Source organism: Paraburkholderia silviterrae (assembly GCF_004353915.1).
In the GTDB taxonomy this organism is placed as follows: Bacteria; Pseudomonadota; Gammaproteobacteria; order Burkholderiales; family Burkholderiaceae; genus Paraburkholderia; species Paraburkholderia silviterrae.
In genome coordinates this window covers 125,917-182,259 of record NZ_SMRP01000016.1, presented here as the reverse complement: position 1 = coordinate 182,259, position 56,343 = coordinate 125,917, and the positions used below count along the sequence as shown (strand labels likewise).

Sequence of the window (56,343 nt, the reverse complement as noted above, 5' to 3'; positions counted from 1 at the left end):
TGATCGCCCAGTCGATGGGCGGCGTGCTGGCCTTGCGCGCCGCGCTGGCCAAGCCTGCCCTCGTCACGCATCTCGTGCTGGCCGTCACCTCCGGCGGCCTCGACACGCAGGCGCTCGGTGCGCGCGACTGGCGCGAGGAATTCGTTGCACAAAATCCGCAATTGCCGGACTGGTTCGTGACGCTGCGCGAGGACCTCACCGGCGAGCTCGCGTATGTCCAGCAGCCCGTCATGCTGCTGTGGGGTGACGCCGACCCGATCAGCCCGCTCAGCGTTGGCGAAAAGCTGCTCGAATTGCTGCCGAACTCGGAGCTCGATGTGGTGAGCAACGGCGGCCACGATCTCGCATGCGCGCATGCACGCGTGCTGGCTCCGCTCGTCGACGAGTTCCTGCAAGCGGGCGTTGCCGCGTAGTCTTCGCACGGCGGCAACGCCCGAGCACGCGCTCAATGTGCTCAAAGTGCTCAGCGCGCGCTCAATGCGCGTAGTGAAAGCCCGCTTGCTGAAGCTCGAGCACGGTTGCCACGATGCCGGGCGTCACGATCGCTTGCGGAATGACATGGTTGGTCAGATCGGCTGCCAGCGCATCGACGGCGAGCTTGTCGGGGTTGCTGCCCGCTGCGTGCAGTGTCTCCGCCAGCTCCCAGATGGCGTTGTGGCAAGTCATGAACACCACGCCTCGTGCGAGCAATGCGGGGATGCTGTTGTCCTGCGTCGAGTAAGCGCCCGCGACGTTCCGATGATCGCCCACGCCGATGGACTGAGCCGGCAGCTTCCGCAGCTGCGTATTCGACGTGAGCTTGTTGCCGGGGAGTTGTCCCAGTGCATACTTGTTCCAGGCCGCCTGATCCAGCAACGCTAGATGAGCCGACCCATGCGTAGCCGCGACGAGCAGCGTGTCGGGATGCCTGAACGACCAGATCTCCGTGTTCAGCGCGTTGCGCATGGCGTCGGGCCACTGGCCGGCGAGATCCGTGTTGACCCAGACTTGCCTCGGCTGGCCTTGATAGCCGAACACTTCGGCAAGGGCCTCGTAGTCCCACTGCTCGCGATCGTCGAGAATCATCGGGACGGATTTGAAATCGCGCCGCCGCGGTGCCGCCGCCAGCCGCCTCGTCAGCTCGGCGAGCCGCGTCGCACCTTGCGGCAGCAATGACGCTGTCTCGGCTGCAATGGCCCGCGACTGGCCTGCCGCATTCAGAAATACTGTGCCGGCAGCGATGCCGATCGTCTTCAACGCACCGCGACGCTTATAGAGCCCATTCATGCGAACACCTCCCGTCTCATTCGGAAAGGACAGCGGCCGCTTCTTCCACGAGTCGACGGCCGCGACAGATTAACCAGTAGTACGAATTTAATGCGGAGGCTGCTCCGCATTAAATTCGCAAGGTCATTCTGGAACGCAACGCGCTTCCGCGTGGTGACTTCGATCAAGGCGGACGTGGCCGCCGCGCTCTACGCTTCATGAACCGGCTCAGGGCGAATCGCGTGCAACTGCGCGAGCACCACGCGCGCACGCACGCCGCGTCCGTTCGCGCCCGCATCGAGGCTGACTTCGCCGCCGTGCGAATGCACGATCTCGCGCACGATCGCAAGGCCGAGACCCGTGCCCTCCGTGTCCGACGCAGCCCTGAAGAACGGCTCGAACACGCGTGCGCGCGCTTCGGCGGGAATACCCGGCCCGTCGTCGAGCACCTCGAGCGTCACTGCCTGCTCGCTGGCGCGCACGCTGAGCGTCACGCGTCCGCCCGCCTGCGTATAGCGCAACGCGTTGTCCACGAGATTGGTCACCATCGCGCGCAGCAGCTCGCGGTGCCCCGACACGAGCGCGGCGCCATGCAGTTCCGCGCCCAGGTCGATGCCGCGCGCCTCGCCCAGCATCACGAGCCCCTCGACGGCCTCGCGCGCGAGCTGCGCCATATCCACGGGCACGCCTGGCCGCTGCGCGGTGTCGAACGCCTCCGCCTGGGCGAGCAGCAGCAGCTTGTTGGTGAGCGCCACCATCGAACGATTGCTCTCGCGCATCGCCGCGAAAGCCTCCGCCAGCGCCGGATCCAGCGTCTTCTGCGAGCACGCGTACTGCAACTGCGTGCCCAGCAGCGCATCCGGCGCCGCCATGCACTCGTGATCGGCCTGCGCGTTCTCGTGCTCGTCGTCGTGCTCGGCGGCTGGGAGCTGGCCGCGCGCCTCAAATGGATCGATCCATTCTTCTTCTCGATGCCCTCGGCGATCTTCGAGCAGATCGTCGACTGGTTCGTGAACGGCACGTCGCAAGGCCCGCTGCTCACGCAGGTCTGGGTCACGCTCGAGGAAACGGGGCTCGGCTTCATCATCGGCTCGGTGGCCGGCGTGTTCTGCGGCATCGTGCTGGGCCGCAACAAGCTGCTCTCGGATGTGTTCAGCCTCTACATCAAGATCGCCAACTCGATCCCGCGCGTGGTGCTGGGCTCCGTGTTCGTGATCGCGCTGGGGCTAGGCATGGCCTCGAAGGTCGCGCTCGCCGTGGTGATGGTGTTCTTCGTGGTGTTCGCCAATGCGTTCCAGGGCGTGCGCGAAGCCGACCGCTACATGATCGCCAATGCACAGATCCTCGGCGCGTCACGCCGCCAGGTGACGACTGCGGTGGTGATTCCCTCGGCGCTCAGCTGGATTCTCGCGAGCCTGCACGTGAGCTTCGGCTTCGCGCTGGTGGGCGCCGTGGTGGGCGAATTCCTCGGCTCGAAGCAAGGCATCGGCCTCTTGATCTCGACTGCGCAGGGCGCCTTCAACGCGAGCGGCGTGTTCGCGGCCATGATCGTGCTCGCGGTGGTCGCGCTGATTGCCGACTACCTGCTCACCGCCGTCGAGCATCGCCTGCTCAAGTGGCGGCCCACGTCCACGAACTGATTTTCACTTTCCCCTGTCGACCGGCGTTCGCGTGTCGACCAGCGCGAGCGCTGCTGGTCCCGTGCAAAGCTGTCCGGGCGCGAGAGGCTGATATCCTCCGGCCTTCTCTTACGCGGCGCACGCCTGTGCGCCGCGTTTTTTTTGGGGGCGACCGGCCCGCGATGGACCCGTCGCACCCCGACGCTCCCGCTGTGCTACTTCGGCTGCGCAACCGTGCGCAGATACGGCTTGAGCGTCTTGAAGCCCTGCGGATACTTTTGCTTCGCAGCGTCGTCCGATACCGAAGTCGGGATGATCACGTCGTCGCCGGGTTCCCAGTTCACGGGCGTGGCCACCGTATGCTTCGCCGTCAACTGCAGCGAGTCGAGCAGGCGCAGCACTTCGTCGAAGTTACGGCCCGAGCTCATCGGATAGACGAGCATGGCCTTCACCTTCTTGTCCGGCCCGACGATGAACACCGAGCGCACCGTGGCGTTGTCGACCGCCGTGCGTGGGCTGCCGCCGCTCGCGTTCGGGTGAATCATGTCGTAGAGCTTGGCGACGGTCAGGTCCGCGTCCCCGATCAGCGGATAGTTGACCGCGCTGCCCTGCGTTTCCTCGATGTCCTTGACCCACTTTTGATGGTCGCTCACCGGGTCCACGCTCAGGCCGATGATGCGCGTATTGCGCTTGTCGAACTCGGGCTTGAGCCGGGCCATGTAGCCGAGTTCCGTCGTGCAGACGGGCGTGAAATCCTTCGGATGAGAGAACAGAATGGCCCAATGATCGCCGATCCATTCGTGAAAATGGATCGGACCTTCGGTGGTTTCAGCCGTGAAATCGGGTGCATCCTCTCCTAGACGAATCGTCATCTCCAGCCTCCATGTGTGTGGTTGCACTGCAGAGTCCTGCTGTTGCGTCGTACGCGGCGCACAAAATTACTGCACGCTGTTGCATTTTAGGAGTCCAGCGGCGACGGTTACGATTTGTTTTTCATGCCGAATGCTTTCAAATTGCATTCAACACGCTGTCATTTGATGTGAAAAATACTGCATAAGCACGATATTGCAGCTTGACATTCACGTTGCATAAAGCGACCATTGGCCGGTTCGATTAACGAAATTGTGTTCTTATTGCGAACACAAGATAACAAGAACGAGCCAGCCAGCAGACACACGTTGCGAGAGCAATAACAGCATGAAAAGAGACAGCCATCAGGACAACCGCGCCAACACACCGGCGCGCGCTTCCAGCGGACGCGGCGTCGTTGCCGCCCTCGTCTACGTTTTTGAGCGGGTCATGCCGGACCCGTTCGTCCTCTCGATCTGCCTCACCGCCTTCGTCGCGGTGCTCGCGCTCGCGATCGCCCCGCAAGGCCATATTCCGACGCTGCTGAGTGCCTGGTACGAGGGCACCTTCGGCATCCTCGGCTTCGCGTTGCAGATGATCCTGATTCTCGCGACCGGCTACGCCATCGCCGAAGCGCCCATCGTGCAGCGCGGCCTGCGCGCGCTCGCCGCCCGGGCCCAGACGCCCGCGCGCGCCGCGCTGCTGGTGTTCCCGGTCGTGGCTATCGCCGCGTGGCTGAACTGGGGCTTGGGCCTGATCGTCGGCGCCCTGCTCTCGCGCGAGATCGCCCGGCGCGTGAAAGTCGATTTCGCGTGGCTCGTGGCCGGCAGCTACTCGGCGTGGTCGATCTGCAATAGCGGCCTCTCCAGCTCGATCGCCCTTTCCCAGGCTTCGCACGGCAATGCGCTCAATCTGGTCGAAAAAGCCACCGGTCAGGTCGTGCCGCTCTCGCAGACCGTGTTCGCGCCGTTCGTGTTCGTGCCCACGGTGCTCGTGGTGGTCGTCATGACGTTCATCTTCATCCGCATGCACCCGAAGGCCGAGGATGTCGTGCCCTTCAACCAGCCCGCCGAAAGCGAAGACGCCGCCCCCAGCGACGACCCTCACGCGCGCGCGAGCAGCGACACGCCCACCTTCGCCACGCGGCTCGAGCAGTCGATGCTCGGCACGCTGCTGCTGCTCGTGCTCGGCGTGGGCTATCTGGCGATGGACTGGCGCGCCAAGGGCTTCGATCTCGACATCAACACCACGATCCTGATCTTCCTGCTGATCGGGCTCGCGCTGCAGCGCACGCCCATCGCCTATGCGAACGCGATCCGCCGCGCCGCGCGCCAGACGGGCTCGATGCTGCTGCAATACCCCGTGTACGGCGGCATCATGGGCATCATGAAGGGCACCGGCCTCGCCTCGATGATCGCCAAGGCTTTCGTCACGATCGCCACGGCGGCCTCGCTGCCGATCTGGAGCTACCTGAGCTCGCTCATCATCACGCTGCTGGTGCCGAGCGCGGGCGGGCACTGGGCCGTGCAAGGACCGTTCGTGCTGCCCGCCGCGCTGAGCCTGCACGCTTCGGTGCCGCGCACCGCGATGGGCGTCGCGATGGCGGAGAACGTCTCGAACATGCTGCAGCCGTTCTGGGCGGTGCCGATCGTCGCGATCGCGGGCATCCGCATCCAGCGCGTGATGGGCTATACCGCGGTGACGTTCGCGGTCTCGCTGGTCATCTACGCCGTCGCGCTCTGGCTCGTGCCCTGATTGAGTCCGGCGGCAACGCAGCCATCGCCGAGCGCCGCCTGCGCGAATCGGCGACAATGGCAGACAACCTCGCCGGGCGCACCGCCTGGCCCTTGCGAAGGAGTCTGCCGTGAGCGCAAACGTACCGCCGGACGCAGATGCCGATCCGCGTGTCCTCGAATTCGCGCGCGAGGTCTTCGATACGGCCCGCCGCGGCGAGGCCGCGACGCTAGCGTCGCTCATCGACCAGGGCCTGCCGCCCAATCTGCGCAATGAGAAAGGCGACAGCCTCGTGATGCTGGCGAGCTACCACGGCCACGCCAATGCGGTCCGCGCCCTGATCCAGCGCGGCGCCGACCCCGACCTGCGCAACGACAACGGCCAGACGCCGCTCGCGGGCGCCGCGTTCAAGGGTTATGCCGACGTGGTCGGCACCTTGCTCGATAACGGCGCCGATGTGGAAGGCGCATCGCCCGACGGCCGCACCGCGCTCATGATCGCGGCGATGTTCAACCACCTGGAGATCGTCGAGCAATTGCTGGCGCGCGGGGCCAGCCCGAATGCCCGCGATGGCGCCGGCAACACGGCGTTCGACGTCGCGAACGGCATGGGCGCCACCGACTGCGCCGCGCGTCTTGCACGCGCGAGCGGCAAGACGATCTAGGTCCAGGGCCGGGCGATTAGCGGGGCGGGCCCTGACGCACACAGGCGCGATCGCGCGCCGGCCTTATAGGCATCACCCGGCAACGCCGGCAACACCCCGCAACACCGGCTGCACTCGCGCGCACAAGAATACATGCGCCGTGAATGACGCTGCCCGCACGCTTCATTCGCTATCCGCAGCACCTCAGCCGGCGCCCGTTGCCGCCCTGGTATCAGTCCTGGTTTGCATACCACCCGCCGCCAGGCGACGCTATTCCCGTAGCCCGCGGATGCGGCACGTGTATTGCTCCGGCGAGCTTGTACAAGCCGTGATATCGTCTAAATACCGGAGTCGTAGCGCGCATGTGCCCGTCAATCGAACTCTGTCACCTTCGCGAGCGTCGCCATGAGTGATGTACGCCACCATCTGAGTCCGCGCGACCGCGTGGAACTGCTCTGCTGGCTCACCTGCGGGAGCCTCGGAGCGTACTACCTCAACGAAACGTGGCCCAATGCGGCTTTTCACGTGCAGGCGGCGCACAAGTGGCTCGATCGCCACGCGCGCGAAGCCGACTGGCTCGCCATCGCGCGGCTCACCGCCATCGCCCAGGAAATCGCCAAGCAGCACGCATGGTTCGTCGACGCCACATGGGCACGCGACGCCGTCGAGGAAATCCTCGACACCGACGACCTCAACTATCAGGCCAAGCTCGTCATGCAGGTACTCAAGGACTGCGAGCTTGCGCTCGCAGACCGTAGTTCCCCCGACTGATTGACCGCGTCAAGACTGCGGCGCGGGCTGGGCGGCCGAGTTCGCGCCCGCTGGCGCTTGCGGCGTCCAGCCGTAGCCGAGCGCCTTGTACAGGCTCACGATCTCCGAGAGCCGCTGATCCTGCAATTGCGATTGCTGAATCTGCGCCGCGAACAGGCTGCGCTCGGCGTCGAGCACCTCCAGATAACTCGTGTAGCCGCCCTCGTAGAGATCGCGCGCAAGGGACGTGTACTGCGTCAGCGCCTCCACCTGGCGCGAGGTGGCGCCGAGCTGATCGTTCGTGCGCGCGGCGCCAACGAGCGCGTTCTCCACATCCGCGAATGCCTGCTGAATCGTCTGCTCGTAGCTCAGCAGCGCCTCCTGGTGCGCGGCCTCGGCCGAATGCACGGAGCCCGCGATCGCGCCGCCTTCGAAGATCGGCTGCGAGATCGCACCCGCGAACGACCACACGCGCGCCGGCCCGGTCCAAAGCCCCGAAAGCGCCGTGCTGGCCGCGCCGAACATGCCGGTAAGCGAGATCTCCGGGAAATACTGCGCACGGGCCGCGCCGATCTGGGCATTCGCCGCAATGAGCGTTTGCTCGGCCTGCTGAATGTCGGGCCGCCGCTCCAGCAACGACGAGGGCAAGCCCGCCGGAATCGCGGGCACGGAGAGCTGCGAGATCGACTTGCCGCGCGCAATCGGCCCCGGGTTCTGGCCGAGCAGCAAGGAAATCGCGTCCTCCTGCTGCGCGATCTGCTGCTGGATCGAATAGACCGACGCCTGTGCGGATTCGTTTTCGGAGCGCGCCTGGCTCAGCTGCAGCTGCGACACCACCCCGCCCGCGAAACGCTCTTCGAACAGCTTGACGGTGTCGTCGCGGCTCTTGAGCGTCTCCTGCGCAATCGTCAGTTGATTGTCGAAGTCGCGCAGTTGCAGATAGCTCGTCGCCACGTTGGCGATCAGCGCGATCCGGGTGGCCTGCTGCGCCGACTGGGTGCCGAGATAATCGGCGCGCGCGGCTTCCGTCAAACGCCGCAGGCGTCCGAACAGGTCGAGCTCCCACGACGCCACGCCCTGGAGCTGCACCTGGTTGCCGACCAGCGGCGGAAAACCGGGTGCGGGCACGCCGCGGGAGCGCGAGGCGCCGAAATTCACGCCGACCTGCGGGAACAGGCCCGAGCGCGCGACGACATAGCGCCCGTAATACTCTTCGACACGCGCCGCGGCAATGCCGAGATCCTTGTTCTGCGCGAGCGCCTTCGTGACCAGATCGTCGAGCACGGGATCGTTGAACTGCTTCCACCAGTCGAGCGAGGTATCGACCACCTCCGCATCGGACGCCGCGAAGCGGTAAGTGGACGGCGTTTGCACCGTGGGCCGGTGATAGTCGGGGCCGACCGCGCAGGCCGCGAGCCAGACCGTGCTCGCGGCAAGCACGATGGGTTTCAATGCGCGCTTCATTTTCGGACTCATGGCTTCAACCCTCCTGTGCGGGAGGCGCCGCCGGCGGCGGCAATTCCGGTTCGACCCTGGGCTTCTTGCGCGACGAGAGCGTTTCGAGGCCCCAGAAGAACATCGGAATGAAGAACAGCGCGATGAGCGTGGCGCCGAGCATGCCGAAGATCACGCCCGTGCCGAGCGAGCGGCGGCTCGCCGCCGACGCCCCGCTCGCGATGGCGAGCGGCACGCAGCCAAGAATGAAGGCGAGCGAGGTCATGATGATCGGCCGCAGACGCAGCTTCGCGGCGTGCAGCGCCGCATCGAACGGCGACATGCCTTCCTTCTCGCGCATTTCCACGGCGAACTCGAAGATCAGAATGGCGTTCTTCGCCGCGAGCGCGATCAGCACGGTCAAGCCGATCTGGAAGTACACATCGTCTTCCATCCCGCGTATCAGAATGCCCACGAGCGCCCCGAACACCGCGAACGGCACCGCCAGCAGCACGCCGATCGGCAGCGACCATTTTTCGTACTGCGCTGCCAGGATCAGGAACACCATCAGCAGTGCGAAGCCAAACACCAGGCCCGCAGTCGAGCCGGCCGTCTTTTCTTCGTACGCCTGGCCGCTCCACGCATAGCTATAGCCGTCGCCCAGCACCTCCTTCGCGATCTCCTCCATCGCCGCGATCGCTTCACCCGAGCTGTGGCCGGGCGCGGCGTCGCCGGTGATCTTGGCGGCCGGGAAGTTGTTGAAGCGGTTGACGATGTCCGCGCCGTTCACGAACTTGTAGGTCGTGACCGCCTTGATGGGCACCATGTCGCCGGAGCGGTTACGCACGTAGAGCTGCTGGATATCGTCCGGACGCGTGCGGTATTGCGGCTCGGCCTGCACGATCACCTGGAACAGGCGGCTACCCTTCGGGAACTGGCTCACGTACGAGGAACCGAACATCGTCTGCAGTGCCGAGTAGACGTCCTGCACCGCGACGCCCTGCGATTCAGCGCGTTCGCGGTCCACTTCCACGAGCAGCTGTCGCGAGTTCGTGTCGATGGTCGAATTGACGCCGCGCAGCGCCGGGTTCTGCCGCGCCTTCGCGATGATCTCGCGCACCTTCTGTTCGAGCTGCTGGTAACTGCCGTCGCCGGTGCTCTGCGCCCAGAACTCGAAGCCGCCCGTGGTCCCGAGGCCCGGGATGGACGGCGGATTCAGCGGGATCACCACGCCGTCCTTGAACCCCGCGAACGCCTTGTTGGCGGCCGTGATGAGGTCCGCGGCCGTGCCGTCCTTGCCGCGATCGCCGAAGTCCTTGAGCGTCACGAACAGCGTGCCGGCGTTGGCCTTGTACTGCGAGTCGATCAGGCTGTAGCCGATCGGCGCGGCCACGGCCTTCACGGCGGGCTGCTTGCTGAACCAGTCTTCGGCGCGCTTCGAAAGATCCCCGGTACGGTCGAGGCTCGCGGCATCGGGCAAGATGACGGCGCCCAGCAGATAGCCCTGGTCCTCGACCGGCACGAACGAAGTCGGGATTTTCTTGAAGAGCACGCCGGTGGCGAGGCACATCACGACAATCAGCATCACCGAAAGCATGACGCGGCGGATCACCGATTGCACCGCCGTGCCGTAGCCGTTGGTGAGCCGCTCGAAGCGCTCGTTGAACCACGTGAAGAAGCGGTTCTTCCTGTGCTCGCCCGGCTTGAGCAGGATGGCCGCGAGCGCGGGCGAGAGCGTGAGCGCGCAGATGCCCGAGAGCACCACCGAGACCGCGATGGTCACGGCGAACTGCTTGTAGAGCTGCCCGGTGATGCCCGAGAGGAACGCCACCGGAATGAACACGGCGAGCAGCACGAGCACGATGGCCACCACCGGCCCGCTCACTTCGTCCATGGCGCGCTTGGCCGCCTCCTTGGGCGGCAGCTTGAACTCGGTCATGTTGCGCTCGACGTTCTCGATCACGACGATCGCGTCGTCCACGACGATACCGATCGCCAGCACCATGCCGAACAACGTGAGCATGTTCACCGAGAAGCCGAACGCCATCATGCCGATGAATGCGCCGATGATCGACACCGGCACCGCGAGAATCGGCACCAGGGTGGCGCGGAAGCTCTGCAGGAACAGGAACACCACCAGAATCACGAGGATCACCGCGTCGCGCAGCGTCTTTACCACCTCGATGATCGACTCGTGCACGAACTCGGTCGTGTCGAGCGCAATTTCATATTTGAGCCCGGGCGGGAAGCTCTTTTTCAGCTCGTCGAGGGTCGCGCGCACCTGCTTGGACACCTGCAGCGCGTTAGCGCCCGGCTGCTGATAGACCGCGATCAGCGTGGCCGTCTTGCCGTTGTAGCGGCCGCGCATCGAGTAGTCCTTGGCACCGAGCTCGGTATGGCCGATGTCCTTGATGCGCACGATCGCGGCGTCGCCCGACTTCGCGCGCAGGATGATGTTGTCGAAGTCGGCGGGCTCGGTCAGGCGCCCCTTGGTCGCCACCGGGAACGTTTGCAGCACGGGCCCGCTGGTTGGCGACTGGCCAAGGCGGCCGGCAGAAAACTGCTGGTTCTGCGCGCTGATCGCGTTCTGCACGTCGGCCACGGTGATGCCGAGCTTGGCCATGCGGTCCGGCTTGACCCACACGCGCATCGCATAGTCGGCCGAGCCGAGGATCGCCGACTGGTTCGCGCCGGGCAGGCGCTTGATCGCGTCGAGCACGTAGACGTTCGCGTAGTTCGCCACGTACTGCTGGTCGAACGTGTTGTCCGGCGAATAGATGGCAATCACCATCATGAACGCCGACGAACGCTTCTGCACCGAGACGCCCTGCGCGGTGACCGCGTCGGGCAGCGTGGGCAGCGCGAGGTTCACGCGGTTCTGCACGTCCACCTGGGCGAGCGACGGGTCGGTGCCGATGTTGAAGTACGCGGTGAGCGTCATGTTGCCCGTCGAAGAGCTCGACGAACTCATGTACATCATGTTGTCGGCGCCGTTCACCTGCTGCTCGATCGGCGCGGCGACGTTCTGCGCGACGATGTCGGCGCTCGCGCCGGGATAGGTCGCGCTCACCGTGATCTGAGGCGGCGCGATGTCGGGGAACTGCGCGATCGGCAGGTTGAACATGGCCACGAAGCCGGCCACGACGATGATGATCGACAAGACCGACGCGAAGATCGGCCGGTCGATAAAGAAGTGAGAGAACTTCATCGCTCAACCTCCCGCTGCGGGAGAGAGCGTCACGTCCACACGGCGGGACTTTTCGGGCGGGTCGGCGGCCACGATCTTCGCGGGCTTGCGCATGTCGATGCGCGCGTTCTGCACGCCCGCGACGATCAGTGCCGCGCGCACGGTTGCGGCGCGCTCGCGGGCAAGGCGCTCGTTCTGGGCATAGGAGCCGCTCGCATCGGTATAGCCGGAAATCACCACTTGCGTAGTGGGCGATGCGCTCAGCTTTTGTGCAACCGCGGCGAGCGCCGTGGCCGATTGCGCGTCGAGGCTCGCGCTGCCCTGAGCGAAGTAAAGCGGCGTGGGGCCGGCCGCACTCGCGGTGGGCGCCGGGGCCTGGGTCGCCGCGCCTGCGCCTGCGCCTGCGTTCGCGTTCGCGGAGCTTCCAGCGTTTGCCGGCCCGGCTGCGCCGTTGCCGCCGGTGCCGGCGCTCTCTGCGCTTGCGCCGCTTGCAGCGCCGGCATCGGCTGCGCCGCCCTGCCCGCCGATATTCACGTCATCGGCGGGCGTGGGCACCAGATTCGCCTTGACCGGCGCGCCCGGCATCAGCTTGAGCGTGTTGTCGATCACGACGTGATCGCCCGCGTGCAGCCCCGAGCTGATCACCCAGTCGTTGCCGTTCCATTCGCCCGTCTCGACCGCGCGCTGCTGCGCCTTGTCGTCCTTGTCCACGGTCCACACGTAGGCGCCGCGCGGCCCTTGCTGCACCGCGACTTGCGGCACCGCCACTGCGTTCGCGCGTTGCGCGCCCAGCAGCTTGATGCGCACGAACTGCCCGGGCCGCAAGCTGCCCTTCGGGTTCGGCACCTCGGCGCGAATCAGATAGGTGCCCGTTTCTTCGCTTAGCGAAGCATCGGCAAACTTGATATGGCCGCGGGCGGGAAAGACGCTGCCGTCGGCCAGCACGATCACCGCTTCGAGCTCGCCAATCCCTGGCACTTTGAGCGAACCGTTCCTGGTCTGCGTGCGCAGGCTCAGCATCTCGTTCTCGGAGAGCGAGAAGTTGATCCACATGGGATCGAGCTTCGCAACGTAGGTGAGCAGGCTGTTGCTGGCGTCGATATACGAGCCGTCCTGCTTCTTCGCAAAGCTCGACAGGCCCGTGACGGGCGCCGTGATGGTGGTATAGCCGAGATTCAGGCTCGCGCTCGTGACATTGGCGCGTGCCTGCTCGAGCGCGGCGGCGGCCGCCTGCTGCTGGCCGATGGAGTCGTCGAGATCCTTCTGGCTCAGTGCGTTCTTGGCAGCCAGCGGACGCACCCGATTGAGATTGGCCTGCGCCACATCGAGCCGCGCCTTTTGTTGCGCAAACTCGGCGTGCGCGGCGTCCAGCGCGGCCTGGAACGGCTTGCGGTCCATCTGGAACATCACGTCCCCTTGATGGACCATCGAGCCTTCTTCATAGACGCGCTTTTCAAGAAAGCCATTGACGCGGGCGCGAATCTCGACCTGCTGCGAGCTTTCGGTCTGCCCCACGTAATCAAATACCACGGGTACGTCGCGCAGCGCGACGTTGATAACGTCCACATTCACAGGTGGCCGTGCCGATGCAACAGGCGTCTTGTCGTGGCACGCAGCAGCCCCAACCGCCAAACCCAAGGACAAGCACAAACGTGCCATCCGATTTCCGCTTGTCATGCTTTTTCTCCGTTATCGGCGATCTACGCTGGACCGACGAACTCGAGGCGAATCCGGTCATACCGGATGTGCTGCGCCGCCTGGAAGCTCGGAGCAAAATCTTACAGTGATTCCTTTAGGTGCACGATCAAAGTGGCCGTCAAACATCTCATTTTTGCCGGCAATCAATATCCATTACGCGCTGCGAAATAACTACGGCAAAGGTTGCATTTACAGCAACAAATCAAAATAGCCGGATTGCAACCATTTGAAGCACCTCGATGGGCGGCTCGTGCCGCCCCATGCCCTGGCTCACCGGCTTCGTTCGAGCCGCCTGATGGTCCCGAACTCGGCGCCCGGCAACGTGCGGATCAGCAGGGCCATGGCTTCGGGTACGCGCGCGCGTTCGAGCTCGACGTGGAGGCAGGCGAGGTCGCGGCGGCGGTCGATATCGATAGTGTGGATGCCCAATGCATCACCGAGCATGCCGTGCAGCACACTGCGCGCGAGCTGCGCGTCGCGCGTGGCGACGCGCACGATCATTTGCACGGTGACGAGGCGCGGCGTCGTGCGGCGCCTGTCGAGGCCAGGGCGCGGCGCAATCGGCATGGATGCCGGGGAGGAAGCGGGATGATGCGCGAGGAGCGATGCCATGTGTCGGGTGCGCGCCGCCCTCAGGCACGGCGCGCGTCTTGTTGAACATGGACCGATTGTAGGAAGCAGCATGCAAACGCCGCGTAAAGATATGCGCGGCGCACGCCAAAAACCTGTAGCGCGCCGCGCGGCCGTATTAGTCTGCCAAGTTGGCCTGCTATGTTGGCCTGCTATGTTGGCCTGCTATGTTGGCCTGCGAATCGGCCTGCGAATCGGCCCGCAAGGCCTGCCTCAGTCAAGCGGCCGGCCCGCCGGTTCCCGGATCAGCGGCAGCGCCAGCAGCGACACGGCTCCGCAGCCGATCAGATACCACGCCGGTGCGAGCGGGTTGCCGAACAGTTCGATGAGCCAGGTTGCGAAGAACTGGGCGAAGCCGCCGAAGATCGAGACGCCCACGCAATAGACGATGGACATGCCCGTCACACGGATCGACTGCGGGAAAAGCTCCGGCAGCATGACGATGTTGGGCACTGCGGTGAACGCAACGATGGCGCCCAGCACGGCCACGACGGCAAGCACGGTCGGCACCGTGGGCACCGAATGGATCAGCATGAATGCCGGATAGATCACCGCGATCAGCAGCACGCGCGAGTAGCCGAGCACCCGCTTGCGGCCCACGCGGTCGGACAGGATGCCGGCGAACGGCGAGCACGCGGCCGTGACGAGCGCAGCCACGAGCGCCGCGCTCATGCCCACCGACATCGGCAGGCCGAGGATCTTGATCGCGTAGGTGGACATGTAGAACAGCACGATATAGTTCGCCGCCGTGCCGCCGATGGTCGTGACGACACCCGCGACGAGCGCCGCGCGATGACGCGAAAAGATCTCGCGCAGCGGGCGCGCGGTCTCGGTCACGGGTGCGGCCATGTCCACGGGCTCGGCATGCTCGAGCGTTTCGTCGAGATGGCGGCGGATATACACGCCCACCGGCACGACCAGCATGCCGATCACGAATGGCACGCGCCAGCCCCAGCTCTGCAGCGCCTCGGGCGTGAGCGCCGACGAAAGCGCAACACCGAGCAGTGCGCCGCAGACCGCGTTGAGCCCCTGGCTCACGAACTGCCAGCTGCCGTAGAAGCCGCGCGTGCGGTCGTTGGCATATTCGAGCAGCATCGTTGTCGAGGCCCCCACCTCGCCGCCCACCGCGAAGCCCTGCACGAGCCGCGCGAGCACGATCAGCGCGGGCGCCGCGAGGCCGATCTGCGCGTAGGTGGGTGCGAACGCGATCATCGCCGAGCCGAGCGCCATGAGCCACAGCGTGAGCGTCATGGCCGACTTGCGGCCCGCGCGGTCGGCGTACGCGCCGATCATCACGCCGCCCAGCGGCCGCACGATGAAGCCCACGCCGAAGCTGCCCACGGCGAGCAGCAGTTGATTCAACGCGCCGTGCACCGGAAAGAACAGCGTGCCGATGGTCGTCGCAAAAAAGCTGTAGACCGTGAAGTCAAAAAACTCCAGGCCGTTACCGAGCGTGATCGCGGCGATGGCTTTCGCGCGCGATGCGCGCGTGTGCCCATGCGTGTCGGCGTTCGCCTGGGGTTGCAGTGGGGTGGCGTTCAACGTGGGTCTCCTGTCGACCAGAGTTAGCGCTTTAGCTGTCGGCCGGAGTTAGTGCTTCAGCACTTACTCCGGCCCCATGCAAAGCTCTTACTCTGGTCCCATGCTTCGCGGTCGGCGGGACCTGGTGCAGAGCACCTGGTCCCGTTCCATGCAAAGCTTATGTTTTGATCGAATGCGTCTCAGGCGATGGCCATGCTCAGGCGCGCAAGAAGCGCTCGGTGAGCTTCACCCAGTACGCGGCGCCCGTCGCGAGACAGTCGTCGTTGAAATCGTAACCGGGGTTGTGGACCATGCAGCCGCCTTCGCCGTCTCCATTGCCGATGATCAAATAGCTGCCCGCGCACTGCTCGAGCAGGAACGAGAAGTCCTCGCTGCCGGTGAGCGGCGCGAGATCCTCGATGAGGCCGTCCTCACCGAGCCAGTCGCGCGCGACGTCCTGCGCAAACGCCGTCATTTCCGCGTCGTTCACGAGCACCGGATAGCGGCGCTGGTAGTCGATGCGCGCTGTGGCGCCGTAAGCGCTGGCCTGTGCGTGCACGAGCGTCTTGATGCGCTCTTCGAGCAGGTCGCGCACCTCGGGGCGCAGCGCGCGCACCGAGAGCCGCATCTGCGCGGTCTGAGGAATCACGTTGGGCGCCTCGCCCGCGTGAATCGCGCCCACCGTGACGATCGCCATGTCGAGCGGCGGCACGTTGCGCGACACAATGGTCTGCAGCGCGAGCACCACGTTCGCGCACACCACCACGGGGTCGATGGCCTTGTGCGGCACTGCACCATGGCCGCCGCGCCCGTCGATGTCGATGATCACCGTGTCCGACGACGCCATGAACGGCCCCGGGCGGAAGCCGAGCTTGCCGGTGGGGAAGCCCGGCATGTTGTGCATGGCGAAGACGGCGTCACAGGGGAAGCGCTCGAAAAGACCTTCGTCGAGCATGCGCTTGGCGCCCCCGAGGCCTTCTTCGGCGGGCTGGAAAATGAGATGGAGCGTGCCGTCGAACGAACGCGATTGCGCGAGGTGCTTGGCCGCCGCGAGCAGCATGGCCGTGTGGCCGTCGTGGCCGCACGCGTGCATCTTGCCGGGCACGCGGCTGGCGTAATCGAGCCCCGTATTTTCCTGGATGGGCAGTGCGTCCATGTCGGCGCGCAGGCCCAGACGCAGCTTGCCAGTCCCCACCTTCAGCGTGCCGACGACGCCCGTGCCGCCCAGTCCGCGATGCACTTCGTAGCCCCATTGCGCGAGCCGCTCCGCGACGAGATCGCTCGTCACGAACTCCTCGAAACCGAGCTCCGGGTGCGCGTGGATCGTGTGGCGCAGCGCGATCATTTCCGCTTCGATATCCGCGATTGCGGTGGGAATTGCCATGGTGTTCATCCGTCGTCTCCTGCGTTCAAGCCATCCATTGCGTGACGGTTCAGGATAATGACGCCGTTTTGTTGCCGACAGTCCTAAAATGGTTAGCCCGCCAACCGCAGGTTATCACCCGGGTTTTCCCTTATGAAGTTCCATCAGTTCCGGGCGCTCGTCGCGATGGCCGATACCGGCAGCATCCGCGCGGCGGCGCGCGCGCTGGGCATTTCGCCGGCGGCCGCCACCAAGGCCGTGCGCGAGCTCGAGGCGGAGCAGCAGATCGCGCTCGTGACGCGCAACGCGAACGGCATTGCGTTCACCGACGCCGGCCAGGCGCTGCTCGTGCACGCGCGGGCGATCGTGCACCAGATGTCGCGCGCCCAGGACGAGCTCGACGCGCGGCGCGGCCGTGGCGGCGGCAAGCTCTCGATCGGCGTGACGCCCTGGCTCGCGCTCTCGTTCCTGCCCGACGCCGTGACGCGCTTTCGCGAGCGCATGCCCGGGATGCAACTGGAGTTTTATGAGGGACTGCTCAATATCGTGATGCCGCGCCTGCGCGACGGCACGCTCGACTTCTCGCTCGGCAAACCCGGTCTCGCCTCGCTGCACGCAGAATTCACGCAGACCCCCATCTTCGCCACCGAGTCCGCCGTGGTGGTGCGCAAGGGTCATCCGCTCGAACATGCCCAGACGCTCAAGGAACTGCAGGACTGCGAATGGCTGCTCAACTGGGATCCGGCCAGCAAGGAGATGGTCACCGACGACGTCTTCCGCCGCCACGGCCTGCCGCTGCCGCGCACGGTGCATCTCGCGCACTCGTTCGTGGTGGCCATGGGGCTCATCATGAACACCGACATGGCGAGCATCTTTCCCTGGCCGCTCGTGGAGACGCGCTTCGCGCGCGATAACCTGCGCGCCCTTGCGCTTGCCGAGGAAGTGGACCGCACCGTGGTGAGCGTGGTCGCGCGGCGCGGCGTGCCGCTCTCCGCCGCCGCCGAGTGCTTTCTCGCCTGCCTCAAGGAGGCGATCCGCGCGGGCGAGGCCTCCCAGGACCCCGAGCGGCGCCGGCTCTACCACTCGCTCGAGCTGCTGATCTGAAGCGCCAGGGCGGGCTCGCAGGCTTCGCCTAGAACGACGTGCCGATCTGGAACTGGAACTTCTGGTACTGGTCGCCCGCGTGCTTGACGATCGGGAAGCCGAGGTCGAGCTTGAGCGGGCCGATCGGCGAGATCCATTCGAGGCCCGCGCCGTAGCTGTAGCGCAGCCCGTTCGCGCCAATGCTGTTGCCTTCGGTGCCCCAGACGTTGCCGCCGTCCACGAACGTGAACACGCGCAGTGTGCGGTCGTAGCCCGTGCCCGGCAGCGGGAAAGTCAGCTCGATATTGCCGACCACCATTTTCGAGCCGCCAATCGGGTCGCCCGTGGATGCGTCGCGCGGGCCCAGCGAGCCCGACTCGTAGCCCCGCACCGAGCCGATGCCGCCCGCGTAGTAATTCTTGAAGATCGGATACGGCTTGCCGCCGAGCCCGTTGCCATAGCCGCCCTGAAAGTTCACCCCCAGCACGAAGCCGCGCGCAAACGAGTAGTAGTACTGCATTTGTGCATCGGCCTTGTAGTACTGCGTGCCGATGGGGGTGCCGTACTCGGCGTTGGCCTGGGCGAAGTAGCCGCGGCTCGGCACGAGCGCGCTGTCGCGGTTGTCGCGCGACCAGCCCACCGTGAACGGCACCGTATTCGAGACCCGCCCGAATTCGTTCACATAGTCCTTGTACGTCTGCGGCGTGTTCGCGTCGATGTCGAGACGGTCCTGCTCGATGCCGAGACCGAAGTACACCATGTCGGTCTCCGAGAACGGAATGCCGAACTTCGTGTCCGCGCCGTACGAGATGATGCGAAAGCTCGTGTCATTCGTGCTCGAATAGTAGAGCGGCTCGGTCGTGCGATAGTAGACGTCGGTAATGCGCTTGATCCCGTCGATCGTGAAATACGGGTCGATCTGCGTGACCGAGAGCGTGCGATAGGTGGTGGCCGTATTGACGTTCAACGACAGGCTGGTGCCGGAGCCGAACACGTTATCCTGCGAGATGCCCGCAGAGATGATGGGGCCCTCGCCCGAGCCGTAACCCAAGCCCAGCGAGATCGTGCCCGTGGGCTTCTCGGTGACCTTCACGTCGATATCCACTTCGTCCTGCGTGCCTTCCACCGGCACCGTCGTCACGTCGACGTCGGTGAAATAGCCGAGCCGGTTGACGCGGTCCTTCGAGAGCGCGAGGCGGTTCGAATCGAACCACGAGCTTTCGAGCTGGCGCATTTCCCGGCGCACGACTTCGTCGCGCGTGCGCGTGTTGCCGATCACGTTGATGCGGCGCACGTACACGCGGCGCCCCGGATCGACCTGCAAGGTGAGGTTCACCGTATGGCGCACCTGATCGATCTGCGGCTCGGCGTTGACGGTCGCGAAGGCATAGCCGTATTCGCCGAGCTTGTCGACGAGCGCCTTCGTCGTGTCCTTGAGCTTCTGCGCGGAAAAACGCTGCCCAGGCTTCACGCCAATCAGCTTCTTGAGCTCCGCTTCGCGGTCGAGCAGATTGCCTGCGAGACTCACGCCCGAAATCGTATAGGGCTCGCCCTCATGTATCGACACGGTCAGATACATGTCCTTCTTGTCGGGCGAGAGCGACACCTGGGTGGAGTCGATGTTGAACTCCAGGTAGCCACGGTCGAGATAGTAGGTCCGCACGTTCTCGAGATCGCCGGTGAGCTTCTCTTTGGAGTACAGATCGTTCTTCGTGTACCAGGAGAACCAGTTCGGCGCGGAAAGCTGCATTTCGTCGAACAGCGTGCCCTCGCTGAACACCTTGTTGCCGATGAAGTTGATCTGGCGGATCTTCGCGCTCGGCCCCTCAACCACCGAAAACAGCAGGCCCACGCGGTTGCGGTCGATCGGCGTGACCGTGGTGGTGACTTCGGCGGCATAGTAGCCGCGCGTGAGGTACTGGCGCTTGAGCTCCTGCTCGGCCTTGTCGACGAGCGCCTTGTCGTAGCTGAGCCCCGGCGAGAGCCCGACCGACTTGAGCGCCTTGGTGAGGTTGTCCTTGTCGAACTCGTGAATGCCCGCAAAGTCGATGGTGCCGATAGCCGGCCGCTCCTGCACCTGCACGACAACCGTGCTGCCTTCAGTGGCAATGCGCACGTCGCTGAAAAAGCCCGTGGCGTAGAGCGCGCGAATCGCTTCGGAGGCCTTGTCATCGGTGAAGGTGTCGCCCTGCTTGATCGGCAGATACGCGAACACGGTGCCGGGCTCGATGCGCGTCAGCCCGTCGATGCGGATGTCCTGGACCACGAAGGGCTCGGTGGCGTGCGCGGTGGCGGCCATGCCAAGACCGAAGCTGGCGAAAGTCAGCGCGCGAGCGTAGCGCGTAGTGGTTGAAACCGTCATGCAGGAGTTCGGGAAAAAGGGCCAACGGAAAGGCCGCGCAGCCGTGCGCGACTCGACAAGCGACACGCGGCGAAAAGCGTTCGCACTCTTGAAGGAAGGCGCGGAAAACCGCGCACGGGCTGCGCTATTGCATGCGCGCCCTGCCCGGCCGCCGCGGCGTGGCGAGCCCGGTGGCAAGCGTTAGCACCTCGGTCATATGCGCCGCCTGCGCCGGGTGCAGGCGAAACGAGAGCTCGGCGCCGCCGGGCAGGCGAAAGCTCATCACCAGATGCTGCACGGCGCCCGACTCGCGCCCGACTTCCCACGCCTCGCAGGGCATGGCGAACTTCACGCTCGCGGCCTTGTGGCGGATGCGCTCGGAGCAGCCAATCGCGTTGGAGAGCGCGGCCAGCAACTCGTGCATGACCGAACAGTGCAAGGCGACGCTGTCCGGCTGATTGCCGTTGACCATCAGGTACTGACCGTCCGCGCTCAACTCGAAACCGCGCAGCGAATCGATGGCAAGTGACGTAGACGTGGACATGGACGGCGCTCCGTGACGAAATGCATCGGCGGAGTCTAGTCGGCGCGGCGCAGCGTCCAGTTACGCGGGCGTTACGTGCATTACTTTCATCAATATTGCCGCGCCGGCCATGCGCCTTGACCCACGCGGCCGAGACGGCCTGTATCGCGCGGCTTCCCGCCGTTCAGATTTCCGCTTCGGCTCGTTCGCCATAGCGGCTCGAGAAACACGCGGTAATCGAGACGATTACGAAGCCCGACAGCATGCAGACAATCGAATGAACAGCGGCTCATGGGGCCATGTCGGCCCGAAAGCTTCTTGTGTGCCACATCGGCGCGATGCGGATCGTTTCAGCGTGGGCGGTCGGTTGCAAACCCATGCTCATGGAACACGCTCGCGGGTGCCTGAACGGCGATCGCGCTTAGCGCAAAGCACTGCCTGATCGCGCAGGCATCGCGTGTTTCAGCGAGCCGCGTGAGCATGACCTTTCCGGGCGGCATGCCCGCGATGCGCGCAACGCCCTCGGCAAAGCGGACCTGCAAGTCGAAGAACGCACGATCGAGTCTCACCGGTCCCCCTTTTCTCGTCCACGCTACAATGCGGCTGCCGTTCCACTGCCCCAACCGACATGCAGAATTCTAATCGGGCCTTCCTGCTCGGTCCGTTGCTCAAAGGCGTTTCCCGCTCGTTCTACCTCACGATGCGCGTGCTGCCCGCCGGGATGCGCGATCCCGTGGGGGAGGCGTACCTGCTCGCGCGCGCCGCCGACACCATTGCCGACACCTCGCTGATCCCGCCGCCCCAGCGGCTCGCGCTGCTGCTCGCGCTGCGCGAGCGCGTCAATGGCACGGCCCCGGGTGGCGCGTCCCCAAGCACATCCCAGGCCGCGGCGCACGACGACGCCTTGCAACGCATCGCCGGCGAAGTCGCGGGCCAGCAAACGCAATCGGACGAGAAGCTGCTGCTTGAATCGCTTGGCGGCGCGCTCGACGTGCTGGCGCAACTCGACGATGCCGACCGCACCGCCGTGCGCGAGATCGTCACGACGCTCACGGAGGGCATGGAGTTCGATCTGAACACCTTCCCCGACGAACGCTCAGGCAAGGTGGCCGCGCTCGGCACATGGGACGCGCTCGACCGCTATACGTACCTCGTTGCGGGCTGCGTGGGCGAGTTCTGGACCAGGATGACCTATATGCATCTACCCGGCACGCTCGCCCCTGCGCTGCGCGAAACCATGTACCAGCGCGGCGTGCGCTTCGGCAAGGCGCTGCAAATGGTGAACGTGCTGCGCGATTGCGGCAAGGACCTGCGCATCGGCCGCTGCTACCTGCCCGCGACGATGCTCGCGCAGGCCGGCCTCACGCCCGAGGACCTGCTCCACCCCGGCACGTCCGCGCGCGCCCGGCCGCTGATGTTCGGGCTCGTGCGCATCGCCCTCGATCACTTCCGCGCGGCCATCGACTATACGTTCGCGCTGCCGCGCCTGTCCGTGCGTCTGCGGCTCGCGTGCCTGTGGCCGATCCTCATCGGACTCGAGACGCTGGAGCTGCTGGTCGGCAATGAAGACTGGCTCGATCCCGCGCGGCCTTCCAAACTCACGCGCAACGACGTCTATCGCATTCTCGCGTGCTCGACGCTAATGGCGCCTTCCAATGCGTTGCTCGATATGTGGTTCAAGCGGCTGCTCGCGCGTATCGAAACGCGCATTGCCGCAATCGAGAAGGCATAAAGGAAAACGGCGCGTGCTGTAAACAGCACGCGCCGCGACACTACGATCCGAGCCGCTTTAGTTAGCCCTTCTCGCCGCGATACAGCTTGATGATGGCCGAGAAGTCGAGCTTGCCGTCGCCGCGGCTGCTCATCGCCTGATAGAGCTGCTGCGCGAGCGCGCCCATATAGGCGGGCTGGTGCACGCTCTTCGCAGCGTCGGTGGCGAGGCCCATGTCCTTGAGCATCAGGTCCGTGCCGAAGCCGCCCGTGTAGCCGCGCGACGAAGGCGCCGTCTCGATCACGCCCGGGAACGGGTTATACGTGTCCGAGCTCCAGCAGCGGCCCGTGGACGTATTCATGATGCCGCCCAGCACCTTCGAGTCGATCCCGAGCGCCTCGCCCAGCGCCATCGCCTCCGCCACGCCCGCCATGGTGACGCCGAGCACGAGGTTGTTGCAGATCTTCGCCACCTGCCCCGTGCCCGTCTCGCCGCAATGGACGATGTTCTTGCCCATGCCGGCGAGCACGGGCTTCACGCTTTCATAGAGCGCGGCGCTGCCGCCCACCATGAACGTGAGTGTGCCCGCCGCCGCGCCGCCCGTGCCGCCCGACACCGGCGCATCCACGAACGCGTTGCCGTGCGCCGCGGCGAGCGCACCGAATTCCTTCGCACTCGCCGGATCGATCGTGCTCGAATCGATGATTGTCACGCCCTTCGCAATGCCCGCCAGCACGCCGTCTTCGGCGCTGAGCACGGTGCGCACGTGCGCCGCCGCGGGCAGCATGGTGACGACCCATTCGGCGCCCGTGGCGGCCGCCTTGGGCGTTGCGGCCCGCGTCGCGCCCGCATCGGCGAGCGTCTGCATCGCCTCGGCGCTCAGATCGAACACGGTGAGCGCGTGCCCCGCCTTGATCAGATTGAGCGCCATGGGCGCGCCCATGTGGCCCAGCCCGATGAAACCGATTTTCATGAGCGATTCTCCCTTTATGGTTAATCAGGCGCTGCGGCGCTTCAGTGCAAGTTGATCGTCGTGTTCACGCCGGTGTTGATGGTGGCATCGTCGAACCAGCGCGCCGTCACGGTCTTGGTCTGCGTATAGAACTGTACGACCTGTTTGCCGTACGGACCAAGGTCGCCGAGCTTCGAGCCGCGCGAGCCCGTAAAGCTGAAATGCGGCACCGGCACCGGAATCGGAATATTGATGCCCACCTGGCCGATATCGATCTCGTTCTGGAACTTGCGCGCCGCCGCACCGCTTTGCGTGAAGAGGCCCACGCCGTTGCCGAACGGATTCGCGTTGACGATGCCAATGGCCTCGTCGAGCGTGTTCGCGGTCAGCACGACGAGCACCGGCCCGAAGATCTCGTTCGTGTAGATGTCCATATCGGTCTTCACGTTCGTGAACACCGTCGGGCCGACGAAGTTGCCGCTTTCATAGCCGGGCACCTTCACGTCGCGGCCGTCGAGCGCGAGCGTGGCGCCCTGCTTCACGCCCGAGTCGATCAGGCCCAGAATGCGGGCCTTCGCGGCACGCGAGACAACGGGGCCCACATCGGTCTTCGGCTCTTTGCCGGCGTTGACCTTGAGCGTCTTCGCTTTCTCCACGAGCTCGGGCACCCATTGCTGCGCCTCGCCCACGAGCACCACCACCGAAGTGGCCATGCAACGCTGGCCCGCCGCGCCGAATGCCGCGCCCACGAGCGCGTTGAGCGCCTGCTCGCGGTTGGCGTCCGGCAGCACGACCGCGTGGTTCTTCGCGCCCATCATCGACTGCACGCGCTTGCCGTGCTCGCTGCCGAGGCGATAGACATGCGTGCCCACGGCCGTCGAGCCCACGAACGAAATGGCCTTGATGAGCGGATGCGAGCAGATCGCATCGACGACTTCCTTGCCGCCGTGCACGACGTTTAGCACACCTGCCGGAATACCCGCCTCCACGGCCAGCTCGACGAGCTGCATCGTGGATAGAGGATCCTGCTCGGAAGGCTTGAGCACGAAGGTGTTGCCGCAGACGATCGCCATCGGGAACATCCACAGCGGAATCATCGCGGGAAAATTGAACGGCGTGATGCCCGCGCAAACGCCAATCGGCTGCTGCAGCGTATAGGTGTCCACGCCGCCGGCCACGTTCTCCGCGAACGCGCCTTGTTGCAGCGTGCCGATCGAGCACGCGTGCTCGACCACTTCGAGGCCGCGGAAGATATCGCCTTCCGCGTCGGGCAGCGTCTTGCCCTGCTCGGCAGTGAGCGTCTGCGCAATGCGCGACATGTTCTCGCGAATCAGCGCCTGCAGCTTGAGCATGATGCGCACGCGCGTGCCGATCGGCGTGTTCTTCCAGGTCGCGAACGCGGCATGCGCACTCTGGACGGCCTTGTCGACTTCCTCGACGGTCGCAAACGGCACGCGCGCCAGCACTTCCTGGGTAGCCGGATTGACGATGTCGCGCCATTCGGTGGTTTTCGATTCGACGAACTCGCCGTCGATCAGCAGCTTGACGGTCGAGACATGAGCGTTGGATGCCTGGGTGACTGCGTTCATCTTTAACTCTCTCTGAAAGGTCTGAACGGGCCGGCCTGAGCCGGATATGCAGGATTACGATCTAATTGACGGGTGCGCCAGCCGTGCTGCGAACGCATCGGAATGCGTGGCGGGGATGGAGTCGCGCGTGAGAAAGCCAATCTTGTCCGCCCCTTCGGGGGTCGACTGCATGAGCATCGGGTGTCTCCATCCTTGTTATAGACGACCGCGTATTGCAGAGGTCTTGAACCGAGTATAGTTATTCGAATATCCACGGTATAGAGACGAAAAAGCCCATCCGATATGCAAAAAAGCACAACGAGACCGATGGAGACGCTGAACTGGGACGATTTACGCTATTTCCTGGAGGTCGCGCGCACCCAGCGCGCCAGCGGCGCGGCACGGCGCCTCGGCGTCGACCACACAACGGTGGCGCGCCGCGTGCGCGAGCTGGAAGCGGCGCTGGGCACGGTGCTGTTCGACAAATCGCGCTCGGGCGGCTTCGTGCTGACCGCCGAAGGCCAGCGCCTGCTGGCCTATGCGGACACCATCGAAAGCACGGTGCAGTCGGCGAGCGAGCAGTTCGCGCTCGGCGCGCAATCGCTCTCGGGCCACGTGAGGGTGGGGTCGACCGAGGGCTTCGGCTGCTTCTTTCTTGCGCCGCAACTGGCACGCTTCACCGGCAAGCACCCCGACATGTTGATCGATCTGCTGCCGGTCCCGCATTTCGTGAGCCTCTCGAAGCGCGAAGCCGATCTGGCGATCATGCTCGAGCGCCCCGAGCGCGGCCAGTACGTCTATACGAAGCTGTGCGACTATCGCCTGCGCTTATATGGAACGCCGGAGTATCTCGAGCGGCACGCGCCCATTCGCACGGCGGCGGACTTGCGCCATCACGCGTTCATCAGCTATGTCGCCGATCTCGCCTTCAGCCATGAGCTGCTCTACCTCGAACGCACCGCGCCCAATGTCACGGCAAGCCTGTGCAGCACGAGCGTGATCGCGCAGTATCATGCCGCGCTGCAAGGCAGCGCGCTCGCCATCCTGCCCTGCTTCATGGCCGAGCCCGACCCGCGGCTCGTGACGATCCTCCCCGAAGAGATCGTCGTGACGCGGCGTTTCTGGCTATGCAGCCGCGAAGATCTGCGCAAGCTGCGGCGCATCACGTCGCTCTGGGATTATCTGCGAGCGGCCGCCGACGCGAACCATGCGCTCCTGATGGGCGAGTCGCCGCAAATGCACTACATCGATCCCTGAGTGCACCGGGGGCGCCAATGAAAAAGCCGCACATGCAATCCTCTGCGTTGATTGCATGTGCGGCTTCCAGAGTGAACCCGGCTCGAGCCGGACCGGGTGAGTCCAGACCGCTGCGCGCCCGGTCCTGATGCATTCCCGGCGCGGTTCACACGACGCAGGCCAGCCGCACAAGGCGACCGGCACGCGTCGTATCCCGGCGATCAGGTCCCGACCGGGCGGATCGTCAGCGCGTTCTTGACCGAGGTCACGCCAGCGACGCCCTTCGCCACTTCCGTGGCGCGGTCGACCTGGTCTTGCTCCGGCACCGTGCCTTGCAGGATGACGGCGCCGTCCTTGGCGCGCACGGTGATGTTGGCCACGCTGATGTCCTTGTCCTTGGCGAGCGCCGCGCGCACCTTGCGCGAGAGCGCACGGTTGGCCGCCTTGGCCGACTTGTACTGCGCCTTCGACTGCTGGGCCTGGGACTTGGCGGCATCGGTCGCCCCCGGGGCGGGCGCGCTTGCTGCGTCTTGCGCGTACACGTGGAGCGAGGCGGCGACCAGCATCGTGCCGGCTGCCAGTTTGAACGCCTGAATAGCCTTCATGCGGTTTCTCCTGTTGTCACAGTTTTTTGATGGCCCTCGAGGGACCCGTGCACTACACACCATTCACTACCGGTAAACAGACGCTGCCAATGCGGCTGATCTCGCCGCGGAGATCGCATTGGGGAGTAACGATACTCCATTTATTTCGAACTTGATGTGAAAGGTGTCGCTGCCACCATTTCGCCCGAATGCACTTTACCTCCACTTCAGCTCACTCCGCAGAGGATTCACGGGGGCCAACCCACGGACCCTGCAACCCGCGCCAGCACGCCGCTTCACACGCCGGAACGGGCTCAGATCAAGAAATGCTATTGAATAGCATTTACAGCAAACCCATTCCCTTCACGGACGGCCAACACAATCATTTCGGAAAATGAGTCAATCAGGTGCATGCGCCGTGAATAACAACCGCATTCGCCCGCAATTTGTCCATTGGACTCGTGCAGCATTGTGCGTCCTTATCGACGAGCAACGCTTGTCGATAAGATGCCGTTGACAGGCGCGGACACAGGTTTTACCCGCATTTACTCATGCAAGGAAATAGCGCTTGTCAATTGACGAGCTGGGCTTTCACCCAGCGGTAGAACTGCTGGATTGCCGCTTCGCGCGGATGGCCCTCGCGCCACGTGAAGTAATAGTCCAGCGATGCGGGAATGCGCACCTGCCCCAACTGCACCAGCTCGCCGCGATCGATGAAGCGGCGCGCGAGCTGCAGGCGCGCCGTGGCCGCTCCTTGCCCGGCCACCGCGGCCTGCAGCAGGAGGCCGGCGTCGTCGAATACCGGCCCGCGCTCGGGCTCGTCTCCCGCCACGCCTGCCGCCTCGAAGAAGTCGAGCCACGAGCGGCGCGAGAAACGCAGCAACGGCATGGAGGCGAGATCTTCCATACGAAATGCCGGGTAGCGCGCGAGCAGAGCGGGGCTGCAGACGGCCACCACCTGGTCGTCGAGCAGCTTGCGGATCTGAAAACCCGGCTCTTCCACGCGCCTGTGCCAGATGCCGATATCGAATGGATAGGGATCGGGCGGCGTGACGTCGGCGTGCATGCGCAACGACAGATCGACGTTGGGATGGCGGTCGTAGAAGTCGCCCAGACGCGGAATCAGCCAGACCGAGGCGAAATCGGACATCACGCTCAGTTCGAGCCGCGTCACGCCGCTCACGCCCGGACGTGTGGCATCGAGCGCGTCGCGCAAGCCTTCGAGGTTGCGCCGCACGCGCTCGGCAAGCTGCGCACCGGCCGCCGTGGGGATCATGCGGCTGCCCGCGCGGCGAAAAAGCTCGACGCCGAGCTCCGCTTCGAGGGCGCGCAGGTGATGGCTCACCGCACTGTGCGTCAAATGCAATTCTTCCGCCGCGCGGCTGAAACTGCGCCGGCGCGCCGCCGCTTCTAGCGCGCGCAGGGCCTGCAAGGGAGGGAGCGGTCGTGACATGACGTCAAATTCTACTCACAATCGCGGCTGAAATCTCTCGCTGGCCTCGCGGCCGGCTTCTCGCCAATAATCGGGACCCAGCCATTCGATCCGCTTTCGGGCCTCGCTCGCATCATGACCGCACTTAGATTGCGCGTATTCGCCGTTTTTGCGCTCGGCTATTTCATTTCGTACCTTTTTCGCGGCGTCAATCTCGGCTTCGCGCCGTTCCTGACGCACGAAATGGGCCTTAGCGCCACCGATCTGGGCACGCTCACGAGCCTCTATTTCCTGGGCTTCGCGGGCGCCCAGATCCCCGCCGGCGTGCTGCTCGACCACTTCGGCCCGCGCCGCGTGACCGCGTGCGTGATGCTGGTGGCCGCCGCCGGCGCACTCGTGTTCGGCCTTTCTCACAGCATGGCCGCGATGATGATTGGGCGTCTGCTGGTTGGCGTGGGCGTGTCGGTGTGCCTCGGCGGCGCGTTCAAGGCCACAGCCCAGCACTTCCCGGTCGCCCAGCTCACGCTCGTCAACGGACTCGTGATGGCCGTTGGAGGCCTCGGCGGCGTTGCGGTCGGCGCCCCGCTCTCCTGGCTGCTCACGATTGTGCCGTGGCGCAACGTTAGCGTCGGACTCGCCGTGCTCACCGCGGCCGTCGCCACCATCATCTGGATCGGCGGCCCGCGCACGCGCGACACGCACCACCAGGCGAGCGTGCTCGAGCAGTTCAAGGGCACCGCGCACATCCTGCGCAGCCATGCGTTCTGGAAATCCGCGACGTTCTCTGCCTTCACGCAGATCGTGTTCTACGCGATGCAGTCGCTGTGGGTAGGCGCGTTCCTGCGCGACATGGCGCCCGCCGGCACGACCGAGGTGGCTTCGCGCGCAGCCTCGCTCGTTTCCGTGCTCGGCGGCGCGTTCATCGTCGGCAACATCGGCTTCGGTGCGCTCGCGCGGACCTTCGAGCAATACGGCGTAAGCGTCGCACGCTTTTCTGGCGTCACGATGGGGCTCTTCGTGCTCGTCCAGGTGCTGCTCGCGGCGCGCGTGCCGTTGCCCGCCGCGTTCCTGTGGGCCGCGTATGGCGCGCTGGGCAGCACCGGCATCCTCACTTATGCCGTGCTCGCCGAACACTTCCCCCCGCGCCTGATCGGCCGCGTCAATACCACATTCACGCTCGTCATCTTCATTGGCATCTTCGTCGCGCAGATCGCGATTGGCGCAGCGCTCGGCCACTGGAGCGCCGTGGACGGCCACTATCCCGTCGTCGCGCATCAAGCGGTGTGGACCGGCCTGATCGCACTGCAAGTGCTCGCCGGCGTGTGGTATTTCATGCCCGGCCGGCGCGCCGGAGCCGCGCGCCACGCCGTGGAATCCTGAGGCGCATCGGCGCGCGAGCGTCACCCTGGTCCCGTGGCCAGACCAATCAATTCGATATCCGAAGTAAATACCAGCGGCGTGGAATCAGCCCGGCAAGTCGATCCCGCTGTGTGGCTCCGGAGCAGGCGCCTCCGACATTTCTCTACCGCCCCTCGCATATATTTTTGCGTCAAGTACAATCCTGCCCCGCCAGCCCCGGTGGACGCACGTCTTCGGACCTCGACATGGCTCGCGGGGGCTACGCAAGGTTCACCAGAGCACTCGCGCGAGCCAGGTCGACCGACTGGCCGGTCGTATGACGAATAAGGCACAGCGCGTAGCGCACCGAAGCCCGATATTCAGGCTCGACGTTGCATAACCCGCGCCTTGTGCGTGAGACAGTACGTATTTGAGGCCGGCAGACCGGTGCCGCGCGGCAAGCTCGTGCGCGATACCGTGTTTTACGCGCAGATGACCACTCGCACAGGCATGTGACGAGCGGAAAACGGGAAAACGTACGTTCGGACGGAACTTTCCGAACCGAAACGCGGCGGCCGGACGCGACTCGGCGTAAACTTCCGCTGCTGCCATTCGAATGTGTCGATTCATGATAAAGAGAGAAACATCCATGCCAGACCATCCTCACTCGCACGACGTCCACTCCGAATCGTGCGGCTGCGATTTGCTGCACCTCCTCAACGGCGTGGATGAGTTCGCTCGTAACGTGTTTCCAGGCGACAAGGAGCTGTTCCGTAGCCTTGCCCACAGCCAGTCGCCGCACACGCTGTTCATCACCTGCGCCGATTCGCGCGTCTCGCCAGAATTGATTACGCAGACGCGTCCCGGCGAGCTGTTCGTCTGCCGCAACATCGGCAATATCGTGCCGGCCTACGGGGAAATGCTCGGCGGCGTCTCGGCGGTGGTCGAATTCGCCGTGCTCGCGCTGAACGTGCGGCAGATCGTGCTGTGCGGCCACTCCGACTGCGGCGCCATGAAGGGTCTCGCCGCCGGCCCCGAATCCACGGCGGAGATGCCCACCGTGCAAGCGTGGCTGCGCAACGCCGAGGCGGCACGCAGCGTCGTGCAAACGCGCGGGCTGAACGACGATCAGATCGTGCAGGCGCTCGTCGAGGAAAATGTTCGCCTGCAGCTCACGCACCTGCGCACCCATCCGGCGGTTGCGGCTCGCGTGGCGCAGGGCCAGCTCCAGCTGCAGGGCTGGGTGTACGACATCGGTCACGGCACGATTTCCGTTTTCGACGACACCCATGGCCGCTTCGAATCCCTCGGCTCGGCGCGCACCCGGCTGCTCAAAGACACCACGGGTTAAACCGCCCCAACCCGCCCAGCCTTCCATGCATCCCGCGAAATACCGATGAACCGGACCACGCCGACGAGGCGTCGTCCGGTATTGGCGCTCGATTGCATCAAAATTCGCAACAAAGATTTGAGCCAGCCGCATCAACCAGGTATTTACCCTGGTGCGGGACATGACTATACTTGCGCCCGTAGTACCCGCGGCGGCCTGCCGCATCAGAAGAAAAATTCCGGAGGTTGCTTGCTCATGCAGTTCGCTTGCCTGCCGTATACGCCGCCCGTCTCGCCTCATTCCCGTTTTATCCGCAGAACTTTCGCAATCGAAAGACGATCGCCCGCGCCGCGCTGACGCCCGGCACGTGTATCCCGCCGTCGCGCACGCACGAGGCGCGGCTGGCAACTCAGGCCCACTCCACGTCTAGCGCCGCCTCGTTCGCAGCAACATGCACAGCGACCAGCGGCTCGCGCACTGGCGACCGGTAAAGGGCTACGCACTCGCGACGGGCCGAAAGCCCGAAAGCGCCCGAATACCGAAGGAGTCATGCCGTGGAATCCGCCCTCAACCCGCCCGCCAAAGTCGAAGTCAAGCTGCTCCTGCATCCGCACGACCATCACCGCGCACTTGCCATCGCCAAAGCGGCGAATCTGGCCGAGCGTGACTTCTTCGCGCTGGCCATTCATCTCGGGGCCGCGGAGATCCTCCGCTCCACCGATACGAACTAGCCGCGCGACGCCACCGGGCAGCGACCGCGGCTGCGGCGCGCCCATCGGCCAACGAGCGCGCCCCGCCGCCCGCCGGGCCGATGCGGAGCACGAACGCCGCTGTACAGATGCGCTTTCCTATCGGAAACTGTGGCCTTTCCAGTGGGCCGCGCGCAGCAATCTTCCGACCCACGACATTCCGATCGGAAACTTGCCCGCCGACCGCCTCATGATGCGCCCTTCGCTCTGCCCCTCGCCCCCGATGCCGCGCTTCCAGCCCCGCCACGAGGCGGCGCGATGAACGACGATGCACGCAACAACCCGGTAAGCGCCGCGTCGGTCGGCTGGCTGCCCTACATCGTCGCGGCTACGTTCTTCATGGAGTACCTCGACACCACGGTGATCGCCACAGCGCTGCCGCAAATGGCGCATTCGTTCGGCATTGGGCCGAACAGCCTCAGCCTCGGCGTGACCGCGTACATGCTCGCGCTTGCCATCTTCATCCCGGCAAGCGGCTGGGTGGCCGACCGTTGCGGCTCGCGCACCGTGTTTTTCGGCGCGGTGGTGACCTTCACATTCGCCTCGGTGCTCTGCGGCATCTCGCAGAATCTCTGGGAGTTCGTCGCCGCGCGCGTGCTGCAAGGCATCGGTGGCGCCATGATGGTGCCGGTGGGCCGCATGATCGTGGTGCGCAGCACCGACAAGAGCCGCCTGATGCAAGCGATCTCCACCATCACCTGGCCAGCCATTGCGGCGCCCGTGGTCGGGCCGCCGGTGGGCGGCTTCATTACGACCTATGCGTCGTGGCGCTGGATCTTCCTGCTCAACATCCCATTCGGCCTTGCCGTGCTTGCGGCCATCGCGGCCGTGGTGCCGAATCTGCGCAGCGAACAGCGCCGGCCGCTCGATGTCGTCGGACTCGTGCTGAGCGGGGCTGCGCTCACGGCCATACTCTACGGCGCGGAACTCGCGAGCCAGGCGGGCTCGAGCCCATGGCGCGCGGCAGCCCTCGTGGGTGCCGGCGTGCTGATCGGCGCCATCGCGTTCTTTCATGCGAAACGCCATCCGCATCCGCTTGTGGACGTTTCCACACTTGCGATTCCGACTTTCTCCGTCACGGTCGTGACGGGCTCGATCACGCGCATCGGCATTGGCGCGGCGCCCTACTTGATGCCGCTGCTGTTCCAGATCGGCTTCGGGCTCTCCGCGTTCAAGTCGGGGCTGCTGCTGCTCGCGAGCGCGCTGGGCAATCTGGGCATGAAAGCGCTCACGACGCGCATTCTCGAGCGCTGGGGCTTTCGGCTCGTCGCGGTAGTCGACGTGGCGCTTGCCGGCGCTTCGATGATCGCGTGCGGCATGCTCACGCCCGACGCGCCGCTCGCCATCGTGCTGATCGTGATCTTCGTGTACGGCGTCACGCGCTCGATGCAATTTTCGACGCTCGCGACGCTCGCCTACGCCGACGTCGCGCAGCCGCAGATGAGTGCGGCCAGCACGCTGTGGAGCGCGGCTGCGCAAATGACCAACGGACTCGGGATCGCGTTTGGCGCGCTCGCGCTGCGCGTCGCGGCAAGCGTCAACGGCGAATCGAGCGGCCGTGCGTTCACGCTCGACGATTTCCGCCTGGCGTTTTTGAGCGCAGGCGTGCTCACGCTGCTTTCGATCTGGGGCTATGCACAGATGGCGCGCGACGCGGGACGGAACGTGGGCGGCGGCTCGCGCCGCCAGCGCGCCTGACGACACGGCCGATGCACACGATGCGGGGGCCCGCTGCAGCGGAACCGACGCAACGGACCGCGACTAAGCGTGAGCGAATTACTCTGAAATGCTGGCCCGAACCGTGAACTCCTGTTCGGCGACGGCTTCGAATTCCTCGTCCTCGCGCGCATGCGCGGCATGGAATTCGGAAGAAAGCGGCTCGACGGGATAGCCGTGGCGCTCCCACGCGTCGAGGCCGCCCTTGAGCGCGTGAGCATGATAGATGTGCTTGCTGCGAAGTTGGCTCACGATGCGCTTGGCCGTCGCCTCGTTCGGGCACACGCAATACACCACGATGGGCCGTGCGAGCAGTTCGGGCGCCAGCGCTTCGCTCGAATCGAGATTGAGCGGCCGCGCGCCCGGAATGCGCCAGGCCTCCTTTTCGCGCACGCTTTGCGGCCGCGCATCGAACACGACAGGCGGCACAGGCGACTTCATCATCTCGTCGAGCTGATCGGGCGAGATGCGATGAGTAGCCAGCCAGCGGCGCAACTGCAGGCGGCGCCCCCAGCGCCAGGCGAGAAACAACAGGCCGGCCAGCGCGAGCACGTCGAAGATGGTCCAGCCGTTGGCGCGCACGAACATCGCGAAGCGGGCAATTTGCGCGTGCATGGCTGCGCCGCCGATGAGCCACGTGCCGGCCCATAGCGTTGCCCCCACTGCGTCCCAGAGCAGAAAGAGACGCACGTCCATCGACGTCGTGCCAAGCAGCGGCGCGGACATGAGACCCAGACCGGGCACGAACTTCGCCACCGCGAGAATGGGCGCACCGTGGCGCTCGAACACGTTGCGCGCGACACGAATGGTCGTATCGAGAGAAAGCGAGAAGCGCACGAGTGAATTGAGCAGGCGGCGTCCACGCATGCGGCCCGCCGTGAACCAGAGCGAATCGGCGAACAAGGTGGCAACGATCGCCGCCAGCAGCAGACTCCCATACGACGCCTCGCCGCCCGCCGCCATCGTGCCCGCCAGGATCAGCACCGGCGCGGCGGGAACCGGCACGCCGAGCTGCGTCACGAGCACGCTGAAAAATACCGCCCCGGTACCGAAATCGGGTGGGATGGCGGTGGGAAGCGTCCACATATCGGGATTTCCTGCGCGAAGACGTTTTGATCAGAAAGGAAACTTGTGTGCAGGTGCAGCACGAAGTATGGAGATTACCCTAACTGGACGCTTTCTTGCTTGCCGCTCGACTGCCGGCTCACTCCGGGTGTCACGCGTCGAACCGGCCCTTTTCTGGCGCGCTTGGCGTTCTGGAAGGCTTACGCAGACGTGCGAATCGGTGCTACTCTGGGCTGCCCTGCCATAGCAGCCGATTTCCGCCGTTTTCCCTTCAGAAACATGCGTCACTGGCGTCTTGACCGACCGAGACAAACGGGCCAATTCGACCTGTCTCGCGTCACCAGCCTCATCTCCTCGATTGGCCGCGACGACACCAACGCGCTCGCCACCGAGGTCCTCAACATGCTCGGGCCAGCCACCTCGGTGTCGCAATGCACGGTGTTCGCGTACGAATTCGGCAACCGTCCGCGTACTGTTTCGGTCGCCGACCATCGCGGCGGCCGGTTCCTGCGTGACGTCGCCGACACTTATTCGCGGCTCTTCTACGCACTCGACGGCAATCAGCAGATCGTCGGCGGCGACTCGGCCGGCAAGCCGGGTTCGTCACTGGTGCTGCACTGGCAATCGAGCGAGGACATCGCTCACGACGGCTATCGCCACGCCTGCTACGCCACGCCCAATGTTTCCGATCGGCTCTCGTTGCTGCTGCAACCCGCCGCCGATATCTGGCTTTCGGTGAATCTCTATCGCGAGCGCGCTGCCGGCAATTTCCAGCCAGCCGAGGTCGAGCTGGTCGAGTCGCTAGCACCGCTGATCGGTGAGGCCACGAAGCATCACTACGCCCTGCGCGGCCAGAGCCAGATGGGCATTCCGCAATTGATGCTCGCGCGCCTGCGCGGCCTGTGCCCGGCGCTTTCGAAGCGCGAGCTCGATGCGCTGCGCGGCGTGCTGGAAGGCAGAAGCGCCGCCGGGATCGCCGAATGCATGGGCGTCAAGCCGAGCAGCGTCGTGACCTATCAGAAGCGCGCGTATCAGCGCCTCGGCATCTCCAGCCAGCGCCAGCTCTTCGCGCTCTGCCTCGCCAACGACAAGAGGCCTGAGGGTTAAACGCGTCACCGCGCGCTGCGTCCGCGGCGCCTGCCGGCACGCTGTACCCAAAATGAGGACAGCGCCGCGCCTGCCTCGCTCCATACTGCATGCATCGCGGCCGGCCTTGCGCCGGGCCCCGATAGCGCGGCGGCCCCGCGCGGCGCACCTTTTACGGTGCGCGAGAAAAAATTTCCAATCGGAGTCGTCTTCCCTCATGCCTCGTTTCGCCCATTCCCCGATCGGCAACGGCCCCGCCACGCACGGACGCGCCGCACCATGAACACCGAATTCAAGCCCTATCCGTTCGAGGCGAGGCACTACGACGCCCGCCTGCCCGAGCTCGTCGACGGCCGCGAACAAGCGCGCCATCCCGTGATGATCGTCGGCGGCGGCCCGGTCGGCTTCGCCATTGCGCTGGGACTCGCGAAGCACGGCGTGCGCTCGGTGCTGATCGAGGCCGACGAATCGGTCTGCTACGGCAGCCGCGCGATCTGCATTTCACGCCGCAGCCTCGAGATCATCGAGCGTCTCGGCGCGCTCGACGGCTTTCTCGCGAAGGGCCTGCCGTGGACGGGCGGACGCAGCTTCTATCGCAACGACGAGGTCCTGCACTTCACGATGCCGCAGGACGAAAACCAGAAGCTGCCGCCGATGGTCAACCTCGCCCAGTACCACATCGAGCAGTTCCTGCTAGACGCGGCCGAGCGGCATGCCGACCTGATCGAGATTCGCTGGCGCACCCGCGTGACGGCCGTGCAGCAGGACGCGCACGGCGCAACGCTTACGCTCGCAACGCCCGCAGGTGATTACGAGGTCCGGACCGACTGGCTCGTCGCCGCGGACGGCGGGCGCAGCACGGTTCGCGACGCGCTGGGCCTGAAGCTCACCGGAACGAGCTACGAGGGCCGCTACGTGATCGTCGACATCCTGCTCGACAGTGCGCGCCCCACCGAGCGCCTCGCCTACTTCGACCCGGCCTCGAACCCGGGCTCGACCGTGCTCGTGCACAAGCAGCCCGACAACGTCTGGCGCATCGACTATCAGCTACGCGACGGCGAGGACGCCGAAGAGGCCGTCAAGCCCGAAAACGTGATGCCCCGCGTGCAAAGCCTGCTGGACATGATGGGCGAGACCGCGCCGTGGTCGCCCATCTGGATCACGATCTACAAGGCCAACGCCCTCACGCTCGAACGCTATCGCCACGGCCGCGTGCTGTTCGCGGGCGACGCGGCGCACCTCGTGCCGATCTTCGGCGTGCGCGGCGCGAATTCGGGCATCGACGACGCCGACAACCTCGCGTGGAAACTCGCCTGGGTGGTGCAAGGGCGCGCAAGCGCGCGGTTGCTCGACAGTTACTCCGACGAGCGCGTATTCGCGACGCACGAGAACCTGAGCTACGGCACGAAGAGCACCGAATTCATGGCGCCTCCCTCGTTCGCATTCGAGCTGATGCGCACCGCGGTGCTGAGCCTCGCGCTCGCGCATCCAGGCGTGCGCTCGCTCATCAACCCGCGTCAGACCTCGGCGATTGCCTATACGGCTTCGCCGCTGAACGCGGTTTCCGATACGCTCGCCAGCGGCCCGGCGCCCGGCGCGGTGCTGCCCGAATGCCCATTGTCGATCTTCGACCGTGGCTCAATGAGCGAGGGCTATCTGACCGATCTCGTCGGACCATGCTTTACGGCGCTCTATTTCAGCGCAAACGGCGCGGTGCCACCCGCCGTCGACGCGCTCGATGCGGCATTCGCCTCGCGCGACGTGCCGTTCAGGCTCGTGCCGCTCACGCAGCACGAGCCCGCCGACGTGACGCGCCGATGCGGCTGGGACCACACGGGCCGGCTCTTCCCGATATACGGCGCCGCGGCGGACACGCTCTATCTCGTGCGCCCCGACGGTCACGTGCTCGGCCGCTGGCAAGGCGCCGGCGACACGCTGGCGCAACGCGCGCTGGACGCGCTCGATCACGCATTGCGTGCCTGAGGCACGTTGCCCACACCACCGAAAACGATGCAACCAGGACTGGAGAACGTCATGACCGACAGTGAACTCGACATGGTCTACACACGGCTGTGCAAGACCATGACCGAGCTTGGCGAGGCCAACGCCCCGCTCTTCCTCGCGCGCTTCGCGCTGCTCGCGGTGGAGCGGATCGGCAACGCCGAGACCTCGCTCGGCCTGATCGACGCGGCCCGCGAGGGCATGTCGATGCCGCAATAAGGCACAAAAAGAACGCAATCCCCGGCGAGCCCAGGCGCGTTGCGTTTCCGATACGCAACGCGCCGGCTCGCTCAGCGCCGCGACAACTGCAGCAGCCGCGCGAGCCGCGAACGATTGTTGATGCCGAGTTTCTGAAACGAACGATCGAGGTGCGTACGCACGGTCGTATAGGAAATGCCGAGCCGCTGCGCGATCTCCTTGTCCAGCAGCCCCTCGGCCGCGAGCACGACCACCTCGCGCTCGCGAGGCGTGAGACGCCCGAGCAGATCGTCTCCAGATTGCACCATCTCCTCCGGCGTGACCTCCACGGGCGCTTCAGGCGCCTTCGTCATGCCGGCTTCACGGCGCGAGCGTGCCAATGCCACGGTGAAGGCCGGCCGGATCAGTTCGAGCAAGGCAAGTTCATGATCGGAAAAATTCTCCCGGTGCTTGCCGCGCCAGATCCGCAAATCGCCGATGTTCTCGTCGCCGTCCCAGACGAACAGGTTCAAGCCCCAGTACAGGCCGTCGCGGCGCAGGAAATCATTGAAGAACTCGGTGCTCGCGAGCACGTCGTGCGGCACCACGTCGGTCACGCGCACCGCCTCACGACGGTTCTGCAATGACGGCATGAGTGGATCGCAATACTGGAAATAGCGTTCGTAATCGCCGAGATTGTCCGCGGACATGTTGACGGCCACGCGATGCACGAACGCTCCCTGCACGGCATCCCAGACGTAGGACCCCATATAGTCCGCGCGCAGCAGATCGAGCATGCGCCGCCCCACTTCGAGCCGCAGGACGTCCTCCGGCAAGGTGCGGTCGGCCAGCGGCTTGAAGACGTCAGCGAGCAACGCCAGTTCGCGGCTTGTGAGTTGCATGCGCGGCGTGATGGATCATGGTTGAAAAGCGCTTGTGTCGCCTCCGGGTCGGGCCCGTTGCCGTTGCGTGCGCAGACATCGGGGCAGCCGTCAACATTAGATCGCAGTTGGCGTGCCCAACCCATTCAAGAAAACCCGCGAGCACATGAACGAGGCCCGAAAAGAAAAACGGGCGGCCATGGCCGCCCAGGAAAACACACGCCGGCTGGGTTTTCACGCCGCCGGAATTTGCATACTACGCGACGATCCAGGTCGCCGAGTCCTCAATAAAGAGGACAAAACGCCAGCAAACGTTCATCGGATGCGAGCTTTATACGCATGCGCCCGAAGCGCCGCGCGCCGACCCAAATTTGGGAAAACTGGATCGGCATTTTTTTCTCATCGGCAACCCGATTCGCAACATTGAAGCGCAACGCGCCGGCAAACTCTACCGACGCGTGCATCTCAGGTCACTGCATCACGCGCGTCACGCCACGTCCGCGCGGATCGGCCGCCGCCTCCGGCGTGTCGCCGTCGATACGGATCGCCTGAATGTCGCCGCTGAACTCCTGGCCCTTGAGCACATAGCCCCTGGCCTCGACCTGCCTCGCGAGATCGCCATCGATCGGTTGGTACGGCTCCCAGAAAATCGTATTGGGCGGCAGCAGTTGATGGTGGAAGCGCATCGCGGCAACCGCGTCCTTCAGCGGCATCTTGAAGTCGTAGATGTTGTTGATGACCTGGAAGATCGACGTAAAGATGCGCGAGCCGCCAGGCGTGCCGATCACGAGCGCCACCTTGCCGTCCTTCGTGAGGATCGTGGGCGTCATCGACGAGAGCGGACGCTTCTTTGGCGCAATCGCATTTGCATCGCTGCCGACCACACCGAACATGTTCGGCACGCCGGGCTTGGACGAGAAGTCGTCCATTTCGTCGTTCAGCACGATGCCCGCGCCCGGCACTACGACGCCCGAGCCGAAGTAACCGTTGATCGTATAGGTGTTCGAAACGGCGTTACCCCACTTGTCGACCACCGAGAAGTGCGTCGTCTCGGCCTTCTCGGGCATCTTGTTGCCGTGCGCCGTGTCCGCCATCTGCGGCATCGAAGTGCCGAGGCCGGGCTGCACGCTCTTCGTATCCGACAGCTTCACGGGTTCCACTTCGCCGGCGCGTTTGGCAAGATAGGCGTCGTCGGTGAGCTGCTCGACCGGCACCTTGTAGAAGTCGGGGTCGCCGAGATACTGTGCACGGTCGGCGAATACGCGCTTTTCGATCTCTGCGATCAGATGGATGTATTGCGGCGAATTCAGCGACACGTCCTTGAACTGCGGCGCGAGCATCGCCTTCATCTTGAGCAGCTGCACGAGGCCCACGCCGCCCGAGCTCGGCGGCGGCGCGGTGATCACCTCATAGCCGTTCCAGCTGGCCTCCACCGGCTGGCGCCAGACTGCCTTGTACTCCTGCAGATCGCGCTTCGTAATGAGGCCGTTGCCCTTCATCGCCGTCGCGATCAGGTCGGCGGTCTTGCCGTCGTAGAAGTCCTTCGCGCCCTGGTTCGCGATGCGCGTCAGCACATTGGCGAGATCGGGCTGCTTGAACGTCGCGCCCTCCTTCATGTCGCCGAAGTACTGGTCGAAATTGGTCTTGCCGCCGAATTCCTTCGACGCTTCCGCGCGGCGCTTCGCAAGTTGCTCGTCGACGACGAAGCCGTCGCGCGCGTACTTGATCGCGGGCTGCAGCACCTGCTTCCATTGCAGCTTGCCGAAGCGGCGCTGGGCCGCCCACATGCCCTCGACGGTGCCCGGCACGCCCGCGGCGTCGTAACCGTAGAGGCTCTTGCCCTCGATCACGTTGCCCTTGTCGTCGAGGTACATGTTGCGCGTGGCGGCCAGCGGCGCGCGCTCGCGATAGTCGAGGAAGTACGGCTTGCCGTTCACATACAGCGTCATGAAGCCGCCACCGCCAATGTTGCCGGCTTCGGGATACGTAACGGCCAATGAGAAGGCGATGGCAACCGCCGCATCGACGGCATTGCCGCCTTCCTTGAAGATCTGCTCGGCGGCGTCGGCAGCAAATTTGTCGGCCACGGCAACTGCCGATGCGTTCAGGATTGCGGGACGTTGCTGCGTGTCCTTCGCGAATGCGGGCGTGGCTTCGAGAAAGCCCGCGGACAGCGTGGAAAGCGAAACGATTGCGAAAGCAACGGCGGAAATTTTCGTTCTATTGACCAGCTTCATTCAGTGACCTCCATGATTCGGTTCATCGAGCACCCGCTTGCAACCCGGCATTTCAATCGACTTTCAGCCGGGTTATTGCGCTTATAGCACGCGACGCAAACGTTTGCGATCAAGCCTGCCGCCGATACCTTTCACAAGACAAGCACAAGACAAGCACAAGACAAGCACAAGACAAGCGCAAGCGAAATGCACGGGCAGATCAGTTGGGGCCGCGCCGCCCACGCGCAATTTCCTCGCCTGCATTGGCGGGCAGACGCATCGTCACCGGAATCGAGGCCACGGAGAAAAGTGCCACGACGAAGAACGCAGGCCAGAAGTCCGACCACACAATGGTCGAATGCCCCTGTATCCGATGCGAAACTTGCAGCACGATCCCTGCGATGGTCACGCCGAGCCCCAGCGAAACCTGCTGGATCACGCTCGCGACGCTCGTCGCGCGTCCAATGTCTTTGGTGGGAATATCGGCGTATGCGAGCGAGTTCAGCCCGCTGAACTGCAGCGAAGGAAACACGCCGCCCAACAGCACCACGAGCCAGATGAGCCATATTGGCGTGCCTGGCGTGAACAGCCCGTATACGGCGATGGACGCGCCCGCCAGCGCGGCGTTGACGATCAGGGTGCGGCGAAAGCCGAAGCGGCCGAGCACGTGCGAAACGATGGACTTCATGAAGATCGAGCCGAATGCCGAAGCGCAAGTGATTGCGCCCGAAACGAACGCCGTCATGCCGAGCCCTTCCTGCAGCGAGAGCGGCAGCAGGAACGGCACGGCTCCGAGTCCGATGCGAAACAGCGCCCCGCCCGCCACACTCGCATTGAAACTCGGGATGCGCAAAAATTTCAGATCGAGAACGGGCCGTGCGGCGCGCTGCGCGTAGAGCCAGTACCCAGCGAGCAAGAGCGCGCCCACCGTGCACATCGTCACGGCTTTCCCATTGGAAACCAGCTCGCCGCCCACGAACGACAGCCCGAGCATGAAGAGCGAAGCGCCGCCCGCGGAGAGGATGAAGCCGAACCAGTCGAGCGGTCCCGGATGCTCCTCGTGCATGTTCGCGATATGCCGGTTCGCGAGCCAGATGCCGAGCACGCCAATCGGAATATTGACGAAGAAAATCAGCCGCCAGTGCAGATACGTCGTGATGAAGCCGCCGAGCGGCGGCCCCATCACCGGGCCGAGCAAGGCCGGCACGGTCAGATAGTTGACCGCGCGAATGAAGTCCGACTTGGGCAGCGAGCGAAAGATGATGATGCGGCCCACCGGCACCATCATCGCGCCGCCGATACCTTGCACGAAGCGCGCGGCCACGAACATTTCGAGCGACCTGGACGCGGCGCACAGCAGCGAGCCCGCCATGAAGATGCCGATGGCGGTGCGAAACACGTTGCGCGAGCCGAAGCGATCGGCCACCCAGCCGCAAATGGGAATGAACACACCCAGCCCGATCACGTAGCTCGTGACGGCGAGTTTAAGGGTGATGGGACTCTGGCCGAGATCGCGGGCCATCGCGGGAAGCGATGTGACGATGACCGTCGCGTCCACGTTCTCCATGAACATCGAGCACGCGACGATGAGCGGAACGATGAAAGTGCCGAGAGCAAGGGGCATGGGCAGGAACGACAGTCAGCGTGGCTGATGGCGTAAAGCTGCCATTATGGCACCGTGTTGCCGAAAACGGTGAGGCCGCAACAGATGAAGCGACGCGGAAAAATACGTGGTGAGCGCCGCAAAAAGCACAAGGGCCATGAAGCCCGCCACCGCACTCGCACGGCAACGGACTTCACGGCCCGCTCATAGCGGCAGCAAAAACCGCGGCTCAGAGCACCATCAAACCGCCGTCTGCTTCACGCGGCTCACGACCGGCGCCAATTGCGGGAGCACCTGTTCCGTGGCGCGCGTCACGTCGTTCGGGAAGTCGATCTCGATCCACGGCGCGCCAGTCACGTCCGCGGTTTCGAACTCGCTGCCGCGTTCGAGCAGCAAATCGCGCAGTGCTTCTTCGTGCGGCATGTTTGCGCGCCCCGTATCGACATAGCCCTCGACGATCTGCGCAAAGCGGCGCGCCGTCGTTTCGTTCAGGCGGAAGAAGCCAACCGATTCGCCGATCGTGTCGTACTGCAGCCCGACCGCAAGCTGCTTGCGCAGCTCGACAGGCACGCCATCGCGCAGGCACAGCTTCACGGGCTCGTCGCCGGCCTCGAAGTCGCGGTCGATCAACAGGCGATTGGCCGGCGCCTCGCCCGCCACGAGCGGCGCGAACACGCGCTCGTCATAGAGCACGTCCGCGTCCATCAGCAGCACGTCGCCGCCACGCGTGAGCGCATCGGCCGTGCGATGCACCGTGAGCACGCTGCCCAGGTCGAAGCGCGGATTGAGCACCACCTCGACCTCATGCGGCCAGGCAATGCGCTTGAGCTCGGCCTCGACCAGCTCCGGCTGGAAGCCCAGCGCGAGCACGACTTCGGTGACGCCCGCCGACTCGAGCATCTGCAAATGGCGTTCGAGCAGCGTCACGCCCTCGAATTCCAGCAGACATTTCGGAAACTGTTCTCCAGCGCGTTGCTGAAGGCGCAGGCCGAGGCCTGCCGCGAGAATGATGGCGCGCATGCGTTCCTTGGGAGAAAAAGGTCAATCGGCAACTTCGACCGCAGGCACGCGCACCGCGCGTCGGCGTTGCCAGCTACGTTCGCTGATATGCAGATACAGCAGGCCCGGCAGACCGAGCACGATCTCTCGCGCGCGCTTGGCGAGCGAGAGCGCGAGTGCCGCCTCGGGCGGCAGGCCGACGAGCGGCGCGAGCAGCAGATAGCCGCCCTCCTGCACGCCGAGCGAGCCGGGGATGGCAAAAGCCGCGCCGCGAATGGCCTGGCCGATGCTTTCCAGCAGCAACGCATCGACCCAGCCGACGGGATGGCCGAGAAAGCGCAGCGCAAGCCACACTTCCACCGTGCCGACGAGCCAGCCCACGAAGCTCAGCACGAAGCTGGCCACCACGCGGGCGCGATCGGCATAGAGCGCCTTGACGGCGGCGTCGACGGCGTCGGCGCGCGAGGTGAGCGAGGACCAGTCGCGCTTGCCGAATATCTTCGAGGCGAGACGCAGCACGCGGCCGAACAGCCCGCGGCGCTGCGCGACATAGAAAAGCCCGATGAGGGCGCCAAGCACGCCGGTCGCAATCAGCGCGGCAACGCCGAGATCGCGCGGCGCGCCGTTCGCGGCATAGACGGAAAAGAGCGCGATGCCGGACACCGCGAAGACGATCTGCGCGAGCGCCTGCAGCGTCGTGCTCACAGTGATGGCCGCCGCCGCGTCGCGCATGGGCACGCCACGCTGCGCGAGTTGCCGCACCATGACAACCGGACCGCCGATCTGCCCGGCCGGCAGCAGACTGTTCACGGACTCGCCGCTCCAGCGCGCGAGCAGCGCATCGCGCCGGCCGACCTGGTCGCTTTTGCGAAACAGAACGGCAATCGCACCTGCATCGAGCGCGAGCGGCACAAGGTGGAAGGCAGCGACCAGCGCGAGCCCCCAGCCTGCCACTGCGAGCGCGCCCGTGACCGAGCCGAGACCCTGCCATGCGAGCAGCGCAATGAACAGTGCCGTGCCGATCGACATCAGCACAATGGCGGCACGACTCACGCCGGCCCTCCAGCCTTGCCGCCGCCAGCACGCGCGGACTGGAGCGCCTTGCGGAACACCTGGCGAAAGCCGAAGTACGCGATCGCGTCCTTCATGTTCGAGATGAAACGCCGCCACGGGCGCATGTTCGGGTTCGTCACGTATTCGAACGTGAGCGAGACACGCACTTCGCCCTCGCGGCTCGGCGTCACGCGGTGACGCAGCTTGTCGCCGTCGAACAGCACGAGCGCGCCCGGCGGATACTGCACGGCGCCCGGCTCGTCGGTCTTGCTGGCGTCGCGCGTGTGCAGCTCGTAGTCGAGGATGCACGAGGAGTCGTCGATTACGCCGAACAACACGGTATAGCGGCGGCCGTCGTAATACGAGGTGTCGTAATGCCAGCCGATGTGATCGCCTGCACGCGTGTAGTAATAGAGCGCGTACGCGTGCGGATCGTTCTCCGGAGAAAGCTGGAGCCGGTCGCCCGTGATCTTTTCCAGCCACGCGATGAGCTTCGGCGAGCGGTACAGCTCAGCGATATACGGCTGCAAGCGGTCGATCGTGTGACGGCTCACACTGCCGCCGGCCTTGTGGCCCGGGATGAAATTGCGGTTGACCTCGGGCATGAGCGCGTTGGCGGCGTCGATGAGCCGCTGCGTCGCCTCAGGAGGCAGGAATTCGGAGAGGTAGAGGAACGAGCCCTGATCCACGTACTCGCCGCGCAGCCGATCCGGGTCCTGCTTGCCCAGCGCACGGCCAATCGCGGCATCCGCCTCGGCTGACTGAGCGGCCGACTGAGCGCCGGCGGCACGCATATTGGCGGCGACGTGTTCTTCTTCTGCTTGCACACTCATCTGCTGATCCAGGCCTGACTGGTTTCCTTGGCTGGCCTCACGCGACGCGTGACGCGCCAATAGTCGAGCACCACGTAAATGGCAAAAAGCGGCGCGCCAATGGACGCGGCCACGACAAACGGCGAGACGATCCCGGTGAGCGTGACGAGCGGCAACAGATAGAGCACGTCTTCCGTTTCGAAGCCACCGACGAACGCCTGCTGGGTGCCGGCCTTGCCGGCCATTTCCTCGATGCGCATGCGCAGAAAGAAGATCACTGCGACCGCCACGCCGGCTACACCGCCGAGCAAGGCAGGCGGCACGTGCCATTGAATCCTGGCGGAGCCGGCGGCAACCGCTGCGGCGCCGAGCCCGTAGCCCATGCCCAGGAACAGAAGGACGGTCGTTACCGCGTCGGCGGCGAGATCGTAGAAATGGCCGATTCGACTGGTTTTACCACTGATTCGCGCGAGCTCGCCGTCGGTGTGATCAACGAAATTCGACAAAACAATCAGAAATGCGCCAATATTGACGTGCAGAAAGTCGCCGTGCGCCAGATAGAAGGCGCCAACGAGGCCGATCAACAGGCGCAGCGTGGTCAGATGATTGGGAGTGACGCAGGTCGGCACGAGCGGCGTCACGAGCCAGCGCGCCGCGCGCGCGTCCCATGTGCGCGGCAGCGGCACCGCATGCGGAGCCGGTTTTGCAGGTTTATCTGTTCCAGTCATAACCGCGAAATAATATACGGCTTCCAGAAAACTTGCAGGTTTTCCGGCCGGCGAATAGAAATTGAAAGGTAGCTGGGGCCGTATGGCGCACGGGCCGCGCGTGATGGTTCTCCGATGCGGCGCCGCAAGCAATTTCGCGCGAACCCGCGTACAGTGCAACGCTTCGCATCGGCCTACAGGCATCGCGTGGATACCCGACGGCGTTAGTGCCGCCCATCGTCAGAATTCCAATGAAACGTCTTACCTTTGCTGCTTTTCTGCTCGCGGCGCTGCCCTTCGTGCCCCTCACCGGCCATGCCGCCGCCCTCGACGATTCGCTGACCTGCAAGGAGTCGGCGCACGACTTCATCTCGGGGCTCATCGACCAGAAGTTGATCGACGCCAAGCCCATGAAAGTCGAAAGCAATTCGATCAACGCTTACTGGCCGGCGCACGGCCAGCGTCTGACGGCCTACGGCTTCCACGTGTTCGCAATCGTGGGCTTCCAGCAAGACGACCCGCTCTTCCAGACCGGCAACGGCAAGCCGATTGCCCGTTCGGCCTACGGCGCAGTGGTCGTGGCCACGCAGGCCAAGGTGCAGGCGGCGCTCGACGTGGTAGGCAACACCGCGATCGTCTATCACGCCGGGCCGCTGCTGACGGCCATCTTCTGCCAGCAGGACTAACTGGACTCACGGGACTAACCGCCCCGTCCACGCGCTGTTGCGCGACCGTGTGCGTCAGTCAGTCGATACGGCCGAAGCCACCTTCGGCCCACGCCTGTGCGCGCGCCTTGTTCAGCTTGAAGGTGGGCGCGACGCGCACCTGCGCGATCTGCTCGCCAAACGCATCGAGCGCCGTGAGCAGCGCGTAGGGCTCGTATTCGTCGGGCACGATGTCGAGGGTCACATCGATGTCGCCGTCGCCAGTGCTCGCGCCCACGCGCTTGTGCAGTTGCGCGCGCAATTGCTGCTCGTGGCGACGCAATACCTCGGACGCCGTTTTCACGAGCGTGTTGAACGCCGAAGTGTCGAGCGGCTTGGGGTTCTTCTTGTCGCGACCCATGGTCCATGGGCCGACCAGCGCCGGCTCCGGCTCGCCGTCCTTGATCATTGCAACGGCCCAGCCGTCGTCGTCCTCGTTCTTGATGACACGCGCCGTCCAGCCGTCCTTGCGCCACAGGCGCGGTTCCTGGATCACTTCGGCCGAATCGGTGCTCGGGTCCTGAAAAGTGTCCTCGGGAATGACAGCGGGAGAAGAATCGGTCATGGCGGTTTCCATCGGGTTCTGCGGAGACTACCCGCTGCATCGCGGGCAGGGGCAAGATTTTAACCGCAAGCACCCGACCGGGGGTCACCCGGCCCGGCCGGCACCCTTTTCACCTCGCCATGAAATCGCCGGAATTCAGCCGGAATTCAAATAGAACGAATATAGAAAAATGGCCGTGCCGCATGCGCACTCAAATGCGACGGTATGTCTCACTCCATTTTTTGCAATACTGTCTTTCACGTCTCAAATCGAATGAAAATCGATTCGACGACGAAGGCAAAAAAAACGCGGCCCGAGAGCCGCGTAAAACAGATGAAAAAAGACCACCCTTGGTCAAGGGGTAGACATATTGTACCGTCAGAATCCGCGCCGATAGGTCGCACAAACTGGAACAGTACCTTTCAGAAATCGAGTGAAATATCCCGTAATACGTTTCGGATTGGCCCTAACGCCCGCCACACAAGCCATTGCTGGCGTCGTTCTCACACAACATAATCTCGGATGGTGCATTTTGTCGCATCTTCGAATGATTTGAAAAAATGCTTTCTACGCAGTGACTTATAAACGCCAATCTCGTTATTTCCATTTCAAAAATGTATTGTTGCGTCAGACAAAGCAAGCCATCGAGATTGCCGGAATACACTTCGGTTCGAATCTTCAGACCACGGAAACCGCCGCGGCGATCGTTTTCCGTGAGATTCCCAAGTACTGTCCGGAGTTAAAAAGCATGAAAAAAACCCTTATCCTCGCTGGCGTTCTCGGTGCATTTGCAATGAGCGCACACGCGCAAAGCAGCGTAACCCTGTACGGCTCGCTGGATGCCGGCCTCCTCTACGCGAACAATGCCGGTGGTCACAGCCTGTGGGCGCAGGGCAGCGGCGCGATGTCGAACAACTACTTCGGCCTGAAAGGCGCTGAAGACCTCGGCGGCGGCCTGAAGGCGATCTTCACGTTGGAGAGCGGCTTCAACCTCAATAACGGCGGCTACAAGAACGGCGACAGCGGCTTCAACCGTCAAGCCTTCGTCGGCCTGCAAAGCGACCAGTACGGCGCGCTCACCCTCGGCCGCCAGTACGACTCGATGAACCAGTATCTGGCGCCGCTCTCGGAAGCCGGCCTCGGCTTCGGCAACAACCTGGCCGGTCACCCGTTCGATAACGACAATTTCGCACAGTCGTTCTCGGTCAAGAATGCGGTCAAGTACTCGAGCGCGAACTACGCGGGCTTCCAGTTCGGCGGCATGTACGGCTTCTCGAACCAGGCCAACGGCTTCGCCAACAGCCGCGCATGGAGCGCAGGCGCGTCATACAACAACGGCCCGCTCAATGTGGCGGCCGGCTATCTGCAACTGAACAACTCGGGCAGCTACGGCGGCAACGCGAACGGCGCAGCCTCGGCTGACCAGAATATCTCGGCTCGCCTGCAGCGCTCGTTCGGTGTCGGCGCGAACTACACGTACGGCCCGGCGCAAGTCGGCTTCGTGTGGTCGCACTCGCAGATCGACGGCCTGCAAAGCCTCGGCAGCGGTGGCATGAATCTCGCGGGCATCAGCGGCCTGAACCTGCACCTCGACAACTACGAAATAAACGGCGCCTACCACCTGACCCCGGCGCTCGCGTTCGTGGGCTCGTACACGTTCACCGACGGGACCGTGACCGGAACCGGCACCGGCGATCAAAGCCCGAAGTGGCACACCGTCATGCTCGGCACCGACTACTCGCTCAGCAAGCGCACCGACGTCTATCTCGCCGGCGTGTACCAGCACGCTTCGGGTTCGCTCGGCGTTCAGAACGGCGTGCCCGTGGCCAACGTCGCGGCGATCAACACGCTGTCGCCTTCGTCGACTGGCAACCAGGTTGCCGCAACAATCGGTCTGCGTCACCGCTTCTAACGCGCACCGGCTTGCGCCTCGCGGCGCAAGTCTTCGGGCAGGCGGCGCGAGCCGCCGCATTGCCCGCTCACTGCCCAACGCACATGCTGCACGACCGCATGTGCGTTTTTTCTTTGCTTCCTTCGCGCGGCTTTTTCCTGCGTCCTCTGCCTCTGTTGCATCTTTTTACTTCTGCGTGAACCTGCGCTGTCAGACGCATGCGTATACTCATGAGCACGTTCGCCGCAACGCATCTCGCGTTGCTTTTCGCCAGGCATTCGCCACGACGCTCATGTCATGAATACCCTCACGCAACGCCTTGTCGCCGCCCTGCCGCTCGCACTCGTCGCCGCCTGCGGATCGTCGCCGCCCAGCGCCACTTCCGATAGCGACACGATGGTCTACGCGTCTTCGGCACGCTCGCCTTCGTCGATTGCGAGTTGCCTCGAAAGCCGCTTGTCGCGCGCGTACGAATCGCATGCGGGCAACGCCACCGAACTCGCGATTGGCTCGCGTTCAAACGCATCGTACTTCGTCACGCTCACGCCGAACGGTTATGGATCGGTGATTCGCGTGACGCACGGCGCGTCCAGCTCGAACGATCCGCCTGAGGAAGAACTGCGCTTCGACGTAGCGCGCTGCACGACCTGATGTCTCGAACGGCGCGCGATAAATTCTGCGCGCTGCCCCCTGTCACGAAGCCGTCGCATCTGCGAAGATTGCGCCCTCTTTCGACTTTGCACTACACCGCTTCATGGCATCAGGGACCGCACATCACGCCACCGGCTGGGCCGCCGGCGTCATCGCCGCCGCAATCGTCACGCACACCGGGACGGACAGTCACTGGCATCTCTACGCCGCACTGGCGTTCATCGCAGGCGTGGCGGGCGGTACCGCGCCTGACTGGCTCGAAGTTGCGTGGTGGCGCAAGAAGCGCCGGCTATGGATTACCCATCGCACGTTCACGCATTGGGGCCTCGGCTGGATTGCCTTGCTACTGTGGTCGTATCGCGGGCTGGGACATCTGGCTGTTGCCGCGCCGGCATTCGGCTTCGCGTGTGGCGGGCTGATCCATTTGTTTGCAGACTGGCCGAATCCGCTCGGCGTGCCCTGGATCGTCCGGCGCCACTCACTGAACCTGTGGCGCAGCGGCCGGTGCGATCTGATCGTCGTGGCGGCTTCGTGGGTTGCCGCGTGGTTCTTCGCCGTGCATGGCGTGCCGCATAGCTGGTCGCTCGAGCCGCTGCGCCGGCTCGCCTGAAGCGCACAACGTATGCGTCCCGGTGCGCGGCCGCGCCCCGGGAGCGGTTAGCCGACGAGCATTGCGCTGCGCCATTTGATCTGCAATCCAAAGTAAATGGGCGATGGGCGCTTTGCGTTGGCAGAGCTGTGCCGATGCGCGATTGCCTGATGCGGGCTCTGAGAAATCGGACCAGGCAGCGACGCACGCACCGCGCCGCCGCCCTGGGTTGCGATGATCAATCGAGAGAAAAATCGATGCCCTGCGCCAGCGGCAGCGCCGACGAATAGTTGACGGTGTTGGTCGCGCGCCGCATATAGCCCTTCCACGCGTCCGAACCCGACTCGCGGCCACCGCCCGTTTCCTTCTCGCCGCCGAATGCGCCGCCGATTTCCGCGCCGCTAGGCCCGATATTGACGTTCGCAATACCGCAATCGCTGCCCGATGCGCAAAGGAAACGCTCGGCTTCGCGCAGATCCGTCGTGAACACGCACGAGGACAAGCCGTGCGCCGCCGCATTGTTCGCTGCAACGGCTTCGTCGAAGTCGCGATATTTCATGACGTAGAGAATTGGCGCGAACGTTTCCTTTGCGACAATCGCGCTTTGCGCCGGCATCTCCGCCAGCGCAGGCCGAACGTAATAGCCGTTTGGCAAGCCGTCGACGGCAACGCGCTCGCCGCCCGTCACGACCCCGCCTTCGGCTCGCGCGCTTTCCAGCGCGGCCTGCATGCGCTCGAACGCGTGCGCGTCGATGAGCGGCCCCATCAGGGTGCCTGCCGTGAGCGGGTTTCCGATTGGAACCTTCGCATAGAGTTGCTTGAGCCGCTCGAGCGTTGCGTCATAGATGCTCTCGTGCACGAACAGGCGCCGTAGCGACGTGCAGCGCTGCCCGGCCGTGCCGACTGCGGAGAACAGAATCGCGCGCAAAGCCAGTTCGCGGTCGGCGCTCGGCGTCACGATGCCTGCATTGTTGCCGCCGAGCTCGAGGATCGCGCGCCCGAAGCGCTGGGCAACTGCGACGCCCACTGCACGGCCCATTTCCGTGCTGCCGGTGGCGCTGACGATGGCCGCCCGCGGATCGGCCACGAGCTTCGCGCCAACGTCGCGCCCGCCCACCACGAGCGAAACGAGCCCTTGCGGCGCGTCGCCAAACGCAAGCACGGCATCGCCCATGATTTTCTGCACCGCAAGCGCGGTGAGCGGCGTTTTCTCCGAGGGCTTCCAGATCACGGGATTGCCGCAGACCAGCGCGAGCGCGGCATTCCAGGACCATACGGCGACGGGAAAATTGAACGCGGAGATGACAGCGCACACGCCCATCGGGTGCCAGCTCTCAGCCATGCGATGCCCCGGACGCTCCGACGCAATGGTCAGGCCGTAGAGCTGCCGCGACAAGCCAACGGCGAAGTCGCAGATGTCGATCATCTCCTGGACTTCGCCCAGCCCCTCCTGAAGGATCTTCCCGGCCTCCAGCGACACCAGGCTGCCGAGCGCCTCTTTGTGCGCGCGCAGACGCTCGCCCAGCAGGCGCACCAGCTCGCCGCGGCGCGGCGCCGGCACGTTGCGCCACTGAAGAAATGCCGCCTGCGCGCGGGCCAGCGCTGCATCGACGTCCGCGGCCGAGTGGCTTGCCACCCGCCCGATCACCTCGCCGGATATCGGCGATCTCACCTCAATCTCACCCGATCTGGCGACTTCTGAAATGCCGAGGTCGGCAAGAATGCGCGCTGCGTCCATGACCGTTCCTTTATTTCCGATAAGAAACAAACTTTGGTGGACTGACTATACACGGGGGAAAATGGTGCAGCAAGGCGAAGGAGACAGCGCTCCCCTCATGCGGCATGACAGGACGGCGACAGGCGCCGCGCCGCGATTGGCTGCTGTCGCGCATTACGCGAAAGCTCGGGTGCCGGAATTTCCTATCGGAAACATCGACCAGGGGATGCGGGACGACCAGGCAGGCGCGTGACGACGCGGGAAGTCACACGCGCCGGTAGTGCTCGCGCCCGTGCGCCGCGTTCAGGACTCTTCGATGCATTCGGCACGGCCGACGCGGTGACCGACGATCAGCCCCGCGTCATACGCAGACTCAAGCGCACGGCCAACGTCTTCCACACTTACCAGGTGGTAGTCCACGGTCTGCTTGCCAGTCAACTCGAAGCCTTCGATACCGAGCGTCCTTCGCGATATGGCCAACAATAATTCGAGACGTTCGTCGCGCATTTTCTTCTCCAAACTTGATGTATGTCATCAAATCAAATAGTAAGGATCGCCATACGGCTCGTCGCGTGACCGCGCGACGCAGATCGAGGCTCTATTCGAATTCTTACCGTATTGAAAGACCGTTTCCGCGACAACAAGATCCACGAAAAGCTTTAAACATGGTTAATTCGGTTCCCTGAATGGTTCGAATCGAAGAAATGCGAGCCAACGGGCTTTCACGGCGTCGGCACTCAGACTGCGAACGTTAGCCATCTGGCCGATGTTTCCTAAAAGCGACGATTTGCTATGATCGGAAACGTGCCAGAACACTCGCTCCTGCTCTTCTAACGCTCATGGACACCACGCTTACGCAATCGGCGGCTTCGTCGTCCGCAGACCTCGGCCGCCGCGTCCGCGCCGCCCGCCTTGCCCTCGACCTGACGCTCGAGCACGCGAGCCACGTGTGCGGCGTGTCGCGCTCCACGCTCTCCAAAATCGAAAACGGGCTGATGTCGCCCACCTTCGACGTACTGCAGAAAATCGTTGCCGGACTGAAGATCGATCTGGGCGAGCTGTTCGGCTCGACGCCGAAGCTCGACTTCGGCGGCCGCCGCGCGCTCACGCGCCATGGCGCGGGCAAGCCGCACGCTTATCGCGGCTATGAGATGGAGTTGCTCGCCACGGAACTCGCGCACAAGGCCATGCTGCCGTTTCTCGTGCGCATCACGGCCCATTCGGTGGACGCGTTCGACGACTGGGGACGCCACGAGGGCGAAGAGTTCATCTATGTGATCAGCGGCAGCATTTGTCTGCACACCGAGCTCTACACCCCCACGCATCTCGGGGCCGGTGACAGCCTCTACTTCGACAGCCGCACCGGCCACTTTGCCGTTTCCACCAGCAAGGAGGACGCGGTGGTGCTCTGGATGTCGACAGGCGCCGCGGTGCCGGGCGCATTCGAAGCCGCCGAACCGGCGCCGCCCCCCAGCAAACCGCCCCGTTCCAAAAAGAAACTTCCGGCAACCTGAGGCGCGGGCCGCTGCGTCAGCCTTCGGCGTCGCCTGGGCGCCCCTTGTGCCCGCTGCCAGCCGCGGCACCCGGACGACGGCGCGTGCGGCTCGCTGCCGGTTTCGCATGCACCGCCGCGTCGCGCTCGCGCGCCGCCTGTCTCACCGCGTCGATCAACGCGCGCCCGGCGGCCGTCGGTTGCGTGTCGGTACGCTGGATCAGGCCGACTGGCTCCTCGCCACCCGCGCTCGGCAGCGGCAGGCGCACCAGCGTACCCGCGCGCAGATCGTATTCGACCGCCCCCGACGGCACAAACCAGACCGCGTCGTTTTCGAGCGCCAGCGCACGCCCCACCGAAACCGAGAGCAATTCGACAAACGAGGTGAGCGGTGGCGCGCCCCACGCCGCCAGCAGACTGTCCGCGGCCTGCCGAATCAGCGTTCCGAACGGCGGCAGCACGAGCGGAAACTGCGTGGGGAACTGCGCCAGCGGCAGCGCCGATCCGGCCTGCTGCGCGAGCGGATGACCCGAGCGCACGACCACTGCCATCGGCTCGTTGTAGAGCTGCTCGAAACTCAGGCCCACCATGCGCTCCGGATCCGCGAGACGCCCGACCGCAAAACTGATCGCCCCCGCTTTCAGGCGCTCGAGCAATTCCGCATTGGCAGCCGTCAGGAGCCGTATGCTCACGCGCGGCCACTCGCCCGCGAAGTGCCGCAGCGCAGTCGGCACGAGCGCGGTCGCCACCGTCGGCAACACGCCGATGTCGAGCGTTGCCGCCACCGCCCCCTCTTCGCGCGCAAGCAGCGCAACGCCCTGGCGCAGCGCGCTCACACACGCGCTCGCGTGCGGCATGAAAAGCTGCCCCTCCCGCGTGGGCACCGCGCCGTGCCGCCCGCGCTCGAACAGCTTCACGCCGAGCGCCGACTCGAGCTCGGCAATCGTCTTCGAAACCGCCGGCTGCGTAATCGAAAGGCTCTCGGCCGCCTGCTGCACGCTGCCGAACTGCGCAACCGCGAGAAAGCACTGGAGATGGCGAAATTTGACGCGTGAGTCCGCAAGCCGGTTTTGCATAACGGTTGGTTATACGAGACGCGAGAAAACGTCATTTTGCATAACTTTTCGCCTTGGATAAAGTGGCGGCATGCGTGCGCTGCGACCGTCCGCCGCGTAGCGCACCTTCCTCCCACAATCCTGCCAGGAGACACCCACATGGACGAGTCCTTCCTGTCGCCGCGCGATTTCGATTCGCATCCGGCGTATGTCTATCCGCCGTATCGCTCATCGGTCAAACGTGGCCCGACGCTGCCGCTGATTCCACTAAAGGAAAAATTGCGCAATCTGCATGCGCCCGTGTACGGCGCGGAAGATCTCGGCGCGCTCGACCACGATCTCACGCGCAACGCGGCGCGCAATGGCGAGCCGCTCGGCGAGCGCATCATCGTCACGGGCCGTGTGCTGGACGACGGCGGCAAGCCGGTGCGCAATTCGCTCGTTGAAATCTGGCAGGCCAATGCAGCTGGACGCTACGTTCACAAGCAGGACCAGCACGATGCGCCGCTCGACCCGAACTTTCTGGGTGCGGGGCGCTGCGTGACCGACAACGACGGCCGTTATCGCTTCCTCACGATCAAGCCGGGCGCGTACCCGTGGGGCAATCACCCCAACGCGTGGCGGCCGAATCACATTCACTTCTCACTGTTCGGGGATTACTTCGGCTCGCGCCTCGTCACGCAGATGTATTTTCCCGGCGACCCGCTGCTTGCCTACGACCCGATCTTCCAGGGCACGCCCGAACAGGCGCGCGATCGCATGATCTCGCGCTTCTCGCTCGACACCACCGAAGAAGGCTTTGCACTCGGCTACGAATTCGACATCGTGCTGCGCGGCCCGAACCAGACTCCCACGGAGCGTTGATCATGGCACTCAAAGAAACGCCTTCGCAAACCGTCGGCCCGTACTTCGCCTACGGCCTGTGCCCGCAGCAATACGACTTCGATTTCAAGAGCCTCTTCACGCCTGAGATGGCCGGCCGGCAAACGCCCGGCGAGCACATCACGCTGATCGGGCGCGTGATCGACGGGGACGGCAAGCCGGTCTTCGACGCCATGCTGGAGTTCTCGCAGGTCGACGCCAACGGCCAATATCCCGCGTCACGCGCCCAGGTGGCCGAAAACGGCTTCCGCGGCTTCGCACGCGTGGGCACCGGCACGGATCCGGAACAGCGCTTCGTCGTGCGCACGGTGAAGCCGGGACGCGAGCAGGCAGACGAAGCGCCGCACATCAACGTGATCGTCATGATGCGCGGCATGCTCACGCACACCTTCACGCGCATTTATTTCGACGACGAAGCCGCTGCGAATAGCGCCGACCCGGTGCTCGCCGCGGTGCCCGAAGCGCGTCGTGGCACGCTGGTCGCGCGCCGCAGCGAGCAGGCAGGGAGCATCGTCTATCACTTCGATATCTGCATGCAGGGCGAACGCGAAACGGTGTTCTTCGATCTGTGATGCGCGGCGGCGCAGCGGCGCATGTAGCCGGTCCAGCTACAGATCCGCCTGCGCCGACTTTCACGCGGCTTTCATGAACAGACCCTAAGATCGCAACCACTGCGATCTGATCGCGGAACTCCGAGCTGCACCTTGACGAAGCCTGCCTCGAGCAGGCTTCTTTTTTTGATTTTGCGGCTCGCGTCAGCCGAGCGGGCGCACGCCGATCAGCATTCCGTGCAGCCAGAACGCGAACAGGTCCCACGCGACGAGTCCGATCACGACGACCAGCGCATCGCGCGCCAACGTACCCTGCGCATAGACGACACCGACCTCGCGATCGCGCCGACGGTCCGCACGCAGCTTGAGCAGCGCCCAGACCAGCAACGCGGCGAACAGGACGATGGCGTGAAGCGTGCCGTTGGCGAGCA

52 protein-coding genes (2 of these 52 cut by a window edge) are annotated in these 56,343 nt (G+C 64.6%); 22 read left to right on the top strand and 30 right to left on the bottom strand.

Annotated features, from left to right (window positions below):
- Positions 1–413: the 3' portion of an alpha/beta fold hydrolase gene (locus EYW47_RS26820; protein WP_133197861.1), read on the top strand. The gene continues 208 nt to the left of window position 1, outside the view; only the last 413 of its 621 coding nucleotides appear in the window; its start codon lies off the left edge, out of view; the stop codon is at positions 411–413.
- 61 nt (positions 414–474) lie between these two features.
- Here EYW47_RS26820 and tetH read toward each other — a convergent pair whose 3' ends face one another.
- Positions 475–1,266, bottom strand: a complete 792-nt coding sequence (gene tetH / locus EYW47_RS26815) for a thiosulfate dehydrogenase (protein WP_133197860.1) — start codon at positions 1,264–1,266, stop codon at positions 475–477.
- A 188-nt stretch (positions 1,267–1,454) separates the two neighbouring features.
- Entirely contained in the window at positions 1,455–2,117 is a 663-nt protein-coding gene (locus tag EYW47_RS26810; protein WP_133197859.1) for a sensor histidine kinase, read from the bottom strand.
- On the opposite strand from EYW47_RS26810, the gene EYW47_RS26805 reads away from it, so the two are divergent.
- On the top strand, positions 2,052–2,885 hold the full coding sequence (locus EYW47_RS26805; RefSeq protein WP_133197875.1) for an ABC transporter permease: 834 nt from the start codon (positions 2,052–2,054) through the stop codon (positions 2,883–2,885). The genes EYW47_RS26810 and EYW47_RS26805 overlap by 66 nt on opposite strands.
- A gap of 194 nt (positions 2,886–3,079) precedes the next feature.
- Here EYW47_RS26805 and EYW47_RS26800 read toward each other — a convergent pair whose 3' ends face one another.
- Positions 3,080–3,736: a peroxiredoxin gene (locus tag EYW47_RS26800; RefSeq protein ID WP_133197858.1), complete on the bottom strand. Its 657-nt coding sequence runs from the start codon at positions 3,734–3,736 to the stop codon at positions 3,080–3,082.
- Positions 3,737–4,061: 325 nt separating this feature from the next.
- On the opposite strand from EYW47_RS26800, the gene EYW47_RS26795 reads away from it, so the two are divergent.
- From EYW47_RS26795 to EYW47_RS26785, 3 genes are all read left to right on the top strand, one after another.
- A complete protein-coding gene (locus EYW47_RS26795) occupies positions 4,062–5,468 on the top strand; it encodes a TIGR00366 family protein (protein WP_133197857.1) in 1,407 nt (468 codons plus the stop codon).
- 109 nt (positions 5,469–5,577) lie between these two features.
- Positions 5,578–6,111, top strand: a complete 534-nt coding sequence (locus EYW47_RS26790; RefSeq protein ID WP_133197856.1) for an ankyrin repeat domain-containing protein — start codon at positions 5,578–5,580, stop codon at positions 6,109–6,111.
- A gap of 384 nt (positions 6,112–6,495) precedes the next feature.
- Entirely contained in the window at positions 6,496–6,861 is a 366-nt protein-coding gene (locus EYW47_RS26785) for a hypothetical protein (RefSeq protein WP_028218761.1), read from the top strand.
- 9 nt (positions 6,862–6,870) lie between these two features.
- On the opposite strand, the gene EYW47_RS26780 is transcribed toward EYW47_RS26785, so the two are convergent.
- The 6 genes from EYW47_RS26780 to EYW47_RS26755 all read right to left on the bottom strand — a co-directional run bounded on the left by EYW47_RS26780 (position 6,871) and on the right by EYW47_RS26755 (position 16,703).
- A complete protein-coding gene (locus tag EYW47_RS26780; protein ID WP_240763934.1) occupies positions 6,871–8,316 on the bottom strand; it encodes an efflux transporter outer membrane subunit in 1,446 nt (481 codons plus the stop codon).
- Positions 8,317–8,320: 4 nt separating this feature from the next.
- Entirely contained in the window at positions 8,321–11,482 is a 3,162-nt protein-coding gene (locus EYW47_RS26775) for an efflux RND transporter permease subunit (RefSeq protein ID WP_133197855.1), read from the bottom strand.
- Between the two features lie 3 nt (positions 11,483–11,485).
- Positions 11,486–13,033, bottom strand: a complete 1,548-nt coding sequence (locus EYW47_RS42595; protein ID WP_338117844.1) for an efflux RND transporter periplasmic adaptor subunit — start codon at positions 13,031–13,033, stop codon at positions 11,486–11,488.
- A gap of 396 nt (positions 13,034–13,429) precedes the next feature.
- The gene (locus EYW47_RS26765; RefSeq protein WP_133197853.1) at positions 13,430–13,771 is read right to left on the bottom strand and encodes a hypothetical protein; all 342 of its coding nucleotides are present in this window, start codon (positions 13,769–13,771) and stop codon (positions 13,430–13,432) included.
- Between the two features lie 231 nt (positions 13,772–14,002).
- Positions 14,003–15,331: an MFS transporter gene (locus EYW47_RS26760; protein ID WP_133197852.1), complete on the bottom strand. Its 1,329-nt coding sequence runs from the start codon at positions 15,329–15,331 to the stop codon at positions 14,003–14,005.
- Positions 15,332–15,527: 196 nt separating this feature from the next.
- Positions 15,528–16,703 carry a M20 aminoacylase family protein gene (locus EYW47_RS26755; RefSeq protein ID WP_133197851.1) on the bottom strand — a complete coding sequence of 392 codons (1,176 nt, stop codon included), beginning with the start codon at positions 16,701–16,703 and terminating at the stop codon, positions 15,528–15,530.
- A 123-nt stretch (positions 16,704–16,826) separates the two neighbouring features.
- Between EYW47_RS26755 and EYW47_RS26750 the strand changes: the two genes are divergently transcribed.
- Positions 16,827–17,777 carry a LysR substrate-binding domain-containing protein gene (locus EYW47_RS26750; RefSeq protein WP_133197850.1) on the top strand — a complete coding sequence of 317 codons (951 nt, stop codon included), beginning with the start codon at positions 16,827–16,829 and terminating at the stop codon, positions 17,775–17,777.
- Between the two features lie 28 nt (positions 17,778–17,805).
- Here the strand turns inward: EYW47_RS26750 and bamA are convergent, their stop codons facing one another.
- The 3 genes from bamA to EYW47_RS26735 all read right to left on the bottom strand — a co-directional run bounded on the left by bamA (position 17,806) and on the right by EYW47_RS26735 (position 21,189).
- Positions 17,806–20,055, bottom strand: coding sequence for an outer membrane protein assembly factor BamA (bamA, locus tag EYW47_RS26745; RefSeq protein ID WP_240763937.1), 2,250 nt, complete (start codon positions 20,053–20,055; stop codon positions 17,806–17,808).
- A 187-nt stretch (positions 20,056–20,242) separates the two neighbouring features.
- Positions 20,243–20,641, bottom strand: coding sequence for a hypothetical protein (locus tag EYW47_RS26740; RefSeq protein WP_133197848.1), 399 nt, complete (start codon positions 20,639–20,641; stop codon positions 20,243–20,245).
- A 329-nt stretch (positions 20,642–20,970) separates the two neighbouring features.
- A complete protein-coding gene (locus EYW47_RS26735) occupies positions 20,971–21,189 on the bottom strand; it encodes a hypothetical protein (RefSeq protein WP_133197847.1) in 219 nt (72 codons plus the stop codon).
- Between the two features lie 59 nt (positions 21,190–21,248).
- Between EYW47_RS26735 and EYW47_RS26730 the strand changes: the two genes are divergently transcribed.
- Positions 21,249–22,352 carry a phytoene/squalene synthase family protein gene (locus EYW47_RS26730; RefSeq protein ID WP_133197846.1) on the top strand — a complete coding sequence of 368 codons (1,104 nt, stop codon included), beginning with the start codon at positions 21,249–21,251 and terminating at the stop codon, positions 22,350–22,352.
- Positions 22,353–22,413: 61 nt separating this feature from the next.
- On the opposite strand, the gene mmsB is transcribed toward EYW47_RS26730, so the two are convergent.
- Together mmsB and EYW47_RS26720 are read right to left on the bottom strand one after the other, a co-directional pair.
- A complete protein-coding gene (gene mmsB / locus EYW47_RS26725; RefSeq protein ID WP_133197845.1) occupies positions 22,414–23,304 on the bottom strand; it encodes a 3-hydroxyisobutyrate dehydrogenase in 891 nt (296 codons plus the stop codon).
- Between the two features lie 41 nt (positions 23,305–23,345).
- Positions 23,346–24,872 (bottom strand): CoA-acylating methylmalonate-semialdehyde dehydrogenase, encoded by a 1,527-nt coding sequence (locus EYW47_RS26720; RefSeq protein WP_133197844.1) that lies wholly within the window; start codon positions 24,870–24,872, stop codon positions 23,346–23,348.
- 282 nt (positions 24,873–25,154) lie between these two features.
- Here EYW47_RS26720 and EYW47_RS26715 point away from each other — a divergent pair, with 282 nt between their 5' ends.
- Positions 25,155–26,108 carry a LysR family transcriptional regulator gene (locus EYW47_RS26715; protein ID WP_133197843.1) on the top strand — a complete coding sequence of 318 codons (954 nt, stop codon included), beginning with the start codon at positions 25,155–25,157 and terminating at the stop codon, positions 26,106–26,108.
- A gap of 200 nt (positions 26,109–26,308) precedes the next feature.
- Here the strand turns inward: EYW47_RS26715 and EYW47_RS26710 are convergent, their stop codons facing one another.
- The gene (locus EYW47_RS26710; RefSeq protein WP_133197842.1) at positions 26,309–26,692 is read right to left on the bottom strand and encodes a BON domain-containing protein; all 384 of its coding nucleotides are present in this window, start codon (positions 26,690–26,692) and stop codon (positions 26,309–26,311) included.
- A 550-nt stretch (positions 26,693–27,242) separates the two neighbouring features.
- Complete coding sequence (locus EYW47_RS26705; protein ID WP_133197841.1) at positions 27,243–28,124, bottom strand: LysR substrate-binding domain-containing protein; 882 nt, start codon at positions 28,122–28,124, stop codon at positions 27,243–27,245.
- 114 nt (positions 28,125–28,238) lie between these two features.
- On the opposite strand from EYW47_RS26705, the gene EYW47_RS26700 reads away from it, so the two are divergent.
- The 4 genes from EYW47_RS26700 (at position 28,239) to EYW47_RS26690 (ending at position 33,218) form a co-directional block, all read left to right on the top strand.
- The gene (locus EYW47_RS26700) at positions 28,239–29,483 is read left to right on the top strand and encodes an MFS transporter (RefSeq protein WP_133197840.1); all 1,245 of its coding nucleotides are present in this window, start codon (positions 28,239–28,241) and stop codon (positions 29,481–29,483) included.
- A gap of 607 nt (positions 29,484–30,090) precedes the next feature.
- Positions 30,091–30,792: a carbonic anhydrase gene (locus tag EYW47_RS26695; protein ID WP_133197839.1), complete on the top strand. Its 702-nt coding sequence runs from the start codon at positions 30,091–30,093 to the stop codon at positions 30,790–30,792.
- Between the two features lie 533 nt (positions 30,793–31,325).
- Positions 31,326–31,502 carry a hypothetical protein gene (locus EYW47_RS41035; protein WP_165976682.1) on the top strand — a complete coding sequence of 59 codons (177 nt, stop codon included), beginning with the start codon at positions 31,326–31,328 and terminating at the stop codon, positions 31,500–31,502.
- Between the two features lie 276 nt (positions 31,503–31,778).
- Complete coding sequence (locus EYW47_RS26690; protein WP_133197838.1) at positions 31,779–33,218, top strand: MFS transporter; 1,440 nt, start codon at positions 31,779–31,781, stop codon at positions 33,216–33,218.
- Positions 33,219–33,296: 78 nt separating this feature from the next.
- On the opposite strand, the gene EYW47_RS26685 is transcribed toward EYW47_RS26690, so the two are convergent.
- The gene (locus tag EYW47_RS26685; RefSeq protein WP_133197837.1) at positions 33,297–34,322 is read right to left on the bottom strand and encodes a VTT domain-containing protein; all 1,026 of its coding nucleotides are present in this window, start codon (positions 34,320–34,322) and stop codon (positions 33,297–33,299) included.
- Between the two features lie 258 nt (positions 34,323–34,580).
- Here EYW47_RS26685 and EYW47_RS26680 point away from each other — a divergent pair, with 258 nt between their 5' ends.
- The 3 genes from EYW47_RS26680 to EYW47_RS26670 all read left to right on the top strand — a co-directional run bounded on the left by EYW47_RS26680 (position 34,581) and on the right by EYW47_RS26670 (position 37,607).
- Complete coding sequence (locus tag EYW47_RS26680; protein WP_133197836.1) at positions 34,581–35,408, top strand: helix-turn-helix transcriptional regulator; 828 nt, start codon at positions 34,581–34,583, stop codon at positions 35,406–35,408.
- Positions 35,409–35,666: 258 nt separating this feature from the next.
- Entirely contained in the window at positions 35,667–37,370 is a 1,704-nt protein-coding gene (locus tag EYW47_RS26675; protein ID WP_133197835.1) for an FAD-dependent oxidoreductase, read from the top strand.
- A gap of 51 nt (positions 37,371–37,421) precedes the next feature.
- Entirely contained in the window at positions 37,422–37,607 is a 186-nt protein-coding gene (locus EYW47_RS26670; protein ID WP_133197834.1) for a hypothetical protein, read from the top strand.
- A 71-nt stretch (positions 37,608–37,678) separates the two neighbouring features.
- Here EYW47_RS26670 and EYW47_RS42480 read toward each other — a convergent pair whose 3' ends face one another.
- The 8 genes from EYW47_RS42480 to EYW47_RS26630 all read right to left on the bottom strand — a co-directional run bounded on the left by EYW47_RS42480 (position 37,679) and on the right by EYW47_RS26630 (position 45,857).
- Complete coding sequence (locus EYW47_RS42480) at positions 37,679–38,467, bottom strand: helix-turn-helix transcriptional regulator (protein WP_276322963.1); 789 nt, start codon at positions 38,465–38,467, stop codon at positions 37,679–37,681.
- Positions 38,468–38,730: 263 nt separating this feature from the next.
- On the bottom strand, positions 38,731–38,910 hold the full coding sequence (locus tag EYW47_RS26660) for a hypothetical protein (RefSeq protein WP_133197833.1): 180 nt from the start codon (positions 38,908–38,910) through the stop codon (positions 38,731–38,733).
- Positions 38,911–38,916: 6 nt separating this feature from the next.
- Positions 38,917–40,683, bottom strand: a complete 1,767-nt coding sequence (gene ggt, locus EYW47_RS26655) for a gamma-glutamyltransferase (protein ID WP_133197832.1) — start codon at positions 40,681–40,683, stop codon at positions 38,917–38,919.
- A gap of 199 nt (positions 40,684–40,882) precedes the next feature.
- Positions 40,883–42,286 (bottom strand): MFS transporter, encoded by a 1,404-nt coding sequence (locus EYW47_RS26650; RefSeq protein WP_133197831.1) that lies wholly within the window; start codon positions 42,284–42,286, stop codon positions 40,883–40,885.
- A gap of 219 nt (positions 42,287–42,505) precedes the next feature.
- Positions 42,506–43,285: a phosphocholine cytidylyltransferase family protein gene (locus EYW47_RS26645; protein WP_133197830.1), complete on the bottom strand. Its 780-nt coding sequence runs from the start codon at positions 43,283–43,285 to the stop codon at positions 42,506–42,508.
- A gap of 21 nt (positions 43,286–43,306) precedes the next feature.
- Positions 43,307–44,317, bottom strand: a complete 1,011-nt coding sequence (locus EYW47_RS26640) for a flippase-like domain-containing protein (RefSeq protein ID WP_133197829.1) — start codon at positions 44,315–44,317, stop codon at positions 43,307–43,309.
- Entirely contained in the window at positions 44,314–45,150 is an 837-nt protein-coding gene (locus tag EYW47_RS26635; RefSeq protein ID WP_133197828.1) for a HalD/BesD family halogenase, read from the bottom strand. Before EYW47_RS26635 ends, EYW47_RS26640 begins: the two co-directional genes overlap by 4 nt.
- A complete protein-coding gene (locus tag EYW47_RS26630; RefSeq protein WP_133197872.1) occupies positions 45,147–45,857 on the bottom strand; it encodes a CDP-alcohol phosphatidyltransferase family protein in 711 nt (236 codons plus the stop codon). Before EYW47_RS26630 ends, EYW47_RS26635 begins: the two co-directional genes overlap by 4 nt.
- Before the next feature lie 230 nt (positions 45,858–46,087).
- On the opposite strand from EYW47_RS26630, the gene EYW47_RS26625 reads away from it, so the two are divergent.
- Positions 46,088–46,522 (top strand): hypothetical protein, encoded by a 435-nt coding sequence (locus EYW47_RS26625; protein ID WP_133197827.1) that lies wholly within the window; start codon positions 46,088–46,090, stop codon positions 46,520–46,522.
- 58 nt (positions 46,523–46,580) lie between these two features.
- On the opposite strand, the gene EYW47_RS26620 is transcribed toward EYW47_RS26625, so the two are convergent.
- A complete protein-coding gene (locus EYW47_RS26620; RefSeq protein ID WP_133197826.1) occupies positions 46,581–47,105 on the bottom strand; it encodes a hypothetical protein in 525 nt (174 codons plus the stop codon).
- A 727-nt stretch (positions 47,106–47,832) separates the two neighbouring features.
- On the opposite strand from EYW47_RS26620, the gene EYW47_RS26615 reads away from it, so the two are divergent.
- The 3 genes from EYW47_RS26615 to EYW47_RS26605 all read left to right on the top strand — a co-directional run bounded on the left by EYW47_RS26615 (position 47,833) and on the right by EYW47_RS26605 (position 50,236).
- The gene (locus tag EYW47_RS26615) at positions 47,833–48,996 is read left to right on the top strand and encodes a porin (RefSeq protein ID WP_133197825.1); all 1,164 of its coding nucleotides are present in this window, start codon (positions 47,833–47,835) and stop codon (positions 48,994–48,996) included.
- 276 nt (positions 48,997–49,272) lie between these two features.
- Positions 49,273–49,626, top strand: coding sequence for a sugar ABC transporter ATPase (locus EYW47_RS26610; RefSeq protein ID WP_133197824.1), 354 nt, complete (start codon positions 49,273–49,275; stop codon positions 49,624–49,626).
- Between the two features lie 103 nt (positions 49,627–49,729).
- The gene (locus EYW47_RS26605; protein WP_133197823.1) at positions 49,730–50,236 is read left to right on the top strand and encodes a metal-dependent hydrolase; all 507 of its coding nucleotides are present in this window, start codon (positions 49,730–49,732) and stop codon (positions 50,234–50,236) included.
- A gap of 217 nt (positions 50,237–50,453) precedes the next feature.
- On the opposite strand, the gene amaB is transcribed toward EYW47_RS26605, so the two are convergent.
- A complete protein-coding gene (gene amaB / locus EYW47_RS26600) occupies positions 50,454–51,953 on the bottom strand; it encodes an L-piperidine-6-carboxylate dehydrogenase (protein WP_133197822.1) in 1,500 nt (499 codons plus the stop codon).
- Positions 51,954–52,235: 282 nt separating this feature from the next.
- Positions 52,236–52,439, bottom strand: a complete 204-nt coding sequence (locus EYW47_RS26595) for a DUF6900 domain-containing protein (RefSeq protein ID WP_133197821.1) — start codon at positions 52,437–52,439, stop codon at positions 52,236–52,238.
- A gap of 332 nt (positions 52,440–52,771) precedes the next feature.
- Here EYW47_RS26595 and EYW47_RS26590 point away from each other — a divergent pair, with 332 nt between their 5' ends.
- Entirely contained in the window at positions 52,772–53,446 is a 675-nt protein-coding gene (locus EYW47_RS26590) for a helix-turn-helix domain-containing protein (protein ID WP_133197820.1), read from the top strand.
- Between the two features lie 16 nt (positions 53,447–53,462).
- Here the strand turns inward: EYW47_RS26590 and pcaQ are convergent, their stop codons facing one another.
- Positions 53,463–54,500 (bottom strand): pca operon transcription factor PcaQ, encoded by a 1,038-nt coding sequence (gene pcaQ / locus EYW47_RS26585; RefSeq protein WP_133197819.1) that lies wholly within the window; start codon positions 54,498–54,500, stop codon positions 53,463–53,465.
- Positions 54,501–54,638: 138 nt separating this feature from the next.
- On the opposite strand from pcaQ, the gene pcaH reads away from it, so the two are divergent.
- Positions 54,639–55,343 (top strand): protocatechuate 3,4-dioxygenase subunit beta, encoded by a 705-nt coding sequence (pcaH, locus tag EYW47_RS26580; protein ID WP_133197818.1) that lies wholly within the window; start codon positions 54,639–54,641, stop codon positions 55,341–55,343.
- A complete protein-coding gene (pcaG, locus tag EYW47_RS26575) occupies positions 55,343–55,933 on the top strand; it encodes a protocatechuate 3,4-dioxygenase subunit alpha (RefSeq protein WP_133197871.1) in 591 nt (196 codons plus the stop codon). The genes pcaH and pcaG overlap by 1 nt, the downstream gene beginning before the upstream one ends.
- A gap of 183 nt (positions 55,934–56,116) precedes the next feature.
- Here pcaG and EYW47_RS26570 read toward each other — a convergent pair whose 3' ends face one another.
- Positions 56,117–56,343, bottom strand: partial view of an NnrU family protein gene (locus EYW47_RS26570; protein WP_133197817.1) — the final stretch only. It continues 352 nt past the right edge of the window; the window shows 227 of its 579 coding nt (coding positions 353–579); the start codon falls outside the window, past its right edge; it ends in the stop codon at positions 56,117–56,119.

What these genes read in the sequence shown, in the direction of transcription:
- EYW47_RS26670 (WP_133197834.1), top strand. Translation starts at nt 37,422, where the DNA reads ATGACCGACAGTGAACTCGACATGGTCTACACACGGCTGTGCAAGACC.
- EYW47_RS26765 (WP_133197853.1), bottom strand. Translation starts at nt 13,771, where the DNA reads ATGGCATCGCTCCTCGCGCATCATCCCGCTTCCTCCCCGGCATCCATG.
- EYW47_RS26730 (WP_133197846.1), top strand. Translation starts at nt 21,249, where the DNA reads ATGCAGAATTCTAATCGGGCCTTCCTGCTCGGTCCGTTGCTCAAAGGC.
- EYW47_RS26635 (WP_133197828.1), bottom strand. Translation starts at nt 45,150, where the DNA reads ATGAGTGTGCAAGCAGAAGAAGAACACGTCGCCGCCAATATGCGTGCC.
- EYW47_RS26710 (WP_133197842.1), bottom strand. Translation starts at nt 26,692, where the DNA reads ATGAAGGCTATTCAGGCGTTCAAACTGGCAGCCGGCACGATGCTGGTC.
- EYW47_RS26610 (WP_133197824.1), top strand. Translation starts at nt 49,273, where the DNA reads ATGAATACCCTCACGCAACGCCTTGTCGCCGCCCTGCCGCTCGCACTC.
- bamA (WP_240763937.1), bottom strand. Translation starts at nt 20,055, where the DNA reads ATGGCCGCCACCGCGCACGCCACCGAGCCCTTCGTGGTCCAGGACATC.
- EYW47_RS26660 (WP_133197833.1), bottom strand. Translation starts at nt 38,910, where the DNA reads ATGCACGCGTCGGTAGAGTTTGCCGGCGCGTTGCGCTTCAATGTTGCG.
- amaB (WP_133197822.1), bottom strand. Translation starts at nt 51,953, where the DNA reads ATGGACGCAGCGCGCATTCTTGCCGACCTCGGCATTTCAGAAGTCGCC.
- EYW47_RS26715 (WP_133197843.1), top strand. Translation starts at nt 25,155, where the DNA reads ATGCAAAAAAGCACAACGAGACCGATGGAGACGCTGAACTGGGACGAT.
- EYW47_RS26755 (WP_133197851.1), bottom strand. Translation starts at nt 16,703, where the DNA reads ATGAACACCATGGCAATTCCCACCGCAATCGCGGATATCGAAGCGGAA.
- EYW47_RS26620 (WP_133197826.1), bottom strand. Translation starts at nt 47,105, where the DNA reads ATGACCGATTCTTCTCCCGCTGTCATTCCCGAGGACACTTTTCAGGAC.
- EYW47_RS26645 (WP_133197830.1), bottom strand. Translation starts at nt 43,285, where the DNA reads ATGCGCGCCATCATTCTCGCGGCAGGCCTCGGCCTGCGCCTTCAGCAA.
- EYW47_RS26615 (WP_133197825.1), top strand. Translation starts at nt 47,833, where the DNA reads ATGAAAAAAACCCTTATCCTCGCTGGCGTTCTCGGTGCATTTGCAATG.
- EYW47_RS26775 (WP_133197855.1), bottom strand. Translation starts at nt 11,482, where the DNA reads ATGAAGTTCTCTCACTTCTTTATCGACCGGCCGATCTTCGCGTCGGTC.
- EYW47_RS26750 (WP_133197850.1), top strand. Translation starts at nt 16,827, where the DNA reads ATGAAGTTCCATCAGTTCCGGGCGCTCGTCGCGATGGCCGATACCGGC.
- EYW47_RS26625 (WP_133197827.1), top strand. Translation starts at nt 46,088, where the DNA reads ATGAAACGTCTTACCTTTGCTGCTTTTCTGCTCGCGGCGCTGCCCTTC.
- mmsB (WP_133197845.1), bottom strand. Translation starts at nt 23,304, where the DNA reads ATGAAAATCGGTTTCATCGGGCTGGGCCACATGGGCGCGCCCATGGCG.
- EYW47_RS26675 (WP_133197835.1), top strand. Translation starts at nt 35,667, where the DNA reads ATGAACACCGAATTCAAGCCCTATCCGTTCGAGGCGAGGCACTACGAC.
- EYW47_RS26590 (WP_133197820.1), top strand. Translation starts at nt 52,772, where the DNA reads ATGGACACCACGCTTACGCAATCGGCGGCTTCGTCGTCCGCAGACCTC.
- EYW47_RS26705 (WP_133197841.1), bottom strand. Translation starts at nt 28,124, where the DNA reads ATGTCACGACCGCTCCCTCCCTTGCAGGCCCTGCGCGCGCTAGAAGCG.
- pcaQ (WP_133197819.1), bottom strand. Translation starts at nt 54,500, where the DNA reads ATGCAAAACCGGCTTGCGGACTCACGCGTCAAATTTCGCCATCTCCAG.
- EYW47_RS26680 (WP_133197836.1), top strand. Translation starts at nt 34,581, where the DNA reads ATGCGTCACTGGCGTCTTGACCGACCGAGACAAACGGGCCAATTCGAC.
- EYW47_RS26810 (WP_133197859.1), bottom strand. Translation starts at nt 2,117, where the DNA reads ATGGCGGCGCCGGATGCGCTGCTGGGCACGCAGTTGCAGTACGCGTGC.
- EYW47_RS26740 (WP_133197848.1), bottom strand. Translation starts at nt 20,641, where the DNA reads ATGTCCACGTCTACGTCACTTGCCATCGATTCGCTGCGCGGTTTCGAG.
- EYW47_RS26795 (WP_133197857.1), top strand. Translation starts at nt 4,062, where the DNA reads ATGAAAAGAGACAGCCATCAGGACAACCGCGCCAACACACCGGCGCGC.
- EYW47_RS26685 (WP_133197837.1), bottom strand. Translation starts at nt 34,322, where the DNA reads ATGTGGACGCTTCCCACCGCCATCCCACCCGATTTCGGTACCGGGGCG.
- EYW47_RS26785 (WP_028218761.1), top strand. Translation starts at nt 6,496, where the DNA reads ATGAGTGATGTACGCCACCATCTGAGTCCGCGCGACCGCGTGGAACTG.
- EYW47_RS26800 (WP_133197858.1), bottom strand. Translation starts at nt 3,736, where the DNA reads ATGACGATTCGTCTAGGAGAGGATGCACCCGATTTCACGGCTGAAACC.
- EYW47_RS26720 (WP_133197844.1), bottom strand. Translation starts at nt 24,872, where the DNA reads ATGAACGCAGTCACCCAGGCATCCAACGCTCATGTCTCGACCGTCAAG.
- EYW47_RS42480 (WP_276322963.1), bottom strand. Translation starts at nt 38,467, where the DNA reads ATGCAACTCACAAGCCGCGAACTGGCGTTGCTCGCTGACGTCTTCAAG.
- EYW47_RS26690 (WP_133197838.1), top strand. Translation starts at nt 31,779, where the DNA reads ATGAACGACGATGCACGCAACAACCCGGTAAGCGCCGCGTCGGTCGGC.
- EYW47_RS26630 (WP_133197872.1), bottom strand. Translation starts at nt 45,857, where the DNA reads ATGACTGGAACAGATAAACCTGCAAAACCGGCTCCGCATGCGGTGCCG.
- pcaH (WP_133197818.1), top strand. Translation starts at nt 54,639, where the DNA reads ATGGACGAGTCCTTCCTGTCGCCGCGCGATTTCGATTCGCATCCGGCG.
- EYW47_RS26700 (WP_133197840.1), top strand. Translation starts at nt 28,239, where the DNA reads ATGACCGCACTTAGATTGCGCGTATTCGCCGTTTTTGCGCTCGGCTAT.
- tetH (WP_133197860.1), bottom strand. Translation starts at nt 1,266, where the DNA reads ATGAATGGGCTCTATAAGCGTCGCGGTGCGTTGAAGACGATCGGCATC.
- EYW47_RS26605 (WP_133197823.1), top strand. Translation starts at nt 49,730, where the DNA reads ATGGCATCAGGGACCGCACATCACGCCACCGGCTGGGCCGCCGGCGTC.
- EYW47_RS26695 (WP_133197839.1), top strand. Translation starts at nt 30,091, where the DNA reads ATGCCAGACCATCCTCACTCGCACGACGTCCACTCCGAATCGTGCGGC.
- EYW47_RS26780 (WP_240763934.1), bottom strand. Translation starts at nt 8,316, where the DNA reads ATGAGTCCGAAAATGAAGCGCGCATTGAAACCCATCGTGCTTGCCGCG.
- EYW47_RS26650 (WP_133197831.1), bottom strand. Translation starts at nt 42,286, where the DNA reads ATGCCCCTTGCTCTCGGCACTTTCATCGTTCCGCTCATCGTCGCGTGC.
- ggt (WP_133197832.1), bottom strand. Translation starts at nt 40,683, where the DNA reads ATGAAGCTGGTCAATAGAACGAAAATTTCCGCCGTTGCTTTCGCAATC.
- EYW47_RS26595 (WP_133197821.1), bottom strand. Translation starts at nt 52,439, where the DNA reads ATGCGCGACGAACGTCTCGAATTATTGTTGGCCATATCGCGAAGGACG.